This window comes from Curtobacterium sp. MCLR17_051 (genome assembly GCF_003234395.1).
GTDB classification, from domain to species: domain Bacteria; phylum Actinomycetota; class Actinomycetes; order Actinomycetales; family Microbacteriaceae; genus Curtobacterium; species Curtobacterium flaccumfaciens.
Genome location: NZ_QKTA01000015.1, coordinates 1 through 55,646 on the forward strand (window position 1 = coordinate 1; position 55,646 = coordinate 55,646).

Here is a 55,646-nt window from a genome sequence, read left to right on the forward strand (position 1 = left end):
AGGTGTGTATAAGAGACAGGGGCGGGCTTGGTGCCCGGGTGCGTGCTGCCGGCGCCGGACTAGGATCGGGCGTCGGTGCCTGTGGGCAACGGTACGCGGACGTACCGTGCTCCTGACGCAACGTGACACCCCACGACATGCTTCCCGGAAGGGTTCCCCGATTGCCCGCTCACCTCGTCGACCGTGATCCCCAGGTGACGCCGCAGCAGATGGCTGCGGCGCTCGTGCCCCCGCCGCAGTTCACGGACGCGTCGTTCGACTCGTACCGGCCGGACCCGGACTACGACTCGCAGGCCTCGGTCCGCGATGCCGTCGCCGCGTTCGAGGCCGCCGGTCCCACCGAGGCCCCGCGTCGCGGGCTGTTCGGGCGTCGGAAGCAGGCGGCGGAGCCGGCGGCGAAGTCCGGCGTGTACCTGGACGGCGGGTTCGGTGTCGGCAAGACCCACCTGCTCGCAGCCGCCTACCACGCGGCCACCGGCCGGAAGACGTTCGGCACCTTCATCGAGTACACCGCGCTCGTGGGCGCCCTGGGGTTCCAGGGGACCGTCGACCTGCTCCGCGGCACCGCACTGGTGTGCATCGACGAGTTCGAGCTCGACGACCCGGGCGACACGATGGTGATGACCCGGCTCATCAAGGAACTGACCGAGACCGGCACCCGCTTCGCCGCGACGTCGAACACGCCCCCGGGAGCCCTGGGCGAGGGACGCTTCGCCGCGCAGGACTTCCTGCGCGAGATCCAGGCGATGTCGGACAGGTTCGACACCATGCGCATCGACGGCCTCGACTACCGCCGACGTGCCGTGGACGAGTCGGCGCAGGTGGTGTCCGACGTGCCCGCCGCGCTGCCGTCCGGCTCCGTGACGCTCGACGACTTCGGTGCGGTGGTCGCGCACCTGGGTTCCGTGCACCCGTCGAAGTACGTCGCGCTGGTCGAGGACCTCGACGCCGTCGGGCTCACCGACGTCCGGGCGTTCACCGACCAGACCGACGCGCTGCGCTGGGTCGCCCTGGTGGACCGGCTGTACGACGCGCAGGTGCGCATCGTCGCCTCGGGCACCCCGCTCGACCAGGTGTACCCCGACGTGATGCTCGAGGGCGGGTACCGCAAGAAGTACCTGCGCGCCGCGTCCCGCGTGGTGGCGCTCACCCGCGCCTGAGCGTCGCTCGCCGTCCGGACCGATCTGTCCACGGCGGTCTCCTGCCCCTCGCGCAGGGGACATCGGGCCGCTGGAAACACGACGTTTACAAACGGCGCGGTCGCGTTACATCCGCGAAACAGTTCGTGCTCCCTCGTGAAACCTCGCCTCGCCAGACTCTGTGACACCCGAGGCGGTCCAAGAGCCGCTCGTGCAATCGAGAGGTGAGCAGATGCTTGATCAGGGCAACACGACGTTCGTGTTGGTGATGGCTGCGCTGGTGTTGTTCATGACACCCGGCCTGGCCTTCTTCTACGGCGGCTTGGTGAAGGCCAAGTCCGTCATCTCCATGATGATGATGTCGTTCGGTGCGATCGCGCTCGTGAGCGTGCTCTGGGTGGTCTACGGCTACGCGATCGCCTTCGCCAACCACGGCGACGGCACGGCGGTCTCCGGCGTGGTCGGGTTCTTCAGCATCGACTGGAACCAGATCGGCCTCGGCCAGGCCTTCGAGGAAGCGCAGTCCTCGAACATCCAGGCGGCGTACCCGTCGATGGCCTTCGTCGGCTTCCAGGCGACGTTCGCGATCATCACCGTCGCGCTCATCTCCGGCGCCATCGCCGACCGCGCCAAGTTCGGCGCGTGGATGGTCTTCGCCGGCGTCTGGGTCACGGTCGTCTACTTCCCGGTCGCCTCGTGGGTCTTCAACCTGACCTCGGGTTGGGCCGCCACGTGGGGCGTCATCGACTTCGCCGGTGGCACCGCGGTGCACATCAACGCCGGTGCAGCGGGTCTCGCCCTGGCGATCGTGCTCGGCAAGCGCGTGGGCTTCGCCAAGGGTGCGCACAAGCCGCACAACCCGCCCTTCGTCCTGCTCGGTGCCGCCATCCTGTGGTTCGGCTGGTTCGGCTTCAACGCCGGCTCCGAGGGCGCTGCTGACGGCATCGCCGCGATCGCCTGGGTGAACACCCTCGCCGCCCCGGCCGCCGCCATCCTCGGCTGGCTGCTCATCGAGAAGCTCAAGGACGGCAAGGCCACCTCCGTCGGTGCCGCATCGGGCGCCGTCACCGGCCTCGTCGCGATCACCCCAGCCTGTGCCGCGCTGACCCCGGGCTGGGGCATCCTCCTCGGCTTCCTCGCCGGCATCGTCTGCTGCTTCGCGATCGACTGGAAGTACCGTCTCGGCTTCGACGACTCGCTCGACGTGGTCGGCGTCCACCTGGTCGGCGGCATCTTCGGCACGCTGTTCCTCGGCTTCTTCGCCAACGACACCGGCCTGATCTACTCCGGCTCGTTCGAGCAGCTCGGCAAGCAGGCGGCCGCAGCGGGCGCCGTCGGCGCGTACTCGTTCGTCCTGGCCTTCGTCATCGGCTGGATCATCGAGAAGACGATGGGCTTCCGCGTCAAGACCGAGGACGAGGTCGCCGGCATCGACACCGCGGTCCACGGCGAAGAGGGCTACGTCCTCTACGAGCAGACCGACGACAGCCCGGTCAGCGTCCGCTAGTCACCAGGCACCACCCGCACGACGACGGGCCCCGCGCACACAGCAGCGCGGGGCCCGTCGTCGTTGCGTTGGTCGCGTTCTCGACGTGACCACGGACGGGAGGCGCGGTGCGGGTCCGACCCGCACCGCGCCTCCCGGCTGTGCCCTGCTTTCCGGGCTCAGCTCACCACGCGTAGTCCTCCGGCGAGGTCTCGTGCCCCGGGAAGATCTCGTCGAGACGGTCCAGCGCACGCTGGTCGAGGCGGATGTCGACGGCGCGGACCGCGGACTCCCACTGCTCCATCGTGCGGGGGCCTGTGATCGGCGCGGTGACGCCGGGCTGGTGCAGCAGCCAGGCGAGGGCCAGCTCGCCGGGCGTGTGGCCGAGCTCCTTCGCGAACGACTCGTACGACTGCAGCTGGTCGCGGTGCGCGTCGACGTACTCGGCGCTGCGGCCGGACAGACGGCGGGAGCCGTTCTCGGTCTTCTCGATGACGCCGCCGAGCAGGCCGCCCTGCAGCGGCGACCAGGGGATCACGCCGAGGCCGTACGCGCGGGCGGCGGGCAGGACCTCGCGCTCGACGTCGCGGACCACGAGGTTGTAGATCGACTGCTCGCTGACCAGGCCGAAGGTGTTCCGGCGCTTCGCTGCCTCCTGCGCCTGGGCGATGTGCCACCCGGCGAAGTTCGACGAGCCGACGTACAGGACCTTGCCCTGCTGCACGGCGACGTCGATCGCCTGCCAGATCTCGTCCCACGGCGTTGCACGGTCGACGTGGTGGAACTGGTACAGGTCGATGTGGTCGGTCTGCAGCCGCTGCAGGCTCGCGTCGAGCGACTGCCGGATGTTCAGGGCGCTGAGCTTGCCGCCGTTCGGCCAGTCGGTCATCTCGCCGTAGACCTTGGTGGCGAGGACCGTCTTCTCGCGGCGTCCGCCTCCCTTGGCGAACCACCGTCCGATGATCTCCTCGGTGGCACCCTTGCCCACCGAGCCGCCGTAGCCGTTGGCGGTGTCGAAGAAGTTGACGCCGAGCTCGTGGGCCCGGTCCATGATCGCGTGCGAGTCGTCCTCGCTGGTCTCCGGGCCGAAGTTCATCGTGCCGAGCACGGCGCGGGAGACGGACAGACCGGTGCGACCGAGGTGTGTGTAGTCCATGAAACGGGTCTACTCGTGACGCGCTGGTGGCGCCAGGCCCTGGGAGTACCGGTCGAGTGGTGGGGAGTAGTCAGGGTGGACCACCCGAGAGGAGCAGCCATGCCAGCCAAGGACGAGATCCCCAGCACCCTGCAGCGGTCCCCGGAGCACGCGCAGGAGATCTTCGAGAAGACACTGGACTCGGCGAACGAGACGTACGGCCCGGGTGAGCGGGCACACCGCACGGCGTTCGCCGCCGTGAAGCACGAGTACGAGAAGGTCGGCGACCACTGGGAGGAGAAGGAGTCCTCCGGGCCGTCCGACTCCGGTGCCGCCGGTTCGCGTGGTGCTGGCTCGGGCTCATCCGGGAAGACCGAGGGCGGTGTCGACGCGAACGCCTCGAAGGCGCACCTCATGGACGTCGCGAAGCGGCTCGACGTCAGCGGCCGCTCGAAGATGACGAAGGACGAGCTGGTCGAGGCGATCGGCAAGGCGAACGACCGCGCGACCGCTGCTGCGCGGAAGTGACCGTGGGTGGCGTGCCGTCCATGCCCCGCTCGGCATGCGGCGGTGGGGTGAGGGGGTAACGTGCCGACGATGAACATCCCAGCACTCCGCGGCAGCCGGATCCTCGGGTTCGGACACCACCAGCCCGAACGCGTCCTGACCAACGACGAGCTCTCGACGATGGTCGACACGAACGACGAGTGGATCCGCACCCGCACCGGGATCCAGACGCGTCGGATCGCCGGTCCCGACGACACCGTCACGTCGATGGCCATCGAGGCTGGGCGCCGTGCCCTCGCCGACGCCGGGGTGTCGCCCTCGGCCGTCGGACTCGTCATCGTCGCCTCCACCACCCACCAGGACCGCGCCCCGTACACGGCAGGCCGCGTCGCCGCTGCACTGGGCATGACGAACGGCCCGGCGCCGATCGACATCAACACCGCGTGCAGCGGCTTCGAGTACGCGCTCGGGCTCGCCGACCAGTCCATCCGCACCGGTTCGGCCGACGTCGCGCTCGTCATCGGGTCCGAGGTGCTGTCCGGCATCGCCGACTGGACCGACCGGTCGACGTGCGTGCTCGTCGGTGACGGGGCCGGTGCCGCCGTGCTCGGGGTCGCCGAGACGCCCGAGATCGGCCCGGTGTCGTGGGGGAGCGTGCCGCACCTGCTCGACGCCGTGCGTGTGGAGGGCTCGCCGGGGCGCTTCAACCAGGAGGGTCGCTCGATCTACCGGTGGGCCATCACCGAGGCCGAGGGGCACGCCCGCAAGGTCGTCGAGGCCGCCGGACTCACGATGGACGACATCGAGGTGTTCGCGTTCCACCAGGCGAACCTGCGGATCATCGAGCCGCTCGTCACCGCGCTCGGTGGGGAATCGAAGTTCGTCATCCGGGACGTCGTCGAGTCCGGGAACACCTCGGCCGCCAGTGTGCCGCTCGGCCTGTCGAAGGCCTGGGAGCGCGGCGACCTCCCGGAGGGGGTGCCGGCCCTGCTGTTCGGGTTCGGTGGCGGGTTCGCCCACGCCGGGCAGGTCGTGACGACACCGGTGCGGTCCTTCTAGGACACGGAATTCGACACAGACACAGGGACGGCCCGGGCAGCGTGCCCGGGCCGTTCTGCGTCAGCGCTTCGGACGCTGGTTCAGCGCTTCGCGCAAGGGTTCATCGCTTCGAGCGGGGGTCGTCCTGCCCCGGCTCGGTCCAGAGGTCCTGGTCCTTGCCCGCGCCGCGCTTCCACGGCAGGGCACGCCGGGTCTTCTCGGCAGTCGGTGTGACGGTCAGCACGATCGGGAACTCCGCCGGCGGCATGCCGAACCCCGTCCGCGACGCCTGGATCACCTTGCGGCCCAGGGCGTGGTTCCCCAGACCGCCGACCGCCGCTCCGATGCCGAACGGCAGCGCGCGGCCGAGGACGGAACCGCCCTGCCGGATGGCGAAGCGCTTGATGAACTGGTCGCGGACCTGTCCACCGATGCCGTTGACGACCTGCTTCGGCAGCGAGGACGTCACCATCTCGCCCCAGAACGCCGTCCGGGCCTGCCCGCCGGCAGCCTGGGCGGCGAGCTGCTTGATGAGCTGCGTGCCCGGTGCGCCGAGGATCATCGCCATCACCAGGGTGCGGGCGCGCTCCGGGTCGTCCAGCGCGATGCCGTGCACCTCGGTCACCGACTGTGCGAACAGCGCGGTTGTCTCGAGGAACCCGACCGTCTCGGCGCCGCTCAGTCCGAGCGCAGCGGCCATCCCGACGCCGGGGATCACCGCGCTCGCACCGACCGCGGCACCGCCGGTCGTCACCGCTGCCAGATACTGCCGCTCAAGGATCTGGATCACCTCGGCGGGGGTCGCGTCGGGCTTGCGGCGACGGATCGCGTTGACGTGCGCGACCACGACGGGACGCTGCACACTGATGACCCGATCGAGCCACTTCGCCCAGCCCGTGGGCCGGACCTGCTGCGTTCGGGGGTCGGACGTGGTGGGGGAGACCGGTGCGGTCGGCAGGGGCACGATCGACTGGTCCTTCGGGGCGCGGGCCATGCGATCACCGTACGCCGCACACGTGAGAGGCTCGCTGGATGGACACCGACCCCGCGCAGCGAGCCCTCGACGATGCCCGTCGTGCAGCCGGGTTCCTGCCCGTCGCACAGGTCATCGCCCTCGCGCCCGAGGTCCGGGCGCTCGATCCGGCGTCCGTCCTGATCGGGGTGGGCGTGTCGGTCCTGCCTGGCGTGGTGCTGTACCCGTCCACGACGCTCGAGACCCGTCACGGTGGGGCGATCACGCTGGCTACCGGTGCCCGCCTGGGCCCCGGACCGGTGACCGTCGTGGCGTCTGCGGCGACCGTGCACATCGGGGAGGGCGCCGAACTCGGCCCGGGCCCCGTCACCGTCGTCGCGGACGGGTCCGACGTCGTGATCGGTGGTCGGGCTCGCCTGACGGCCGGGTGTCTCGTCGAGGGGCCGGCGCGGATCGGTGTGGGCGCGCAGGTGCTCGGTCAGGTGTCCGTGCGTGACGTCGAGCTCGAGGACGGCGGCGACCACCGCGAACCCGACCCGGACCACCGCGGCGGCGTGGTCAAGGGCACCGGGCCGGTCCGTGGGGTGCGCGTGGGGCTCGGCGAGGTCGTGGTCGGTGGGGCAGTGGACATCGGGGCGTCCTCCGGTCGGCCGCGGATCGAGCGTCAGCGCACGTACCACCCGGATGCGCCGCGTCGTCCGCGCTGATCGTCGAACACGCAGCCTCAGCACGGGACACCAGCACGCCGCAGGGCAGCCCGCACCCGGTCGGGCTGCATCAGGTCGGCCCACGAGAGCCGCACGACCGCGCGGACCTCGGGGAACGACCGGATGAAGTCCTCACGCCGCTTCTCGCGCCAGTGCGCGTCCGCGGTGGATCGCCCGTCGAGCAGCGCCGGGTCCTCGTACTTCGCGCGGCCGTCGACCTCGACCACGACGCCTTGGTCGGGGAACCAGAAGTCCACGATCGCCGTGGCCGATCCGGCCCGGGCGAACACGTGCTGCTGCACCGGCTCCGGCACACCGAGCTCCCGGAACCGCACCCGGCACACCGACTCCGCCGGTGACCCCGACAGCGCCGACCCCATCCCCACCGCGATCCCCGCCTTGTCGTGACCCGCGGGTGCCGTCGTGGCGAGTTCGTCGAGCAGGATCTCGGGCAGGAGACGCCGGTCGTGGAGTGCCTGGTCGATCATCGGCAACGCGAACTCGAGGGTGGACGACCCCGCGATGTCGACGAGGGTCCGTGCCAACGACGTGACGGGCGCTCCGTCGATGTCGGCGGGCGTGGTCGCGGGCAAGTCAGTCCACCGTGAGTCCGTCGTCGGCGCGTGGACGAGCGGTCCGGGGTGGAGCCGGAGGTGTGCGGACGTGTCGGAGCGTTCGCGGCGCGGATCGACGACGTCGAGTTTCGACGGCGGGGCATGGACGAAGGGCAGTCCGTGCACGGCGGCCGCTGCGGAGCGCGCGAACGCCCTCGGTGCGTGGATCATCGGCGCGGTCGCGCGCACCAGGAGCAACAGGTGGTCCTCGGGCCGGAGTCCGACGACCGACGACGGGGAGACCAGGACCCCCGGACGTACTGCGACCAACTCGCCCCGACGGACCCGGCGTTGCAGGGCCCGGCGTTCGGCGCTTGGCTTGCCGGTGGTGCGGATGAGGGGGATGGTGCGTGCGCGGTCGTCCATGGATCAACCATCGATCGCCGGGCCCGACCACGGGGCGGCGGTGGGCCGATCTGTGGATGACGAGCCGGGCCTCCAGGCTGTGGAGGGATGAGGCGGACGCAACTTGCGACGATGTCGATGTCGTACGACGGCGACTCTGTCGCTGTCACGCGTGCGCAACAGTTGCAAGTGCGGGGGTGCGACAGCACCGATGTCGTACGACGTCCACGGTGTCGTTCCGCGTCGACCAGCCCGGAGCCCGCGCCCGCGCCAGCCCGCCCGCCCGCGCTACACCCGCGCGAGCTCCGCCCGCAGCGGCAGGTCCTGCGCCTCGAGGATGACCTGCGCGCCCACGGCCGTCCGGGCGTTCACGACGATCGGCGCGAGCAGGTTGACCGTGGTGCCGGACGCGCCGGGGTTCGCGACGACCAGCAGCATCGCGTCCGCGGGGTCGGTCAGCCCGAGCCCGGCGGCCTGCTCGTCGGTGAGCTCCGGCGCGTACGACGGCAGGTGCACCGCGGCGTCGAGCAGGAACAGCCGTGCGTCGTCGCCGACGAGCGTGAACAGCCCCTCGGCGCCGTCGACCGGCGACAGCTCGAAGGCCGCGGCGGGGGCGAGCCCGAACGGCGGGACGGCGAAGGTCAGGGAGATGCTCATCGGAGGTAGTCCATCAGGGTCGGCTGCAGGACCTTCGCGGTGACGGCGAGGGCTGCCTGGTAGTTGGTCTGCTGCACCTGCAGGTCGAGGACGGCCTTGGCGAGGTCGACGTCCTCGATGTCGGCGCGACGGCTCTCGAGCGAGACGGTCGCGGACTTCAGCGAGTCCTGCGCCGTGAGCGCGGCGGCGTGCCGGATGCCGACGTCGGCCTGGGCGCCGCGGACGGTCCCGAGTGCGCCGTCCACGTCGTTGATCCGAGCGTTCACGTTCACCCCGTTCTGCAGGTCGTTGACGATGGAGTCGATCACCGCGAACACCGAGTCGTCGCCGGCCCCGAAGACCGCGGTGCCGGCGGTGTCGACGCGCACGGTCGTGCCGTCCCCGATCCGCCGGGACACGTCGGTGCCGGCGGCCGCCCAGCCCGTGGCCGGGTCGTAGGCAGCAGCGGCGGTCGACGATCCCGCGAACACCGAGCGGGTGCCGTAGGTGGTGTTGGCACGGGCCTCGAGGTCGGCCTTGAGCGACCGGAACTGCGTGACGAAGGCGTCGCGGTTCGTGTCGCTCATGGTGCCGGAGTTCGCGGCCTGCACGGTGAGGTCGCGCACGTTGTTGAGCACCGAGTAGACGCTCGACAGTGCACTGTCGGTCGTCGCGAGCCAGGCCGCGGCGTCGTTCGCGTTCCGCGAGTACTGCGCCGCGGCGGCCTGCTCCTTGCGCACCTGCATCGACGACGCGGTGCCGACCGGGTCGTCCGAGGGCTTCTGGATCGCACGCAGCGTCGTGGCCTGGTCGGTGAGCTCGGCGACCCGCGCGGCACCGGCCTGCAGCCGGGCCGACGCAGCCGCCATCGACATCTGGGTGGTCACACGGGTGATCACGATCAGCCCCTCCCGACGAGTCCGACGCGGTTGATGATGGTGTCGAGCATCTCGTCGACCGCGGTCAGGACGCGCGCCGCGCCCTGGTACGCGTGCTGGTAGCTCAGCAGGTTGACGTTCTCCTCGTCGAGGTCGACGCCGGCGCTCGACTGCTGCTGGGTGCGTGCGTTGGTGAGCGCGAGTCCGGTCATCGTGGATTCCGACGTCGCCGACCTGGAGGCGGTGCCCACCCCCGCCACGAACGTCGCCCAGACCTGGTCGGCACCGTCCGACGACGCCCCGAGTCGCGCGAGCGCGTCGGCGAACGAGTCGTCGAGTTCCCCCGCCGCGTTCCGCGTCGCCAGTCCACTGGCGTCCGTGGGGACGACGCCGAGTGCCTGGGCGGCGGGGACGCCGGCCGCCAGGGAGAAGAAGGGTGCGCCGGTGGTGCCGGCCGGGGTGGTCCCGGCGGCGTGCAGGGCGTTCACGGTGGTGGCGAGTCGCGTGGCCACGGCGTCGTAGGACGCGGACGCTTCGGCGAGTGCGCCGCCGGTACCGGTGCCGGACGCCGGCGCGAGGACCGCGAGGGCGCCGCCGATGGAGCCGCCGCTCAGCCCGACGGCCCCGGCCGTGCCGGTGGTCCAGGTCAGGGTGACGGCGGTGCCGTCGGCGAGACGCTCGCCGCCGCCGAGGGCGACCGAGCGGGCGTCGGTGCCCTGCACGAGCGGGTTGCCGCCGAGGAGCACGTCGACCGTGCCGTCGGCGTTCGTCCGGGTGGTGCCGCCGGCGAGCGTGGCGATCTGCTGCGTGAGCTGGTCGCGCTGGTCGAGCAGCTCGTTGGCGGTGCCGCCCGAGGCGAGCGCGGTGCGGATCCGGCCGTTCAGGTCGGCGACCTGCTCCGCGGCGCCGTTCAGCTGGGCGACCTGCCCGGTCAGGGTGCCGCGCACCGAGGACCACTGCGCGTCGACGGCCTTCGAGCCGGCGGCCAGCGCGGAGACGACGGTGCCGGCGGCCCCGAGCACCGCGCTGGCGGCACCCGGGTCGTCGGGGTGGCTGGCGAGCTCGCTCCAGGACGACCAGAACGCGTCGAGCTTGGCGCTCAGGCCGTCCTTGCCGGGCTCGTGCAACCCGGTCTCGAGGGCGGAGAGCGCCGTGGCGCGGGCGTCGGCGTAGGCGGACGAACCGGCGGCGACGCGGACGCCGGCGTCGAGCGTGAGGGACGCCAGGCGGGCGATGCCGTCGACCGAGACACCCTGGCCGGCGAGGGCCGCGGTGCCCCGCATGAACCCGGTCTGGGTCGCGGGGATCGAGTTCTGCGTGACGCGCTGCCGCGTGTACCCCGCGGTGCCGGCGTTCGCGATGTTCTGGCCGGTGACGTCGATGCCGGCACGGGCGGCGGCGAGGCCCGAGTACGCGGTCGCGAGGGATCCGAAGGTGCTGACCACGGTGCTACAGCGTCCCCTCGAACAGGCGGGCGCCGTCCTGGCCCGCGCCGGACGTGCCACTGGCGTCGTAGGTGGCGGCACCGGTGACGGTCCCCGCCAGGGTCTCCTCGGTGGCCTGGGCGGCGGCACGGAGGAACCGGTCGTTCTCGTCGCGCAGGGCGCCGATCTGGGTGGTCAGTTCGACCATCGCGGTGAGGTGCGACGACAGGATCTCGCCCCACGGCCCGTTCGGTGCCGCGGCGACGACGTCGCGCAGGGGAGCGTCGGCGGGGACGCCCCACTCCTCGGCGACCTCGGCGCTCTGTGCGGCGCGTTCGAGACCGGTGCTGCGGAGCCGGTCGAGGACCTGCTCGACCTCGCGGCTGGCGTGCGACACCCAGCGGGAGCGGCCCGCGGTGAGCAGGAGCTGCTCCTCCTCGAGCTTGAAGGTGAGCAGTTCGAGCAGCTCGCGTTCGCGCCAGAGCACGGCGGACAGGTCGTTCACGCTCATCAGCTCCTCCCAGGTGGTGGTTCGTCGGGGTGGCCCCCGGTCCGTCATCCTGCGGACACCGGGACCTATCGACTCGGTGACCGCGACCGTAAGCCCCGACGGTCGAGTGCCGTCACCCGTACTCGTCGACGCTGTGACCCGATGACCCCCGTCGGGGGACAAGAACGAGCGTTCCCGACCCCGAGTCCCCCCAAATGCCGACCGGAAAGGGGGCCTGACACCCCCGCACTGGGGACGGTTGTGGACCTGTTCAGCGCATTGTCAGCCGATACATTCAGAACGCACCCCGGGGGACACCCGGAACCGCTCGGGAACGATGCGGGGTGCACCGCTCGGAGGGACCCGGGCGGGTCTTCGGCGTACGCACCGGCCATCCGAGGCCGGCGTCCGTCGCGCCCACGGACGGGTGAGCCGACACACGTCAGGTCGACCAGGGGAACAGCATGGACCGCACCGAACGCAACGCGATGATCGTGGAGCACCTCCCGCTCGTGGGCTACATCGTGGCCGACGTCCGCTCCCGGGCGACGCACCTGGACCGCGACGACCTCGCCGCCGTCGGGTCCCTCGCACTCGTCGCAGCCGCCGAGGCCTTCGACCCGACCCTCGGCGTGCCGTTCGGCGCCTACGCCCGCACCCGGATCGCCGGCGCGCTGGCGGACGACATGCGCTCGGCCGACTGGGCGTCCCGCGGCACCCGGAAGCGGATCCGCGAGACCCTCGCCACGCAGGAGGCCCTGTCCGCGCGCCTCGGCCGGAGCGTCGGTGCGCAGGAGATCGCCGATGCCATGGGCGTCGACAAGCAGACCGCCGTCGACGCGATGAGCGACGCCGCCCGGACCGTCGCGCCGCTCGACGAGACCGTGCACGACCTCGTCGCCGCGGACCTGCCGCTCCCCGGGGACGACCTGCTCGAGACCGAGAAGCGCCGGTACCTCCGCGCCGCGGTCGAGGCCCTGCCGGAGCGGATGCGCTTCATCGTCGAGGCCGTCTACTTCGGCGACCGCTCGGTCACCGACGTCGCCGCCGAGCTCGGCATCACGCACTCGGCCGTCTCGCAGCAGCGCTCCGAGGCGATGCGCCTGCTCCACGACGGTCTCGCCGCCCACTACGGCGACGGCACGACCGTCGAGCCCGCGAGCCGCACCACCGCGGCCCGCCGCAGCGCCTACCTCGCCCGTGTCGCCACGAACGCCGCCGCCGGTGTCGCGCGCGCAGTGCACGACGCCGCAGCAGGACCGGCCGTCGCGGCGAGTTGAGACGTCGGCGGAAACTTCTCCGCCGATCCCCTAACGACTCCCGGCAACCGGTCGAGAGTCATCCATGTCAGCCCACGGACGGGCCGACGCACGACCCACATTCACGGAGGAAACCACCATGGGTATGTCCATCAACACCAACCTCTCGGCGCTCAACACGTACCGGAACCTGAACTCGACGCAGAACGACCTGTCGAAGTCCCTCGAGAAGCTCTCGAGCGGCCTCCGCATCAACCGTGCTGCCGACGACGCGTCCGGTCTGACGATCTCCGAGGGGCTGAAGTCCCAGGTCGGTGGCCTCACGGTCGCCGCCCGCAACGCGCAGGACGGCATCTCCGTCGTGCAGACCGCTGAAGGTGGCCTCACCGAGACCCACTCGATCCTCCAGCGCATGCGCGACCTGGCCGTCCAGGCCGGCAACGACTCGAACAACGCGGACTCCCGCACGGCGATCACCACCGAGGTCGGCGAGCTCACCAAGGAGCTCACCCGCATCTCGGCGTCGACCAACTTCAACGGCATCAACCTGCTCGACGGCTCCGCCGGCGCCGCAGGCGTCCTGAAGTTCCAGGTCGGCGCGAACGGCGACGCGGCGAGCCAGATCGACGTGGACCTGTCGAAGTCGAACGTGGAGTCCGTGTCGACCGCGGTCGGCGCGCTCACCTTCGACTCGGCGACGAACGCTCAGGCTGCCATCACCGCGATCGACGAGCAGATCAAGTACGTCTCCGCCGCCCGTTCGAGCATCGGTGCAGTCCAGAACCGCTTCGACCACGCCATCAACGTGACGAACGTGGCCAAGGAGAACCTCACCGCTGCCTCCTCGCGCATCACCGACGTCGACATGGCGGAGGAGATGGTCAAGTACACGCGCGACAACATCCTCAGCCAGGCCGGCACCTCGATGCTCGCGCAGGCGAACCAGAGCACCCAGGGCGTGCTCTCGCTCCTGCGCTAGCCATCACGACGTCCGTCCTCCGGGCCCCTTCGGGCGCGGAGGGCGGACGCCGCCGTCCTGACCACCTCCACGACGCCAGGGAGTGTCGACGATGTCCTCGTCCGTGTCATCGAGCACCAGCCTCGCGATCGACGGTCTGGTCAGCGGTCTCAAGACGACCGACCTCATCAACTCGCTGATGAGCGTCGAGGGGGTCCCGCAGACCCTGCTCAAGAACAAGCTCACCACCACCAACTCGTTCATCTCGTCACTGCAGACGCTCAACGGGTTGATCCAGGGGCTCGCCACGAAGGCCGCGGACGCCGCGAAGGCCTCGTCGCTCGACCTCTTCGCCGCGACGAGCACCGCGCCGAGCGTCACCGCCGTCACCGGTACCGGAGCGACCGCGGGCTCCATCAGCTTCACCGTCGGATCGACCGCCTCGGGCCAGGTCGGGGTGACGGCCGCGATGTCGACGTGGTCGACCGGTGCGCAGCCGATCACGATCGTCGGCACGGACGGGAAGTCCACCACCGTGACGCCGGCGTCCGGCTCGCTCGACGACGCCGTGTCCGCCCTGAACAAGTCCGGTGCGGGCGTCACCGCGACGAAGGTCTCCGCGGGCACCGACGCCGACGGCACCAAGCTCTACCGCCTGCAGCTCACGTCCGCCACGACCGGAGCGGCCGGCGGGTTCCAGGTGTACCGGGGCGGCGCCGACGACGTGGCAGCGGGCACCGCGACGAACGTCCTCACCGAGACCGGTGCCGCCGTCGTCACCGCGGCGACCGACGCCAGCGTCACCCTCTGGGCCGGCACCGCCGCCGCGCAGACGGTCACGAGCGCCACGAACACCTTCACCGGGCTCGTCCCCGGGCTCGACGTCACCGTCTCGAAGGCCACCACCGACCCCGTCACCGTGACGATCGCGCAGGACACCACCAAGGCGCAGTCCGTCGCCTCCGGGCTCGTCGACGCGATGAACGCGATCGCGGCCTACTACAAGACGAACACCGCGGTGTCGAGCTCGACCAGCGCGACGTCCGGCACCACGACCACGAAGGCCGGCGTCCTGCTCGGCGACGGTGCGTCCCGCGACGCCGTGCAGCGGCTCACGAGCACGATGTCCGCCCCGGTCGACGGCAAGTCCCCGTCGACGATCGGCATCGTGATCACGAAGGACGGCACGTTCACCTTCGACCCCGAGGTCTTCCAGAAGGCCCTCGCGACCGACCCGAAGGCCACCCAGGCGATGCTCTCCGGGGTCGCCGCGAACGTCGGCGCCGCGGCCACGGCCGCGTCCGACAAGTACGACGGCTCGGTCACCACGTCCATCACCGGGCAGCAGGCCGTCGCCAAGGACCTCACCACCCAGATCGACAGCTGGACCGACCGGCTGGCGATGCGCCGGGCCTCGCTGCAGACCCTCTACTCATCCCTCGAGACCAGCCTCAGCAAGCTCCAGTCGCAGTCGAGCTGGCTCGCCAGCCAGCTCGCATCGACGTCGAGCTGACGGGAACGACCATGACCTTCGACTTCCAGGCAGCCGCCTTCCGCCAGGCCGCCCAGCCGCGCACCGTCACCGACCAGCGTCGTGCCCAGTACACGAACGAGGCCGTGCTGTCGGCGACGCCGGCCCAGCTCGTGACGATGCTCTACGACCGGCTGCTGCTCGACCTGCACCGTGCCGAGGCCGCGCAGGTCGCCGCCGACTGGGAGACGGCCCGCGAGCAGCTCCTGCACGCCCAGGCGATCGTCGGCGAGCTCTCGAGCACGCTCCGGATCGACGTCTGGGACGGCGGCGAGGGCCTGCTCGCCGTCTACAACTACGCCTCCACGTCGCTCATCACGGCGAACGTGCACCGCGACGTGCAGGCCACCCGCGACTGCATCCGGATCCTCGAGCCGCTGCGTCAGTCGTGGCACGAGGCAGCCGCGTCGCTGCCCGCGACGCCCGCCACGCAGCAGCCGACCGGGGGAGCCCTCGGTGTCGCCTGAGCCGTCCGCAGAGCTGTCGCCTGAGCCGTCCGACGGACGAGCCGCATGGGAGGCCCTGCTCACGTCCCTGGAGCACGAAGCCGCCGGGCAGGCGGCCGACTCCACGGCCGTGGCCGGGTGGTCGGAGCCGGCCGGGCTGGGACCGCTGCCGCGTGACCTGGTGGGACGGGCCTCCCGGCTGCTCGCCGCGCAGCGGGACCGCATGATGGTGCTCGAGGCGGACCGCCGCTCGACGCTGGAGCACCTCGGTGCCCTGCGCGCCGTCGACGCCACGCGCGAGCCCCGTGGCTCCGTGTACCTCGACGCTTCCGCCTGACCCGCGCCCCCGCACCAGTTCTGCGACAGAGCACCCGTCGATCGACGGGTGCTCTGTCGCATCTCGGGTGCTCCGCCTCGCCCGCGCACCGCCCCCCGTTCGGGGCGACGCCTAACGCGGCGGACGACGGGCTCCGATAGCGCCAAACGAGCACGGATCGCTCACCAGTTCGGCCAGGGATCGGCCACCACCGCACGGCGACGTCGCACCGACGACGCCTGACGAGGGGACCCCCGTGTTCGATTCCGTGACGAGCGTCGCGCTGCAGAGCGCACTCGACGGCCTGTCGATGCGCCAGAAGGTGATCGCGAACAACATCGCGAACATCAACACGACGAACTACCACGCCGAGAAGGTGCAGTTCGAGGACGCCCTGGCGAAGTCGATCGTGGACGGCGACGGCGCCACCACGCCGACGATCGCGCGCAGCCTCGAGCCGACGAACACGAACGGCAACAACGTCAACCTCGACGAGGAGACGCTGTCGAACATCGACACCGTGCTGCGGTACCAGTTCGCCACGCAGGCGATGAACTCCGAGCTCACCAGCGTCCGTGCGGCGATGCGGACGAACTCGTGACGACCTTCGACGCGATCGGCATCGCGAGCACCGGCCTGACCGTGCACCGGAAGTGGCTCGACGCCGTCTCGGACAACATCGCCAACGCGAACACCGTGAAGTCGATGGACGACACCGCGTTCCAGGCGCGCTACGTCGAGGTGCAGGAGGGTGCCGGCGTCTCCGGCGCCTACGTCAAGGGCGCTGCGTTCGGCAGCGCCGCCGGCCGTGTGACCTACGACCCGGACAACCCGCTCGCGAACGAGGAGGGCTACGTCCGCATGCCCGACATCGACCTCGGCACGCAGATGGCGGACCTCATCATGGCCCAGCGCGGCTACCAGGCGAACGCCGCCGTGGTCGACCGTGCCAAGACCGCCTACGAGGCGGCACTGCAGATCGGGAAGAACTGATGCCCATCGACGCCGTGAACGGTGTGACCACCAACGCGATGACGAACGCCCTGACGAGTGTGTCGGGGACGTCCAGCGACAGCACGAACGCCACCGCTGCCGCCGGGGCGACGACCGACGGCAGCGGCTTCGCCGCGAGCCTCGGCAACGCCGTCGACGGGCTGCAGTCGCTGCAGAGCGACTCGAAGACCCTGGCGCTCAAGGCCGTGACCGGCAACCTCGACGACATCCACGACGCCACGATCGCCGCCACCCGCGCGCAGGTCACGCTCGAGCTCGTCTCCGCCGTCCGCAACAAGGGCGTCGACGCCTTCAACGAGATCATGAGGATGCAGGCCTGATGCCCGTCGCCGTCAAGAACGTCTTCGCGCGCCTCAGCGCCTACGTGAAGGGCTTCTCCGCCGCCCAGCGCACCATCGCGATCCTGGCGATCGCGGCGCTCGTGCTCGGTGGGATCGCCCTCGCGTCCTGGCTCGGCAAGGCGTCCTACGCGCCGCTCTTCACCGGGCTCGCCGCGGCCGACGCGAGCTCCATCACGGACCAGCTGCAGACCGACGGTGTGCCGTTCCAGCTCACCGACGGCGGCGCGACGATCCTCGTGCCGCAGGCGCAGGTGTACTCGGAGCGGCTCAAGGCGGCGTCGAACGGCCTGCCGTCGTCGAACGAGGGTGGCTACTCGCTGCTCGACAAGATGGGCGTGACGAGCTCGGAGTTCCAGCAGGACGTCACCTACAAGCGCGCGATGGAGGGCGAGCTCGCCAAGACCATCGGCGCGATGGACGGCGTGCAGACCGCCACCGTGCAGCTCGCGATCCCGGAGAAGTCGGTGTTCGTCTCCGAGGAGAAGGACCCGACCGCGTCGGTGTTCATCGCGACCGAGAACGGCACGCAGCTCAGCACCGACCAGGTGCAGGCCATCGTGCACCTGACGAGCGCCTCGGTCGAGGGCATGCAGCCCACCGACGTCTCGGTCGTCGACGCGAAGGGCCAGACCCTGTCCGCCGTCGGCACCGGTGCGACCGGGAGCGGCGCGGACCAGGCCGCCGACTACGACGCGGCGACGAGCAAGAAGATCCAGGACCTGCTCGACACGACGCTCGGCGTCGGCAACGCGACCGTCGTGGTGTCCGGGACGATGAACCAGGAGTCCGGCACCCGGACGTCCGAGAGCTACACGAGCCCGACCTCGGGTCCGGTCGCACTGAACGAGTCGAGCACCACCGAGGAGTACGGCGCCGGCTCCGGCGCGGGGAGCGGCGCGACGGGGGTCCTCGGTCCGGACAACATCGCCGTCCCGAACGGCACCGCGACGAGCGGCGCCGGCGACGACGGGTACAAGAACGAGTCGGCGACGAAGAACAACGCCGTCGACCACACCACGGAGACCACGCAGATCCCCTCGGGCGGGCTCGACCGGCAGACCATCTCGGTCGCGCTGAACTCGAAGGCCGACGCCGTGCAGAACGCGAACCTGCAGAGCATCAACGACCTGGTGTCCGCCGCCGCGGGGGTCGACCAGAACCGTGGCGACCAGGTCAAGGTCGCGATGATGGACTTCGACACGAGCGCCTCCGACCAGGCCGCGAAGGCCCTCGAGGCCCAGCAGAAGGCCGACCAGCAGGAAGCACTGTGGTCGTCGATCCGCACCGCGGGCATCGTGATCGGCATCGTCCTCGCCGTCATCGCGATCATGTTCTTCGTCGCCCGCCGCAACCGGAAGCAGGAGCGCGAGGCCGTCGACCTCGGCGAGCTCGACGCCTTCGCCGGTGAGACGTTCCAGCTGCCCCTCGCGATGGACGGCGTCGACGACCGGGCCACGCTCGGTGCCGGTGACGCGCCGACCGCCGTGCTGTCGGCGATGCCCGCCGGCGACGCCCCCACCGAGGTGCTGACGACCGAGGAGATCACCGCCGAGCGCCGCCGTCAGGACATCTCCGCCCTGGCCGAGCGCGACCCGAAGCGCACCGCCGAGCTCCTGCGCGGGCTCCTGGACGACCGGGCACCGGTGTGAGCGCGCTGATGCCGAGCCCCGGCGGCGGTTCCGGTCCGAGTGACCGTGCCCTGACCGGTGCGCAGAAGGTCGCGCTCATCCTCATGCAGATGGAGACCGACCGCGCCGCCGAGGTGATGAAGCAGTTCACCGAGATGGAGGCCGAGGAGATCTCCGCCGAGATCGTCCGGATGCGCCGCGTCGAGGACACCGTCGTCGACCAGACGCTGTCGGAGTTCCACCGGATCACGATGAGCGGCCGGCTGCAGAAGCGCGGTGGCAAGGAGACCGCCCTCGGGCTGCTCGAGGCGTCGTTCGGCGCCGAGCGGGCCGCCGGCGTGATGGACCGTCTGGCCTCGAACCTCGCCGGCCAGTCGTTCGACTTCCTCGACGACGCCGAACCCGGCCAGGTCATCTCCCTGCTCGAAGGCGAGCTGCCGCAGACGATCGCCCTCGTGCTCGCCCACCTGGGCCCCGGGCAGGCCAGTGCCGTGCTCGCCGGGATCGACGAGCGTGTCCGGACCGACGTCGCCCAGGCCTTCGCCACCATGGGCAGCGCGACCCCCGAGGCCGTCGGAATCGTCGCCGGTGTGCTGCGCCAGCGCGCCGGGGCCGTCGTGTCGCCGCGCGAGAGCGTCGAGGTCGTCGGGGGCATCGCGCCCCTGGTCGACATCATCAACCGCTCGGACGTCGCGACCGAGAAGGCCGTGCTCGAGGGACTCGAAGCCCGGGACCCGGAGCTCGCCGAGGACATCCGCTCCCGCATGCTCACCTTCGAGGACATCGTGAAGCTCGAGTCCCGCGACATCCAGCAGGTGCTGCGCGGCATCGACTCGAAGATCCTCGCGACCGCCATGAAGGGCGCAGCCGGACCCGTCGTCGAAACCATCCGCGCGAACGTGTCCGAGCGCAACCGCGAACTGCTCGACGACGAACTGCAGGCCATGGGCCCGGTCCGCGTCTCGCAGGTCGAGGAAGCCCGCGCCGAGGTCGTCCGCTCCGTGCGCGAGCTCGAGGCCCAGGGCGTCGTCACCGTGCACCGCGCCGAGGAGGACGAGCTCGTTGACTGACACCGTCGTGCACCGCGTCGCCTTCCCGGTGCTCGCCGACCCCGCCGGACGCGAGCGTGCGTCGAGCGCGGACGTCCGCGGGCACGCGGCCGGGTACACCGCCGGCCTGCGGGCCGCGCAGGCCGAGACCGACGCCCTGCGCGCCCGGCTCGAGGCCGAGCACGCCGCGCGGATCACCGCGCTGCAGGCCGACACGGCCCGCCGGATCGCGGTCCTCGACGCCGCCACGAACGCCATGCTGTCCACGGTCGCACCCGTCCTGGCGGACGCCGAGGCGTCGGTCGCGAGTGCGGCAGTCGACCTGGCCGAGGCGATCGTCGGCAACGTGGTCCGCGCCTCCAGGCCCGCACACGACGCGACCGTCGTCGGTCCGGACGGACCGGGCAGCCGGGAGGCCCGGATCGCGTCCGGCGCCGAGGCCACCGTCCGGCGGGCACTCGCGTCCGTCGACCGCACGGTCCCGGTGGCCGTCCGGCTCAGCCCGGCGGACGCCGCGCGCGTCGCCGGCCTCGACCTGCCGGTGCCGGTCGTCGCCGACGGCGCCCTGCGCGACGGCGACGCCGTCGTCGACCTGCCGGACGGCATGCTCGACGCGCGCATCGCCACGGCGCTCGACCGCGCCCGCACCGCCCTCGGTGTCGACGCGACGGGAGCCGACCGGTGACCGCCACCCTGCTCCGTCCGCGCGGCCTCGACGAGGCGCTGCTGCGGGCCGCACCCCAGCGGGTCGGTGTCGTCACGAGCGCCGTCGGCCTGGGGCTGACGATCGCCGGACTCGACGCCCGCGTCGGTGAGGTCGTCACGGTCGGCGCCGAGGACGGCGAGCAGACCGCGGTCGAGGTCGTCGCCACCGATGCCTCGGGCGTCCGCTGCATGCCGCTCGGCCGCCTGACCGGCGTGACCGCGGGCACCCCGGCGCGTCCGACCGGCCGCCCGGTGCTCGTGCCGACCGGATCCGGTCTGTTCGGCCGCGTGCTCGACGGACTCGGCCGACCGATCGACGACCGCGGGCCGCTCGAGGGCCCCGGCGGCGGACCGGTCACCTGGGTCCCGCTCGACCACGACACCCCGAGCGCGATGGCCCGGACCCGCATCGACACCCCGATGCAGCTCGGCGTCCGCGTGCTCGACACCCTGACCACCGTCGGCCGCGGGCAGCGCATGGGCCTGTTCGCCGGGTCCGGCGTGGGCAAGTCGTCGCTGCTGTCGATGATCGCGCGCGGGAGCGACGCGGCCGTCAACGTCATCGCCCTGGTGGGGGAGCGCGGCCGTGAGGTGCGCGAGTTCCTGGAGGACGACCTGGGACCCGAGGGGCTCGCCCGCTCGATCGTCGTGGTGTCGACCTCCGACGAGCCGGCGCTCATGCGCCTGCGTGCCGCGTTCGTCGCCACCCGCATCGCCGAGTCGTTCCGCGATGCCGGGCAGGACGTCGTGCTCATGATGGACTCGCTCACCCGCGTCGCGATGGCGCAGCGTGAGATCGGCCTGTCGGTGGGGGAACCGCCGGCCACCCGGGGCTACCCGCCGTCGACGTTCTCGGTGCTCGCCGGACTGCTCGAGCGCGCCGGGACCGACCGCGTCGGCAGCATCACGGGCATGTACACCGTGCTCGTCGACGGCGACGACCACAACGAGCCGATCGCCGACGCCGCCCGCAGCATCCTGGACGGCCACGTCGTGCTCGACCGCAAGCTCGCGATCACCGGGCACTTCCCGTCGGTCGACGCCCTCGGCTCGGTGTCCCGCGTCGCCTCGAAGGTCACCCGACCCGAGCAGCGTGCCGCCGCCACCGTGCTGCGGAAGGTGATGGCCGCCCGAGCCGGGGCCCAGGACCTGCTCGACGTCGGTGCGTACCAGCGCGGGTCGAACCCGCTCGTGGACGCCGCCGTCGACCACCAGGGATCGATCGACGCGTTCCTGCGCCAGGGCATGGACGAGCGGGCCACGGCCGACGCGTCCTGGCAGCGCCTCGGCGGCCTCGTGCAGCAGCTGGGGGTGTCCTGATGGCCCGCCGTTTCCCGCTCGCCGGACTCCTGCGCCTGCGTCACACCGAACAGGACCGTGCCGCCGCCACACTGGCCACGGCGAACGAGCGCGTCCGCGACGCCGCCGACGCCCGGATCGCCGCACGCCGCAGCCTGGCCGACAGCGAGGACGCCCAGCCCATCCAGGACGCCGCCACCCTGAGCGCCGTCGCCGCAGCCCGTGCCGCGACCCGCGGGATGCTCGAGGAGCTCGACGCCGTGGTGCAGAACCGCCGTGCCGACGCCGACCGGGCGCAGCAGGACTACACCGCCGCCCGTCGTGCCGCCGTCGGCCTCGAGAAGCTCGAGGGCAAGCACACCGAGCAGCAGGCGGCCGAGGAACTCCGGACCGAACAGAACGCACTCGACGAGATCGCGGCACGACGCCGCACGGAAGGTGGTGCCCGATGAGCGTCGAAGCGGTGCTCTCCCGGATCTCGGAGATCCGGTCCCAGATCGACACGCTGCGCGGCGGGACGGCCACGGCTGCCCCGAGCGCGTCCGCCACCAGCGGTGCCGCGGGGTCCTCGGCCTTCGCCGACGCCCTCGCCACCGCCGACGGCACGACCGGCGCCGCGAGCGCTGCCGGTGCGACCGCCGCAGCGACCCCGACGGCCACTCGTGCCCCGGTGACCTCGGTCGACGCCGGCGCCGGCACCCTCGCCACCGGCAGCGGTGCCACCGGGGCCGACGTCGTGGCCGACGCGAAGAAGTACCTCGGCGTCCCGTACGTGTTCGGCGGGGAGACGACCGCGGGCATGGACTGCTCGGGCCTGGTGCAGACGGTCTTCAAGGACCTCGGGGTCACGATGCCCCGGGTCGTGCCGGACCAGGCGAAGATGGGCGTCGAGGTCGGCTCCCTGAAGGACGCGCAGCCCGGCGACCTGATCATCCCGAAGGGCGAGGGCCACGTCGTCATCTACGTCGGCGACGGCAAGGTGCTGCACGCGCCGCGCCCCGGCAAGGACGTCCGGATCGTCGACAACTGGTACTCCGACGCCGACATCGCGACCATCCGCCGGATCGTCCCCGCCCAGGCGGCCCCGGCGGCCGTCGCTGCGCCGACCGCCTCGGCTGCGCGTTCCGCGACCGACCTGCAGACCGCCGCGCTGCTGTCCATGATGCAGTCCGGGAGCGCCGCATGAGCCTGACCATCGCCACCCAGCCGTCCGTGCCCACCACACCCGGGCCCACCCGGGGTGCATCGTCCGACCCCGCGGCTGCCGGGTCCTTCGGTGTGGCACTGACCGCCGCCGTCGCGACCGAGCGGCGCCCCGGCGATGGTGGTGCTGGGCGGGACGACACCGATGGCCGCACGGCGGACGGCTCGGCTGCGACGCCGGGCACCGCCGTTACGCCGTCCACGTCTGCGGCCACGTCCGCGTCGGACCAGGCGGTGCCGAGCGACGCAGCGCCCGTCGACGCGCAGGCGCTGCTCGCCGCCGGACTCGTGGCCGTGGCCGCACCGATCGCTCCGGCCAGCCGCGCCGCCGAGACCTCCGCCGACGGCCCACACGCCGTCGTGGCAGCAGCGGCGACCGCCGGAACGACCAACACCACGACCACGACACCGCCGTCGGTGGAGGGGGACCCCTCGACGCCGGTCCCGTCGACCCCGGCGCCGACCACCGCTCCCACAACGGCGACCCCGCAGCAGGTACCGGCATCGGGCGCGGCACCGGGAACCGCTGCCGCAGCGACGACGGGCACGGCGACCACCGCCGCGACGACCCCCGCCGTGACACCCGCCGGCACCGCGTCTCCGGCCGCTGCCGCGACGACCGTCGCCGACGCCACCCCCGCGACGACCGCTGCGTCGACGACCAGGGCCACGAGCGACCCGGCGACCACCGCCCCGACCGCCGCTCCCGCGATCGCGGCCCCCGCCGCCTCCCGCACCGCCGACGGCGACACCGCCACCGTGACCCCTGCTCAGGCGCCGGTCGTGGCGGCCGCCGCCCCGGCAGCCGGCACCGGCTCCCGAGCCGGCCACGGGACGGAGCAGCAGGCGTCGACGCCGGGTGATCCGGGCCTCCCGGCCGTCGCCCCCAGCCGCGGTGGTGAGACGCCGTTCGTCATGTCGACGACGCCGACCGCCGCGCCCGCCGCGGCGACCGCGCCGGCCCCGGCACCGCTCGCCCAGCAGCTGGCGCGACCGGTGTTCTCGCTCGCACAGGCCGGCCCCGGCGAGCACGTCGTCACGGTGCAGGTCGTGCCGGACAGCCTCGGCCCGGTCACGGTCCGCGCGCACGTCACCGCCCACGGCATGCACGTCGAGCTGTTCGCCGCGTCGGACGCCGGCCGCGAGGCCGTCCGCCAGGTCCTGCCGGACCTGCGGCGCGACGCCGCCGGCACCGGTGTGAGCACCACGCTCGACCTGTCGTCGCAGAACCAGCCGCAGGACGCGCCGGGGTCCGACGAGCGCCCGGCCGCGCGTGCGCTGCCTGGCGACCCCGGCCTGGAGGCGCGGGTCACCCCGCGTCCGCAGCCCACCACCCACACGCCCTCCATCCGCACCGCGGGACTCGACGTCCTCGCCTGATCCGGCTCACGAACAGGAACGCACCATGCCCATCGACGGCATCACCGGCAGCGTCGACCCGACCGCGCAGGCCGCGGCCCTCGCCGCGAACTCCACCGCCCAGAAGTCCCAGACGATGGACTCCGAGGTCTTCATGAAGCTGCTCGTCACGCAGCTGCGCAACCAGGATCCGTCGTCGCCGATGGACACCAACCAGATGATCGGCCAGCAGACGCAGCTCGCGATGATGGAGCAGATCACCAACCAGACCACGACGGGGAACGAGAACTTCTCGCTCCAGATGCGCATCGCCGCAGCGAACCTCGTCGGCAAGCAGGTCAGCTACACCGACGCCGACTCGGGCAAGTCCGTCACCGGGACCGCCTCGGCCGTGTCGTACGCGAACAGCGTGCCCACGGTCACCGTGAACGGGAAGGAGGTCGCTCTCGACGTGATCTCCGGCATCACCACCACCGCTCCGGCGTCCTGACGCCCGCTCGTTCTTTCCTCGTTCGTCCTCGCTCTTCCTCGTACTTCCTCGCTCTTCCTGCCTCTCCGAAAGGACGCACCATGCTCCGCTCGCTCTACTCCGGGATCTCCGGCCTCCGCTCCCACCAGCAGATGCTCGACGTCACCGGCAACAACATCGCCAACGTGAACACCGTCGGCTTCAAGTCGTCGACCACCGTGTTCCAGGACACCCTGTCGCAGATGACCCAGGGTGCCGGCGGACCGCAGACCGGCATCGGCGGCACGAACCCCGCCCAGATCGGCCTCGGCGTGCAGGTCGCCGGCGTCTCCACGAACTTCTCGCAGGGCTCGGCGCAGGCCACCGGCAAGGCCACCGACCTGATGATCTCGGGCGACGGGTTCTTCGTCACCCGCCTGGGCAACGACACCGTCTACACCCGTGCCGGGGCGTTCGACTTCGACGCCAACGGCCGCCTGGTCACCGCCGACGGCAAGATCGTGCAGGGCTACCCGGCCACGAACGGCGTCGTCAACGAGAACGGCCAGCTGTCCGACATCACGCTGCCGCTCGAAGCAGCGGCCCCGGCGGTCCGCACCACCGCCGCCACCGTCGCCGGCAACCTGCCGTCCGAGACCGCCGTCGGCCAGACCATCACCCGCGAGGCCACCGTGTACGACGCCTCGGGTGCCAAGCACACGATGTCCCTCGCCTACACGCGCACCGCCGACGGCTGGGACGTCACCGGGCGCAACGGCCAGGGCACCACGGCGACGACCTCGCTGACCTTCGGCACCGACGGCAAGCTGACCGCCGGCGGTACCCTCGCCGTCGGGGGCATCCGCGTCGACATGGGCGACCTGACCGGCTTCGCCTCGCTCAACACCGCGGCGATCGGCTCGCAGAACGGCCGCGAGGCCGGCGCGCTGCAGGGCTACTCGATCTCGAAGGACGGCACCGTCACCGGCACGTTCTCGAACGGTGCGTCACTCGCGCTCGGCCGCATCGCGCTGGCAACGTTCGCCAACCCGGCCGGCCTCGAGAAGACCGGGGCGTCGGGCTACCGCGCCACGGCGAACTCGGGCGGGGCGACGGTCGGCGGCCCCGGCTCGGCGGGCGTCGGTTCGCTCGCTGCGGGGACGCTCGAGATGTCGAACGTCGACCTGTCGCAGGAGTTCACGAACCTGATCGTGGCGCAGCGCGGGTTCCAGGCGAACGCCCGCATCATCACCACCTCGGACGAGGTGCTGCAGGAGCTCACGAACCTGAAGCGCTAGGCGCGGGGGCTGCTCGCGTCGCGGGCGTCGCTGCGCTCGCGTCTCGCGTCGCGTCGCGGTCGCTTGGTGAGCAGGAATGGTCGGGTGCTGAAGGGGGACTCGACCGTTCCTGCTCACCATCGTTCGTGGTGCAGGGAGTTCGGCGACCGTTCGTGACGAAACGCTGCGTCGTGACGTCTCATCGGTGCGATGCGCGAGAACCACGACACCGACCACCAGTCCGACCACCGATGCTGCAGCGTCTTCGACCGCTGGCGGTGTGATCGACCACGCGGCCACGACGGCGTGCACGAGTCGCGTGCTCCCGGCGGCCGCACGAGCTGGAACGACGCGCTGACCGGGCGGGGGCTCTCGGACGTCTGAGCGAACCGGGCCGGTGGCCCCGGGCTGGAACGGCGCGCTCCCGTTCGTCAGAGGCGTCCGAGCCCGTTCCCGAAGAACACGGTCCCGATCAGCACGAGGACGACCACGGTGACCGTCCTGGCGTTGCGGGCCATCCAGGCGCGGACCGCCTCGAGGCCGGCGCGCGCCTGTTCGGCTCGGACGAGTGCGAACACGACGGGGCCGCTCACCGTGCTCGTGGTGACGAGGGCGGCGCCGCCGAGCAGCACCACCGCCGGCACGGATGGCACGTGCGCGGACCCGAGGACGATCCCGAGACCGCCGGCGAGGAGCAACGCCTTCGGCCGGAACGCGAGCAGGGCGCCGACGGCGAACGCGACGGCCGGTCGCACGGTCGCGAGCAACCGGGTGAGTCGGCTCGTCGCTCCGGTCCCGCCCGGTCCCGCAGGTCGGCGGAGCAGCACGACGCCCGCGGCTGCCGACACGGCGCCGAGGAGCATCTCCAGTGCGCCGAGCAGCGGCGCCGCCCGGACGTGCAGCGCCGGCACCACCACCGATCCGAACACGGCGGTCATGACGACGGTGACGACGAAGACGCCCGAGGTGTACCCCGCGGTGTAGAGCACGGCGGGACCGGCGCCGCGCCCACCCAGGAGCAGCGTGAGCACGCCGATGACGGGGACGGAGCTCAGGGCACCCGCGATGACGAGGGGCAGCATCTGTCCGATCGTCGCGAGCATGCGTCGACACCGATCACGAGGTCGTCCTGGTGACGTCCCCGGCCTTCCAGGTGCGGTCGAAGTAGGGCTCGAGGGGGCCGTAGAACCGCAGGTACGAGAACCAGTGCCGCCCGGGGATGGTCTGCACCCAGTTGCTGGCTCCTGCGGCGGGTTCGGTCGGCCCGAAGTGCAGCACGACGGAGCCGTCCGGTTCGGTCACGAGGTCGTCGTCGCGACTGCCCCGGTCACCGCGCTGCTGCTCGTTGTCGATGAGGCACCGTGTGGCGACGTCGTAGACGGTGACCGACCAGAAGAGGGCGGCGGGCACGTCGGCAGGAACGGTGAGCGTGTAGTCGACGCCCCCGTCGAGCCAGGCACCGTCCGCGTCGACGTACGCGCCGAGGTAGGCCTGGCCCTTGCCCGGGACCGTGCTCTTCATCGCAGCCGAGAAGCTCACCGCTTCGTAGAACCAGGAAGCCCGCTCGAGCAGCTCGTCGTACCAGGGCCCGCGCTGGGACGAGTTGGTCAGGACGACCGCGGTGTCCCACTGCCGGTCCGGCCAGTACTTCGCTCCCGGGAACCGCTTGGCGAAGGTGTTCGCCTGCGCCATCCGCTCGCCGTTGACGGTTGCCCGCTCGAGGATGCGCCGCAGCCGGTCGTCGGGCGCGAACGGCGTGCCGGGTTCGATGCCGAGCTGGCGCAGCACGGCGAGGAAGAACCGGTCGCGTTCGTCGACGACCTCGGTCTGGTAGATCTCGTGCAACCGTTCCCAGTAGGCGATGCCGCGTGGCTGGTCACCCGACCATCGCCGGCCACCGGGGGAGACCAGCCGCGTGGTCGGTGGATCCGCGTGCACCGCGAGCGGATGGACGCGCACCGCCTCGGCGAGGGACGCGCTCCGATCCGGGTCGGGGTCGAGGGTCCGGAAGCCGAACATCACGTTCACACCGGTGCTCTCGACGACCGTCCAGTCCGACGGGTGGTCGGGGACGTCCTGGCCCGGTCCGACCACGAGGGTCGTCCCGCCTCGACCGGAGTCCGCTCCCATCTCACCCAGCACCGCGACCTCCCGTTGCCAGAAGTCGGAGATCCCGCCGGCAGTCGGGCCGGGTGGGAGCTCGATCACCAGCGGGCCGGTCGCGGACAGGTCGAAGAAGTTCAGGATGTACGGCGTCGTCGCGTTCGCGGTGATCAAGCCGAGCCGGTCCTGGTAGGTGAGGTAGCGGACGAGGTCGTGGTCGGTCGCGCCGAAGACGTCGCGGTGCTGTGTCCGCCACTGGGCGTAGGACACGATCGGCAGCGCCCAGAGGTACGCCTGGCACGCAAGCTGGTGGTCGAGTTCGTCGAAGATCCCTGCGAGGTCCTCGCGGGGCGGGATGTCGGCGGCCGTGGGCGAGACGTCAGTGGTCATCCCCGGATCGTCGTCGTCTCCGCCGTGCACGGCATCACCCGGGGTGGGTGAGCCAGACCCGCCGACCGGATCACCCCGTTGGGGTGGTCCTGCGGGCCCGGCCGGCCGGGTAGACCTGCTCCCATCAACCGCGGAGGGAACCGACCATGGACTTCTGGACCACGTTCTGGGCGATCGTCTGGTACGCATTCTTGGCATTCACGTTCGTCGCGGCGCTCATGGCGCTCTTCTCGGTCATCGCCGACCTGTTCCGGGACCGCGAGCTGAGCGGGTGGTGGAAGGCCGTGTGGGTGCTGTTCCTCGTGTTCGTCCCGTTCCTGACGGTGTTCGTCTACCTCATCGCGCGCGGCCGGGGCATGGCCGAGCGGAGTGCTCGAGCGGCGCACCAGGACCAGCAGGCTGCCGAGGGGTACATCCGGCAGGTCGCCGGGACGTCACCGGCTGACGAGATCGCGAAGGCCCAGGCACTGCTCGACGCGGGGACGATCACGTCGAGCGAGTTCGCGAGCATCAAGGCACACGCCCTCAGCACGACGCGCACGTCCGCGACCGCCGGGGCGGTGTGAGCGGTGCGCACGTTCACCTACGGTCCCGCCGAAGCCTTCGTGGTCCTCCACGACGGCGACCTGCCGGACCGTGCCGTCCTCGGGGCGCTCACCGACCTGATCGCGACGGACACCCTGCGGCTCCTCGACATCCTGCTGATCAGTCGCGCTCCTGACGGCTCCGTCCGGGTGCGCGAGATCGACGACGTCACGGACCCCGGGCTCGCCGGACCGATCGTGCTCGAGGCTCGTGGTCTCGCCGCCAACGACGACGTGGACGAGATCGCCGACTCGTTGGCACCCGGGACCTCGGCGGCGATCGTCGTCGTCGAGCACGTCTGGGAGAAAGCCCTCGCCGAACGGTTCGCCGCGAGCGGTGGGCAGCTGCTCTGGAGCGCGCGCATCCCGGCACCGGAGCTCAACGAACTCGCCGCCACGGCACACATCGGCTAGGAGAGACGACCATGTTGTTCAGACGTTTCGGTCGACCCGGACTCCTCGGCCTCGCCGCTCGCACCGCGGTCGTGGCCGGTACCGCCGGCGCGGTGGGCGGCGCGATCCGCACCCACCAGCAGGCAGCCGCGCAGGAGCGTGCAGCTGCCGACGCCTGGGACGCCGAACAGACCGTTCCCGTCCCACCGACACCCCCGGCACCGCGGGACGACGGCGGGGACCTGCTGCGCGAGCTGGAACGGCTCGGCCAGATGCACCAGCAGGGGCTGCTCGACGACGCGGAGTTCGCAGCCGCGAAACAGCGGCTCCTCGCCGGCTGACCACGACCGACACCACCGAACCACCCAACGGAAGGAACACCATGGCAGACCTCATCGTCATCTCGTTCGACGACGACGCCCGAGCCACCGCCGCGTACGACGAGATCCAGCAGTTGCAGGACGACCTCGTGGTCGAACTCGCCGGCCTCGCACTCGTGCACGTCGACGACAAGGGCAAGACACACGTCGAGACCCCGGGACCGGTCGGGAACGTTGGCGCCGGCGCAGCCGGGGGAGCGCTCTTCGGCACGCTCCTGGGCCTGCTGTTCTTCGTGCCGTTCTTCGGCCTGGTCATCGGCGGGGCGCTCGGCGCCCTCTTCGCCGGCCTGGACAAGACCGGCCTGAACGCGGAGTTCCGCGACCGCGTGAAGTCCGCGGTCGCGGACGGGCGGTCCGCGGTCGTGGTCTACGCGACCAAGATCACCGAGGACAAGTTCGGCGAGGCGCTCTCCCGGTTCGGCGGCACGGTCGTGCAGACGTCGCTGTCCGAGGCCGACGAACACGAACTCGCGCACGACATGACGGGTGCTCGCTGAGCTCCCTCCGGTGACGCGCCGCCGGTCCTGGACGGGTGGCGCGTCACCATCTCCTCCGACGACGGAAGGGTCCGGGCCATGGGCGCACTCATCGCCAGCCTCACCGCCCCGGCACTCGGCATCCTCCTGAGCCCGCTGGCGATCATGGCCCTCGTCGCGGAGCTGCTGTCCCGGCGGAACCGTGCCAACGGCATCGCCTACTCCGCCGGCTGGCTGCTGGGTGTGATCGTCGGGGTCGGGGTGTCGGTCGCGGTGTTCACCGCGGTCGACTTCCACCCACGGACGGACACGTCGTCCTGGCTCGCCCTGGTCCGGCTCGTGATCGCGCTCGTCCTCCTGCTGACCGCCGTGTGGGTGTTCCGTCGCGGCGGCAAGGACCTGCGGAAGATGGCCGCCGCCTCGACTCCTGAGCAGATCGCTGCCGCTGCTCCACAGCTCCCCGGCTGGTTGCAACGGGTCAGCGAGTTCACCCCGGGACGGTCGTTCGCGCTCGGCTTCGGACTGTTCGTCCTCAATCCGGTCGACGCCTCGTGCGCGATCATCGCCGGGCTCGACATCGCGAGTGCACCGGTGGGCACGGCTGCCGGTGCAGCGGTCGCCGTCGGGTTCGTCGTCGTCGGCGTGGCACCGATCGCCGTCCCGGTGTGCTTCGTCGCGGTCCGTGGCGCCGCGGCCGCGCCGGTCCTCGAAGGACTCCGGACCTGGATCGCCGGGCACACCAGCGTCCTGAACGGTCTCCTCATCCTCGTCATCGGTGCGCTGCAGCTGCAGAAGGCCCTCGCAGCGCTCATCCCGTGACGCCACGTCGAAGGGCGCATCCATGACCAGCACCGCCGACGAACTCACGACCCTCCGCGCTGAGAACGCCGCACTCCGTGCTCGGTTGGCTGCCCGCGACGGAACGTCGACCCACCCTGGACCACGACGGCGCTGGCGACGGGCCGTCCCCGCTGCCGCGCTGATCGTCATCGGCGCGCTGCTCGCCCCCGTGACGGTGGTCGCCGTCTGGGCCGAGCGCGAAGCGTCCTCGACCGAGGCCTTCGTGGAGACGTTCGCCCCGCTCGCTCGCGACGGCTCGGTGCAGGCCCTCGTCGCATCGAGGACGGTCGCGGTGATCAACGAGCGACTCGACGTGTCGCAGCTCACCGGAACGGTCTTCGACGGGATCGCCCAGCTCGACCTCCCACCACGCGCGAAGGACGCGCTGGGCGCGCTGCAGGCGCCTGCGACCGCCGGCATCGAGGGACTGATCACCAGCACCGTCGACCGGTTCGTGGCGTCCGAGCAGTTCGCCGAGCTCTGGGACCGCCTCCTGCGGACCGGGCACACCCAGATGGTCGCCTCCCTGCGAGGAGACCGGGACGCCGCCGTTTCCATCGGTGGAGACGGCGCGATCGGCATCCAGCTCGGTCCGGTCGTCGCCGAGGTGAAGAGTCGACTGATCGAGCGCGGGCTCACGTTCGCGGCGCGGATCCCGAGCGTCGACCGGACTCTCGTGATCGCGACCTCGGACGCCGCGGTGCGGGCGCAGACAGCGTTCGCGGTGGTGCAGATCGTGGCCGGGTGGCTGCCGTGGATCCTGGTCGCCACCATCGGACTCGGCGTCGTCACGGCAACCCGACGAGCACGCGCGCTCACGCTCGCAGCGGTCGGCGTCGCCGTGACGATGATCGTGACCCTGGTCGCCGTCGGGGTCAGGCGGGTGCTGACCGTCCACGCCCTCGCCCCTGACCTGATGCCCAGGAACGCCGCTCGGACGATCTACGACAGCGTGGTCGCCTTCGTCGCGAGCGCCGCCGTCGCCGGAACGGTCCTCGCCCTCTCCGTCGCACTCGTCGCGTGGTACGCGGGCTCGTCGTCGTCCGCGCGGACGGTGCGCGGGTGGTTCGTCCGCGCCGCGGGATCGCTGCGTGCCGCCGCAGAACGACGTGGTCTGACGACGGGGCGGGTCGGCGTGCTGGTCTGGCGGGGACGCGTCGTCATCCGGACACTGGTCGCGACCGCAGCGGCCGCGCTCGTCGTCGTCGCCGCCACCGAACTCGTCGGGCGACCCTCGGCGCCGCGCACCGGGGTCTCACCCGGAACGGACGATCCCGCGCCCTCGTCCGCTCACTAGCGTCCGACGTGGTGGTGCGCAGCGCATCCCGGCAGCAGGGAGAGGGCACGATGCCGTTCTGGAAGCACCACGCTCAGCCGACGCCGTCACCGTCACCGACACCGACACCGGGGCTGACCTCCGGGTCCACACCTGTGACTGGAGGGGAGCAGGGATCCACCCCGGACCGGGGGTTGCGGATCATGCTGGGTCTCGCCGCCGCGGTCGTCGTCGCCGTCGGCTGCGCACGGTTCTCGGGGATCATCGCCCCGACCGTGCTCGCGCTCGTCGTGACGATCTGCGTGCAGCCCGCCCGGGTGTTCCTCGAACGGCTGGGGTTCGCCCGCAGCCTCGCCTCCGCCGTCGTGATCGTCGTGATCCTGGTGCTGCTCGTGGGCTTCTCGGCCGCCCTCGTGCTCTCCGTGGCCCAGTTCGCCACGTTGTTCCCGCAGTACGCAGCCCAGATCCACGCCTTCGAGGAGCAGCTCGGCGACTGGCTGACGTCCCTCGGCATCGGGCAGGAGCAGGTCCAGGCGCTCCTCGCAGGACTCGACCCCGGGAAGGTCGTCGGTGCCGTGTCGGGTGTCGTGGGCAGCGTGTTCAGCCTCGGCGTGGGCCTCCTCGTGGTGCTCGCGCTGATCGTCTTCATGACGCTCGACGCCGGGTACGGGCGACTGATCGCCGACCGCGTCCGTCCCGGACGACCGCAGCTCGTCGACGCGCTCGCGTCGTTCACCGCGAGTGTGCGGAAGTACATGGTCGTCACGGCGGTGCTCGGTGCCGCCGTGGCCGCCCTCGACGCCCTGGCACTGGTCGTGCTGCAGGTCCCCGGCGCCGCGCTCTGGGGGCTGCTCGCCTTCATCACCGGGTTCATCCCGAACATCGGGTACTGGATCGGCATCATCCCGCCGGTCGTGCTCGCGCTCCTCGCGAACGGGTGGGGGAGCGCCGTCGCCGTCATCGTCATCTACGCCGTGATCAACGGAGTCATCCAGTCCGGCCTGCAGCCCCACATCGTCGGCTCTGCGGTGTCGCTCAACCAGACGATCGCGTTCCTGTCGGTCGTGTTCTGGTCCGCGGTCCTCGGCCCGCTCGGCGCCGTGCTGGCGATCCCGCTGACGCTCCTGGTGCGGGCGCTGCTCGTCGACGCGAACCCGGACGCCCGGTGGATCCGGCCGGCGCTCGGCGACGTCGCCGGTCTGTCACCGCCGACGTCACGGGAGCGCCGTCGGCGCGAGCGGAGCACGTCCCACCACCCAGACAGGAGCACACCGTGAACTTCGCGTCCCTCTTCGGCGAGATGCTGCCGCAGGCAGTCACCATCGCCATCAGTCCGATCCCGATCATCGCGGCGATCCTCATGCTCCTCTCGCCGCGTGCACGCACCGTCGCACCCGCGTTCCTGGTCGGGTGGGTCGCCGGCATCGCCGTCGCGGTCGTCGTCGTGACCCTGCTGTCCTCGTCGATCCCGGCGGCGGACCCCGACGCGTCGAAGCCCGTGGCCGGCATCGTCAAGATCGTGCTGGGCGTGCTGCTGCTGCTGCTCGCCGTCCACCAGTGGCGCGGTCGACCGCAGCACGGGACGACCCCGGCGCCGCCGAAGTGGATGACGGCGATCGACACGATCACCCCGGCCAAGGCCGCCGGCCTGGCGTTCCTGCTCGCGGCGGTCAACCCGAAGAACCTCATGATGGCCGTGGCGGCGGGCGTCACCGTGGGGACGAGCGCTGCCGCCGGCGGCACCGTCGTGTGGTCGGTGGTCGTGTTCGTCGTGATCGCCTCGCTCAGCATCGGGGTCCCGGTCCTCGGCTTCCTGGTGGCGGGGGACCGGGTCGCGGGTCCGCTCGGGAACCTCCGCGACTGGCTCACCGTCAACAACGCGACGATCATGGCCGTCCTGCTGCTCGTGATCGGCGTGACGACGGTCGGCAAGGGGATCGGGGCGTTCTGATGCGGATCCTCCCGGGCGTGACCCGTCGCTCCTGGCGGACCGAAGCCCTGGCGGGCATCACCCTCGCGGCGATCGCCATCCCGTTGAACATCGGGTACGCGCAGATCGCGGGTCTGCCACCCACCGCCGGCCTCTACGCACTGATCGTGCCGGGCGTCCTCTTCGCCCTCCTCGCATCGTCCCGGCAGCTCGTCGCCTCGCCCGACGCGGCAGCGGCGGCGTTGGTCGGGTCGTCCCTGGCCGGGCTGGCGGTGGCCGGCAGCGGTTCCTACCTGCAGTTCGCCCTCGCGCAGGCACTGATCGGTGCGGTCGTGTTCGCGGCGTGCGCGGTGCTGAAGCTCGGGTTCCTGGCGAACTTCCTGTCGGCGCCGATCCTGGTGGGGTTCGTCGGCGGCCTCGCGCTCGACATCCTGCTCAGCCAGGTCGCGAAGATGCTCGGTGTCAAGGTCGACAGCGGCGACGAGTTCATCCCCCGGCTGGGCGAACTCGTCAGCGGTCTGGGACACCTGAACGTCTGGTCCGTGTGCATCTCGGTCGCGTCGGTCCTCGTCCTGGTGGTCGGGCGCCGCTTCCGTGCGGTGCCGTGGGCGCTGGTGGTGCTCGTCGTCACCACCGTCGTGCTCGTGCTGTTCCGCCTCGACGACGCCGGCGTCGCGGTCCTCGGGGAGGTCCCAGCCGGCCCGCCGACCTTCACCTGGCCGCAGATCTCCTGGCAGCAGTGGCTGCAGCTCGTGCCGAGCGCCGTCGCGCTCACCCTCCTGGCGATGGCCGAGGGGCTGCTCGTCGCACGTCGGTACGCCGAGCAGCACAGCTACGCCGAGGACGCCAACCGCGACCTGTTCGCCTTCGCCGCGGCGAACGCGGGATCCGGACTCACCGGCGGTTTCACGGTGGGCTCGTCGGCGTCGCGGACCGCAGCGATGGACCAATCCGGGTCGAGGACCCAGCTGCCCTCCGTCGTCGCGGCCGTCCTCACCCTGCTCGTGGTCTGCTTCGGTACCGCGCTGCTGCAGGACATCCCGTCGCCGGCCATCGGGGCGATCGTCGCCGTCGCCGTCACACCGTTGCTCGGGATCCCGGAGTTCGCACGGCTGTGGCGGCTCCGGCGCTTCGAGTTCGTCGTCGCCGCCGTCTGCTTCGCAGCAGTGCTCCTGCTCGGTCCGATCATCGGCGTGCTCATCGCGTTCGTCCTCTCGCTGGTGAACGTGGTCCGTTCGGCGGCGAACCCGCCGGTCGACGTGCTCGTGCCGAGCGGCGAGCCGGTCGACGTGTTCCGCGCGGCCGAGGACGGTCGCGTGACGACGGCGCCCGGTGTGGTCGTCCTGCGGTTCGCGGGGCCGCTCTTCTTCGGGAACGCGCAGGTGTTCTCGTCCGCCGTGCACTCGGCGGTGACCGCCGGACTCGCCGACGGGGCACGCGCACTCGTCATCGACTGCGAAGCGGTCACCGGGGTCGACACCACCGCGGCCGACGTTGCGGGCGAGGCCATCGAGTGGGCGCGGGCACAGGGCGTCACGGTCGGGTTCAGCCGCGTCCGCTCGGCGACGCGGGCGGAGCTCGAACACTTCGACCTGCTCGGTGACAGCGCCGTCTACACGAGCAACCGGGCGGCGGTCGAGGCGCTGACGTCACGGTGACCGGCGCCTGGGCCGATCACCGTTCCTGGCGGAGTTCGGCGATCTCGAGCCCCAGCTCGGCGATGCGGGCGAGCAGCGCGTGCAGAGCGGTCTGGTCCTCGAGCGTCCCGATCAGCAGGGTCTGGGCCGGAGCCACCTGGACCAGTTCGAACTCGGGGAACGCCGCCTCGAGCGTCGGCGACGACGCGTAGGGCAACCGGACTTCGTATCGGCTCATGGCGACCTCCTGCTCCAGGCCGAGCATCGCACCGAGGAGCCGACGGCGAGTCCCCTGAACCGGGTGAAGTCGTCGTGGACCGGCCGCTCAGAGCAGCCCGTGCAGTCGTGCCGCCGTGACGGCCTCGGTACGGCCGGAGGCGGACAACTTCGCGTAGACGCTCCGGAGGTGCGTCTTGATCGTGTTGACGCTGAGGTGGTGCTTCGCGGCGATCTCGGCGATCGTCTGGTGGGCCGGCAACTCGAGCAGCAGCTCCTGCTCCTTGGCGGTCAGCGCCACGGCCATCTGCTGTTGGCCGGTCCCCGTGTCGCCCGCGGCCGTGGCGGCGAGCGACGTGATGTGGGACGCGTAGTCCTCGAGCGGGCCGAACGAGCCACGGAGTGCGCGGACGAGGTCCGCTCCGGCGTTCCGCGACGCCAGGAACTCCCGGGCGAAGCCGAACTCCTCACTGATGTCCAGTGCCCGTCGGACGCGGTTCGCAACCTCGAGGGGCCGGACCTGCTGCTCCGCGTGGGCGGCGAGGGCGAGATGGGCGTGCACGACGCTGACCCCGGTCCACGCTGCGTCCCGGCCGTCGACGGCTTCGGCGACCGCGGCCGATGCGAGGTGGTCGGTGCGCCCGGCCGCGAGCAGCCGGAGCGTGTTCGCCTCGAGTGAGTCGGGGCCCAGGATCCCGGCGACGAGACGACGGATGTCCGCCGCCGCTGCCGGCCCGTGCAGGGTCTGCGACCAGGAGTGCAAGCGCGTCGAGACCGCTGCGACCGTCCGGGGGTGGGCACGCCCGTCCGTCCGGACGAGCTGCACGAGTCGGGCGAGCGGCTCGCGGGGAGCCGCCGACGCATCGATCGCCGCGACGCAGAGCACCACCCGCACCTGGAACAGCAGCCCGAGCTCGGCGCCGGTCGGGTCTGCTGCTTCGATGCGGTGCAGCGCAGCGAAGGAGACCGGCTCGCACCGCGCGTAGGCCTGCATGGTCGTCAGCAGCATCGCGCGTGCGGTCGCCCGGTTGTAGGGCGGCGTGGTGTCGAACCGAACGATGTTCATCCGCTCCTCGTGCGCACTGGCCGTCCGCCAGTCGCCGGCACGGACCGCGAGGGTGGCCGACGCGTCCACCGCGATCACGTAGAGCCATCCGTAGCCGGCGCGGAGGGCGGCTGCCTGCACCGACCGGAGCAGCTGTTCGGCGTCGTCGCGCTGCCCCGTCGCGATGAGGCACCAGGCGACCGCTGCGCGGAGGACCAAGGCGGTGTCGAGGGACGGGATCGGCGTTCCGCGGAGGAACTCGCCCAACTCGCGCAGCCGGGCCCCGGCAGCGACGTCGTCCGTGATCAGGAACGTGCTGAGCGCCAGGACCACCGGTCGCCAGCGCCGGTCCTCCGTCGCGCTGGCGGTCGCCAACAGTGACTCGGCCCGGGCGAGGCACTCCTCGGCCCCGATGCGGTCCGGGAACGCCGGGGCGTCCATCGCGAGCCGGATCGCCGCGACCGGCAGCGTGTCCCGTCCGAGGGGGAGTGCGCTGAGCGCCGTCCCGATGAGGGTCGTGCGTCCCTGCATCAAGAGGACGCTGCCGGAGCGTTCGACCTGTGTCGCGATGGTCAGGGGATCGCGGGAGAGCAGCGCCTGTTCCATCGCGAGGTCGTGGGCGCCGAGTTGCTCGTACCACTCGGCGGCCGTCGCGTGGTTGCGCACCGCGCTGCACTCGTCACGGCGACGGAACTCGGCCCGCATGTACGCGGCGAGGACCGGGTGGATCCGGAACCCGTCGCCGTCGGGTGCAGCCTCGACGAAGAGGTGCCGGGCGCTCAGCCGTTGCAGGACTGCACCGACGTCGTTGCGGCCGGTGAGCGTCACGGCGAGGTCCAGCGGCACCTCGGACGCGACTGCCGCGCGCATGACGACGGCGCGGTCGGCTGCGCTGAGGGTGTCGAGGATCCGCACCGTCAGGTAGTCGGCCACCTGGTGGTGGTCACCGCCGAACCGGGCGACCGCGGCGGCACGGTCCGTCTGGGTGAGCAGGAACGGCATCGCCAACACGACACCGGCGGCCCAGCCGCCGGTGCGCTGCGCCAGCGTCTCAGCGTCCTGCACCGGCAGGACGAGGTCGAAGCGGAGCGCGAGGGCGAGGGTCTCGTCGACGGTGAAGGCCAGTGCCGCGGGCGGCACCACCATCTGACCGCCCAGCGTGTCGACGACCGAGCCGAAGCCCGTTGGCTCGAAACGCCCCGCAACGACGATCCGCGCGTCGGCCCGCGCCATCGACAGTAGTCGACGGAGTGGTGCTGGGCACTGCCCGCCGAACAGGGTGTTCACGTCGTCGACGAACCACCAGTCCACGGTTCCGTCGCCGTCGAGCGGCACGTCCGCGTCGAGCAGCAGGTCTGCTTCGGTGAGCCACCGCACGCGGGCACCGTCCGATTCGAGCGCTGCCGCCCAATCCGCCAGCGCGGTGGACTTGCCAGCCCCGGCCACCGCCCAGAGCGTGAGCAGGCGCAGGTCCGTCCGCGTGAACTGCCGGAGCGGTTCGAGCAGTCGCGGTCGCCGCACCGTCCCCTGGTGCCCTGCCGGCTGCGGTGGCGCGGTGGACCCGCCGGGCTCGGGCCGGAGCCTGGTGCGCGGCGGTGTCCTGGTCTCTCCGATGGTCTGCACGTGTGGCCTTCCCCTGAAAAGGCTGATGTGGTGGACACGCTACGGCGCACTGGTCCGTTTTGCGCAGTGAAGATCGTCACGCCGCGTGACAATCACCCGAAGAGGGTGAGGGGTGCTCACCCGTGCAGCGGGATCGTCCGAGCCCACCGTCGGATCGCGACGTACGCACGATCGCGGACGGCGGGCTCGGAGAGCATCACGTCGTGGAGCGCGCGGTGCACCCGGACCACCGTGACGTCGTCCCCGAGCGACAGCGACCGGTGTGCCACTGCGTCCACGTTGAGGGCGACGTCGGAGTGGGTCATGGCGTCCGACCACCGGGGGCCGAGGTTGCTGTGCGTGCTGAGCAGCACGAGCACGGGAATGTCGAGGTGCAGCCCGCGCGCCACGGTGTCCTGACCGGCGAACACCGCCGCGAGCCACCCCGGGTGCAGCGGGAAACCGTGCACCGGGCGCCAGTGCTGGTCGTACGTCCACGATCCCTCGGCCTCGCTCGACACCGTGCGCGTGTAGTGACCGGGGTCGACGACGGGCATCGGCGCGAGCGGGTTCCGACGGGCGCCGAGCTTGACGAGCGGTGTGAGCACCTCGCGTCCGAGCGCGCTGGCCTGGAACTCGAGCCACGGACTGTTCAGGACCAGCCCGTGGGCGCGGCCCGGGTGCCGTGCTGCCCACAGTGCCAGGGTGAGGCCGCCCGTGGAGTGTCCGAGGAGCAGGAGACGACGCCTCGGTCTGTCGGACGCACCGTGCCCCATCAGGGCGAGCGCCGCCTCCAGGTCGGTGTCGTAGACCGTCAGGTCGTCGGTGTACCCGGGCGTCTGCCCGGTCAGCAGACTGCGGCCGTACTTGCGGAGGTCCACCGCGTGGAACCGCGCGCCGAGCGCTTGGAGGTGTTCGGCGAGCTCCTGCTGGAAGAAGTAGTCGGACCAGCCGTGCACGTACAGGACGTCGGCTCCGCCCAGCGGGTGGCGGTCGCTCCGTCGGGTCAGTGCGCTGGACCAGACCCCCGGTGGTCGGTGCGACGACGTCCGCCGCACCAGCGTGGCGACGACCGGCCCCTCGGCGTCCGGCTCGAGGTCGAGTCGGAATGCCTCGTAGTCGGGGCCGAGCACGTCCGGGCGCCAGTTCGGGAGCGCCCCGGTGTCGGACCGGGACGGCTGGTGGTCAGTCGAGCGCATCGCGCACGGCGATCGCGGAGGGCGGCGGGTCCGACGAGACCGACGACACCAGCCCGGCGGCGGCGAGCGCTTCGGAGACAGACCGGACGGCGGCCGAGCGGACGTGCTCTCGGGCACCCCAGGGCGACCAGAAGCGGACGGTGACGTCGACCGAGGCCGGCGTGACGGTGTGCACGAAGACCTCGGGCGGGCGCTCCGACCGGTGGCCGAGCGCGGAGACCGCGGCGAGCACCGTGGTGGTGACCGCCTCGACGTCCGGCGGCTCGCGGACCCGCAGGCGCACCTCGTTCCGGACCGCGCCGGACTCGCTGGCGTTCCACAGCGGGTTCTCGAGCAACATCGTGTTCGGCAGGCGGACGGTCCGGCCGTCCGCCGCGCTGAGGAGCACGGAGCGACCGGTCATCTCGATGATCCGACCGGAGATCCCCTCGACCTCGATCCCGTCCCCAATGCGCACCGGTCGACGCGCCTGGATCACCAGGCCCGCACCGAAGTTGGCTGCGATCCCACGGAGCGCGAGGAACGCGACGGCGCCCACGATCACGACCGCGGCGAGCACCGGCTGCAGCGGCGCCCCGAGCGCCGTCAGCACGATGCCGATCGTGAGCAGGAGGATCGAGTACCGGACGAGCCGGGCGATGAGGTTGGTGGGGCCGGGGCCGAGGCCGCTCCACTTCGACAATGCCGCCGCGACCCCTCGCCGTGCCCACCCGGAGGCCAGCCAGCCGACGACGAGGACCACGGCTGCGAGGACCACGTCCCAGACGCCGAACGACGAGCGCTCGATCAGGGTGTTCAGGAGGTCCTGCACGACAGTGCCCGACCGTCGTCAGCCGGTCAGCGGGCGTCGACCGCTGCGATCGGCGGCGGGAACCACGTGCCGTCGAGCGCGGGCGTCCGAGCCACGTAGAGGCGCAGGTTGAGCGAGAACCCGCGGCCGGCCGGTGTCGGGAGCCAGTTCGGTTCGCCGGCGTCCGACGGGCGCTCCGGCGCGAGCCAGATGCTCGTGCTGCCGTCGTCGTTGCGCACGAACGTTGCCTCGGAGTTCACGTCGTAGCGCTCCAGGTCGTTCGGGACCACCCGGTAGTCGGGGACCGAGTAAAGCGTCAGTGACCAGAACGCGTCCACCAGGGCGTCCGGCTCGCCGGGCGCGAAGCGGACCTCGTACGTCCTGCTGCCGTCGAGCAGCGCGCCGTCGTCGCCGAGCTGCCCCACGTAGTAGATGGCTTCGTCCACGACGTTCGCCCAGAGTCCGCCGTAGTCGACGATGTCGCGGGCGAGCACGTCGTTGCCGAACCGGCCGGCGGCGAACGCGACGGACCAGCCGTTGCGTTGCGTCCCGAAGCCCTTGGTGCCGGCGAGGAACGCGGGCCAGGCCTGCGTCCGGATCACCCTGTCGACGTGCTCCGCCGCGTCCGGCCCCGAGGCGGCGAAGTCCGCGACCGCCGAGACGAGCGCGACGTACCGCGGGGCGTCCGGCATCGCGTCCGGCGCGGTCTCGAGCAGGGCCGGGCCCACGCGGAACGCCTCGACTCCGGGCAGTTCGGCGTTCGTGAACTCGGGGACGGCCGGAGGCGGTGCGATGTCGATCCCCGCGGGTGCGTCGATCCTGAAGCGTCGTTGGAGCGCGACGGCTTCGTCCGGGGTGTCCTGCAGCTCGACCCTCGCGAGGATCTTCGCCTTGGGGCCCGGCAGGTCGACGACGAGTGCACTGTCGTCGATGATCGGGTCGGTGCCCGCGAGGCGGAACGCCACCGTCCCGGACGGGTGGTCCGGGAAGTTCCGTTCGTTGACGTTGACGATCACCTCGCCCCAGACGTCCATGACCTGCACGGTGAAGTACCGGCCGTGGATCTCCGGCACCTCGAGGAGCACCGCGTGGTCTCGGTCGACCGCGATCCATGCCTCGAGGTACGCGACGTCGAGGTTCGGGTTCACGAACTCGGCGGACCCGACGGGGTTGTACTTGATCCGGTTCCACCCGACTCGTTCCACCTCGATGTCGTGGTGTTCCTGCCGGGCCACGAGCAGGCGCCCGAACAGGTAGAGGTAGGCGTCGACGACGTCCTGGTCGGTGGGTGTCGTGGTGCTGACGTCGCTGGTCATGTCCGTCCCTCGGTCCGTGGCGCCCGCGGTGCGGCGGGTACCGGCAACGATCGTGGTCCTTGCGGGCGACTGGCTCGCCCCATCGGGGTGATATCCCCCTGCGCTGCGGGTCTGCGGGTCGGCGGGCAGGCGGGCAGGCGGGCAGGCGGGTCTGCGGGTCTGCGTGTCTGCGTGTCTGCGGGTCGTCGTCCGGCCCTGACCGAACCGGGTCGGAGTTCACCCGGTCCGGGGGAGACGTGCTCGTCTGCGCGCTGCGACGCTCGTGCAGCGGGTCGGCGCCGTCGTGGATGCCGACCGTCTCGTCGACGAAGGGAACGACAGTGGGCATCTCGGACGACACCGCGCGGGACGCGTACCTCTACGGGTACTCGATGGAGAAGGCGTACGAGTTCCTGTACGAGACGACGATCGATCCCGGAGTCCGGCTCAACGAGTTCCAGAAGCTCCGCGACCTCGCTGACGACACGTACACGGCGCACCCGACGATCAACAACGACACGCTGCACCTGCAGGGGTGGTTCGACGTCGCTGCGGAACCCGTCGTGGTGCGCGTCCCGGACGTGGACGGCGACCGTTACTGGATCCTGCACACGATGGACATGGGGCACTACACGACGGCGATGATCGGCTATCGGACCCGTGGGGCTTCCGGCGGCACGTTCCTCTTCGCGGCGCGCGACTGGGCCGGCGAGGTCCCGGACGGCGTGGACGAGGTGATCCGCTCCGACTCGAACCTCATCAAGGTGATGGGGCGGATCATGACGACGGGTGGTGCGGACCTCGAGATCGCCCGCTCGCTCCAGGACCAGTGGACCCTCGAGACCTTGTCGGAGCACGGAGGCACCCGCGCACCGGCGCCGGTGGTCCGGGACTTCCCTGACCCCGCCGCGACGACGTGGTTGCACAGAGTGGACTTCCTCCTCGCGGACGGATCGATGGCCCGGGCGGACGCCGCCTGGCTCGTCGGCCTCGACGCCGTCGGCGTCGAACCCGGTCGGACCGAGTTCTCCGACGACCAGCTCGACGCCGCCGCGCGCGGCGAAGCACTCGGGATGCAGCACCTGACGGAGCTCGTCCCCACGGTGTCCAGCTCCAAGGGCGTCCTCGGCACTCGTGACGAACTGCAGGACGCGCCCCGGGACGTCTTCGACTTCGGGACACTCGTCGGACAGTGGGGACTGCCCGCAGTCGAGTCGGTGTACGTCAAGATCGAGTCCGCTGCGGGGTCGAACGAGTACATCAACGGGTCGGGGGGACGCGAGTTCCGCGCGAGCTTCCCCGCTCCGGACGTCTCGGAGTTCTGGTCGGTCACCGTGTACGGGGAGGACGACCGCTTGATGGCCCACAACAGCATCAACCGCCACAGTCGCGGTGACCGGACGCTCACACCGGACGAGAACGGCATGTACTCGATCCTGCTCAGCGCCGACGTCGACGCGCACGCCGACGACCCGGAGTTCCTCCCGATCCCCGAGAAGGACTCGTACCTCATCCTCCGTCTCTACGGACCGAGCACAGCCATCCAGGACGGTGACTTCACGCCTCCGGTGTTCACACCGGTGCCGGCGATCAGCACACCCTGAGCGGCCAGGATCAGCGGGGCCTCCGCACTTGCTCCGCGTCCTCCCTTCGTCGTATGGTCAGCGCATGCTGACCATTGCCTCGCGGTACGACGTGCTGAACCGTCTCGGGCGGGCGCTCTCCGACCCCACGCGTGCGCGGATCCTGCTCCGGCTGCTCGACGGACCCGGCTACCCAGCGCGACTCGCCGAGGAACTCGAGCTGACGCGGACGAACGTGTCGAACCACCTGGCGTGCCTGCGCGGCTGCGGGATCGTCGTCGCCGTGCCCGAGGGGCGTCGGACCCGCTACGAGATCGCGGACCGCAACCTCACCCGCGCGCTCGAGTCCCTGGTCGACGTGGTGCTCGCGGTGGACGTTGCCGACGACGACGGATGCGAGGTCGAGCGGTGACCACGGCCGCGGTGTCGCTCGCACCGGCTCGTGTCGGCGTGCTCCGGCGACGGATCCGGTGGATCGTCGCGGCGACCATCGCCTACAACGTGATCGAGGCCGGCGTGGCGATCGCCGCCGGTTCGGTTGCCTCGTCCACCGCGTTGATCGGCTTCGGGCTCGACTCGATCGTCGAGGTCCTGTCGGCAGCGGCCGTCGCGTGGCAGTTCGCCGGGCGCGACCCGGAGGCCCGGGAACGAACGGCACTGCGGGTGATCGCGGTCTCGTTCTTCGGGCTCGCCGTCGTGGTCAGTGTCGATGCCGTCCTGACCTTCACGGGTGTCCGGTCGCCGGAGCACAGTCCGGTCGGCATCGTCCTGGCCGCGGTGAGCCTGGCCGTCATGCCGTTCCTGAGCCTCCTCGAACGGCGGACCGGACGCGAACTCGGTTCGGCGTCGGCGATCGCCGACTCGAAGCAGACTTTGATCTGCAGCTACCTGTCGGCGGCGGTGCTGCTCGGCCTGCTGGCGAACAGCCTGTTCGGCTGGTGGTGGGCCGATCCGCTCGCCGGACTCGTCGTGGTGGTGTTCGCCGTGCGCGAGGGACTTGAAGCCTGGCGCGGTGACGCGTGCAAGCAGCCGGTGTCGGCGCTGACGGGGGAGCGCGAGGGCGACGGCTGCGACTGCTGTTGAGCGAAGTCTGCCCGCGGCCGGCGGTTCAGTCGGCTTCGGTCTCGCGGACGTGGCTGACCGCATCGCCGACGATGTGCGCGATGTGCTCGTCGTGCAGCGAGTAGACCGCGTTCCGCCCGATGCGCTCGACCTGCACGATGCCCGCGAGCCGCAGCGTGCGGAGGTGCTGGGACACCAGGGGCTGCGACAGCTCGGTCGCTTCGGCGAGGGAGCCGACGTCGGAAGGCTGGGAGATCAACGCCGACAGGATCCGGAGTCGGGCGGGCGAGGACAGCGCCTTGAAGAGTTCGGCTGCTGCTTCGATCCCGTCTGACATGGACTCATGTAAGCGCACGCGCATACGTGCATGCAACACGACGACCCCGGCGCGGTGCGTCGGGGCCGTCGTGCAGGTCCGTCGATCGGTGCTGATCACGGGCCTGCGCTGATCAGGAGATCAGTGCTCGTCGTAGTGGTCGCCGTGCTGGGCGTGCTTGTGTCCGTCGTGGACGAAGTCGACGTGGTCCTCGTGCTGGACCGTCTCGTGGCCGCAGCCGTCCTGGTGGGTGTGCTCGGCGACGGTGTGCTCTGCGCTGTTCTCGTGCTCGGCCATGGTGACCTCCTGCTGATCGTTGATTGGGATGCCCTCAGCGTAGATCACATATGCAGAAGTAGCAATACATTTATAGATGAGAACGGATGTCAGCCCCGGAACCGAGCTCACTCAGCGCTCGATCGCCGTCGACGACCAATGCGACGGAGGGTCGATCCCGTCGGGCACCAGAGTGGCGGAGTCACCGCGTGCCGCGTTCACCTGCGCCTGTGTGAGGAACACCGCCGTGGACAGGTCCGCTCCGTCGACCCGCGCATCCCGTAGGTCGGTACCGAGCAGGTCGACACCGGACAGGTCGGCACCGCGCAGGTCTGCCGCGATCAGCGTGGCTCCCCGCAGGTCGGCCCCGCGCAGCGACCGTGCGCGGAGGTCGCGACCGGCGAGGTCCGCCTCCGGTCGCAGCAGGCCGTCCGGAGCGTCGTCCGCACCGGCGTTGTACCGGCCTCGGACCTCGGCGCTCACCTCGATCAGGACGTCGCGTACTCGAGCGTGCAGCGGCTCGACGTCCAGCGCGAGGAGCGTCGGCCGACCGGCGTCGAGGCTTCGGCGGATCTCCTGCGCGAGGAAGGCAGCGTCGTCTGACGAGTCCGGGGTCACCGCACGGTCCTGTGCCTCGGCGAGGTGCCAGAGCATCTCGTGCAACCTGCGGACGATCGGGAACACCCGGAACATCTCCGCGCGGGAGTCCGGGTGGTCACGCCAACTGACCCCGTCGTAGAGGGTCTGCGACACAAACTGGCCAGCACCGGAGCAGTCGAAGACGGTGCAGCCCCGGAACCCTCGCGGCCGCAGCGCCTCGTGGATGGAGCAGGAGAAGTCGTCAGCGAGGTTGCCGCAAGGGGTGCCGGCGGGTTTGTCGATCGGGAAGTCGGCGGAGCGCTGGAACCCGAAGGCGGTGCAGCAGAGCGCGAAGCAGTTGCCGCAGTCCGCGCGCAGGGCGGACCGGTCGGTGGTCGTCATGGAGTGGTCTTCCTCTGGTGGTCTGGATGGTGTGCCGGGGGCGGGGGAACTCCTGGTGGAGTTCCCCGTCCGGGCGCACGAGACCACCCCCGCGCGTCGGCGGGGCGAACCGGTGGTGCTGGGTGACCGGTGGGTCACCGAGAGAGACGGAGGATCACTGCGGCCAGGCTAGCGTTCCCGGTGCGATGGGAAGGCGGAACGGGCGTACCTGGTCGGAACGACCGACCGGGTACGCCCGTTTCGACCAGGTGTGCCCGGAGTCGCCCTACGACGATGTGGGCGGTGACGCCACCGATTCGATGCCGTCCAGCCGCGCCTCTTCCGCGTCGTACCCGGCGCGCACCTGACGCAACACCAGGTCGTCGATCTCGTCGGCGTCCCGCAGGCGCAACAGGGTGTTCGCCTTGTGCTGGACGAGTGCGAGCTCGAGGGCGACCGCGTTGTCGTGCCGCTGCAGCGCGGGGTGGTCGTCGTCGTCCCCTTCGCGGGCCTCGATCACGTCGAGGTGCGCCTCGTACTCCTTCCGCAGGCGATCGACGGTGGCACGATCGGCTCCGGTCGACCGTGCGAGGCGGGGAAGCGCATCGAGCGCCTCCTCGATGGCGGTGCGTTCGGCGTAGCGACGTTCCTCGCTGACGGACTCGTCCTCGGGGAGCGCGGCGCGGCGCAGGACGGCCGGCAGCACGAGGGCCTGCCCGACGATCGTGACGATGACCACGCCGGCGGTGACGAAGACGATGAGGTCCCGCTCGGGGAAGTCGCCACCGGACTCGAGGGTGCGCGGCACGGCGACGGCCATCGCGAGCGACACCGCGCCCCGGAAGCCGGCGAACCCGCTGACCAGCCGGTCGCGGTGCCCCTCGCGTGGTTCTCCGCCGGTGCGTCGGGTGACGAGCCAGATGGTCCCGCCCGCGGCGTTGAGGAACGCGAACCGCACGATGACGAGCAGCACCGCGACCGCGAAGACGATCCCGGTCCCGCGCAGCAGGTCGGCGGGGTCGAGTGCGCGTGCGGCGACCATCGCCTCGATGCCGACCAGGACGAAGAGTGCGCCGTTGAGCAGGAAGGTCAGGAACGACCAGAACGCGCGCACCTGCTGGCGGGTCTCGGCACGGTCGAGTTTGGGGCCGACCTGGCTGACGACGATGCCGGCCGCCACGACGGCGAGCACGCCGGAGGCACCAATGGCCTCGGCGGCCAGGAAGGCTGCGAAGGGCACGAGCAGGGTGACGAGGTTCTCGAGCACGACGGTGTCGACGCGCCGCAGCACCATCGTCCCGATCCACGCGGCCGCGAGCCCGGCGGCGACCCCGCCGATGTAGGACAGGACGAGCATGCCGGACACGCCCCAGAACGTGAGCTCCTGCGTGCCGACGGTGACGGCCACCGCGATGCCGTAGACGACGAGGGTGGTGCCGTCGTTCACCAGGCTCTCGGCGCGGAGCACCGTGACGTTCCGCCGCGGCAGCATCTTCGTGAGCACGCCGACCGCGGTCGCGTCGGTCGGGGCGACCGCGGCGCCGAGCACCCAGGCCGGTCCCCACGGCATCCCGAGCAGGTGCAGCAGGACGGCGACGGCACCGGCGGTCACCACGACGAGCAGGGTGCCCATCAGGACGATGCCGCGCAGGTTCTTCCGGATCTCGCGGAGCGACGTCGTCAGGCTCTCCCAGTAGAGCAGCGCCGGCAGGAACAGCAGCAGCACGGCCTCGGCGGGGAGCTCGACGTCCGCGAACTCCGGCACGAGCCCGAGCAGCGCGCCGAAGACCAGGAGCAGCACGGGTGGTGCGATCCGGATCCGGTCGGCCACGGCCGCCGTCAGTGCGATGGCGAGGCCGAGCACGACCACCAGTTCCGGTCCCAGCACGTGCACTCCGATCGTCGTCCGACCCGCCAGTCAACGCCGATCCACGGTGGATCCTTCCAGAACAGCCGGACGACGCGCCGCACACAGCCGGACGACGCGCCGCGCACAGCCGAACGACTCGCCGCACCACAGCGGACGACGCGTCACGAGCGCCCGCTCACACCGCCCGCGGCCGCCGCACCACCCGCCGCCACCACGCGCGCCACGGCAGGGAACTCACCAGCGCGGACCCGATCACGACGGTGCCGAACCACCCCACGACGACGCCCGGGATCGGCACGAGCAGACTCGCCCACAGCAGCACCGACAGCACCCCGAGCACGTACGCCGCCCCGGCCTTCAGATATCGCAGCCGCTTGAGCCCCGCAGCCTGGTCGACCCGCGAGGTCAGGCGGGCCAGGAACACCGCGCCCACCCCGATCGCCCCGATGGCGACGGCGGCCTGCTCGAGCGCCCCGAGCCCGTCCGACCCGAGCGGCCCGGACCCCGACAGGCTGTACACGCCGTCGAGGATTTCGAACAGCATGAACACGACGAGCCCCCGCTCGAACACGACCGTCGACGCGTACAGGTGGATGCGCCAGGCTCCCCGGCCCACGCCGATCGACGCCGTGTCCGACCCGCCGCCGGGGCCACCGCGAAGCGCCCACGCCGCGGTCCGCTTCGACACGAGGTACGCGGCGAGGCCGGCCACCCCACCGAGCGCGACCGGCAACAGCGCACCGGCGGCCCAGCCGGAACGCGACCCGACGAGCACGGAGGTCACGACGACCCCCGTCGCAGCGGTGACCAGCGACCAGACGCGCGGTCGTGCGACGGAGGCGAGCCGCGCCTCCAGGCTGCCCAGCCACGACCTGCGGGACGCGCGGTCGGTGTTGAACAGGTACTCGGCGAAGACCTGCCAGATGAACGCGGCGCCGAAGGCGGCGAGGGCCGGACGCACCTCGGCCAGGTGCGCGGAGAACGAGCCGGGCGCGAAGACGGCTTCCTCCACCGAGCTGGCCGGGTCGGTCGCGTCACCGACCGCGACGGCGGCCGGCGGCAGGAGCAGGCGCATCGCGAGCACGCCCGCGACGATCCCGAGCGACAGGAACAGCCGCCGGGCGGGGGAGTGCAGTCGGCCGGCGATGCCGGCCATCGGCACGGACGAGTCCGCGGCCATCGCGATCTCGAGGAACGCGAGGGCGACGAAGGCGAGCGCTGCGGCGGGGCCGAGCACCAGCCAGGCCGCCGCGGCGGCCGCGACGGTGATGAGCAGGGGGACGGTCAGGAGTGATCTCGTGGCCATCTGCCCATCCAGCACGGTCGGGCTGGGCGGCGCATGGAGCGCTCCTGGGCATCGGCCTGGAGGCCCGTGGGGACCCCGCAGAACGGGTGACGGCCCGTCCCCACTTGCGGGGACGGGCCGGTCGGGGGAAACGCAAAACACCGGTGTTCGCGTGCTGAACCGCGGTTTGCGCGTGTTCAACCGGCGAACACCGGTGTCTTGCGGGGGTTCAGCGTCAGTCGTGGAACGTCTCGATGGACGCGCCGAGCGAGTTGAGGCGCTCCTGCAGCTGCTCGTAGCCACGGGCGATGATGCCGACGTTGCGCAGGACGCTCTCGCCCTTCGCCGCGAGCATCGCCAGCAGGATCACCACGGCGGGCCGCAGTGCCGGCGGGCAGCTGATCTCGGCCCCGGAGAAGTGCGTCGGGCCGGTGACGTCGAGGCGGTGCGGGTCACGCAGGGTGACGCTCGCGCCCAGGCGGGTGAGGTCGAGCAGGTGGATCGCCCGGCCCTCGTAGACCCAGTCGTGCACGAGCGTGGTGCCCTCGGCCATGGCCGCGATCACGACGAAGAACGGCAGGTTGTCGATGTTCAGGCCGGGGAACGGCATCGCGTGGATCTTGTCGATCGGCGCGTGCAGCTCGGATGGGTGCACCGTGATGTCGACGAGACGGGTGCGGCCGTTGGCGGCTGCGTACTCCTCGCTGACGTCGAAGCGCAGGCCCATCTCGGCCAGGGTCGCGAGCTCGATCTCGAGGAACTCGATCGGCGCCCGGGTCACGGTGAGGGTCGACGCGGTGACGATGCCGGCGGTCAGCAGGCTCATCGCCTCGACCGGGTCCTCGCTCGGCCAGTAGTCCACGACCTCGTCGATCTTGCTCTTGCCGGTGATGCGGAGCGTGGTGGTGCCGATGCCCTCGATCTGCACCCCGAGGAGCTCGAGGAAGAAGCAGAGGTCCTGCACCATGTAGTTGGGGCTGGCGTTCCGGATGACGGTCTCGCCGTCGCGGGCCGCGGCGGCCAGGATCGCGTTTTCGGTCACGGTGTCGCCGCGCTCGGTGAGCACGACCGACTTGGTGGGGACGGCCTGGTTCGCGACGTCGACCTCGTACCAGCCGGAGGTCGCCTCGACGTCCACGCCGAACGGGCGGAGCGCGATGAGGTGCGGCTCGACCGTGCGGGTGCCGAGGTCGCAGCCGCCGGCGTAGGGCAGGCGGAAGGACTCGTACCGGCCGCTGAGCGGGCCGAGGAACATGAGCACGCTGCGGGTGCGGCGGGCGGCGTCGGCGTCGATCGCGTCGAGGTGCAGGTCGTCGGGGGCGACGATCTCGAGGGTCTCGCCGTCCTCCGACCAGGTGACGCTCGCACCGAGGCTGCGGAGCACGTCGATGATGCGGTCGACCTCGACGATCCGGGCGACCTTGTGCAGCCGGGTCACGCCGCGGTTGAGCAGCGAGGCGCAGAGCAGTGCCACGGCGGCGTTCTTGCTCGAGTTCACCGCGATGGAGCCGCTGAGCTTCCGGCCGCCCTGCACGCGCAGGTGGGCACGTTGCGGGGCGCCGCCGATCGAGACGATCTGCTGGTCGAGGGCGTCGCTGATGCGGGTGAGCATCTCGAGGGACAGGTTCTGCCCGCCCTGCTCGATGCGGTTGATGGCGCTCTGGCTGGTGCCGACGCGTTCGGCGAGCTGGGCCTGCGTCATGCTGCGGCCCTTGCGGGCGCCCCGGATCAGGGCGCCGACCTCACGGAGGGGTGCTGCGGTCGCCGGAGATGCCGGCGAGACGACGGTGGTGGTGTCGGTCATGCGCGCTACGCTAACACGCTCATGAGATAAAGCAGTGGAAGATCGACACCCGTTGCGCGTCCTGAGGTCTCGAATACGTCACAGTTGGGAATTTCGGGGGACGAAACTGCTCAGGGATCGGTCAGGGTGCCTCGGACGATGGAGTCACCGGAGTGCGCCGGATCACCGTCGTCGGCCTCGGCCGAGACGTCCACCACGGGGAACTCCGCGGTGTCGACGCCGTCGGGCACCGTGAAGCGGCCCTGGTCGCCGTCGAGGTAGCCGACGCTCACCAGTCCGCCGAGGTCCGACCGCATCATCCAGACCTCACGGAGCGGACCGGTGCCGGAGCGACCGCGCTCACCGTGCAGGTCGACGAGCAGGGTCACCCTGCCGTCCTGATCCCGTTCGAGTTCGGCGCGACCGGTCGTCCCCGACCAACCGGGCAGTGCGGCGAGCTCGGTGTTCGCCAGGACGGTCTCGGTGTCGCCGCGTGGGAGTCCGGGGACGACCCCCGACGCCACACCGATGCCGAGGACGACGGCGAGGACACCGGCGCCGGCGATCACCAGCGCCAGGACACGGCGACGACGAGGACGGGATCGGGGTCGGCGTGCCACGGCGTGGTGCTGCGCGCCAGTCCGGGTCCCGTCGGGCGCCCCTTCGGATGCGCGTTCGGCCGCTCGTCCTGGATCGGTCGCCGGGGCCGCGGCCTGTTGCGGCGTCCGGGCGATCTCGGCCGCGATCCGGTCCCACACGTGCTCCGGGGGCGCGGCCAGCGTGACGTCCTCGGACGCCCGGGTCACCGCGGCGACCCGCTGCAGCGCGGCCACCTCGTCGCGGCACCGGTCGCAGGACGCCAGGTGCTCGGCGACGTCGTCCGCGGCGACCTGGTCGGAGACCGCGAGCATCGCCAGCGTCTCGTCGTCGACGTGCTTCATTCGATCACCTCCAGACGTGTTCGGAGCCGAGCCAGACTTCGGTGGATGTGGCTCTTGACGGTGCCCAGCGGCAGTTCGAGCCGTTCGGCGATCTCACGATGGCTGAGGTCGTCGTAGAACGCCAGTCGCATCACGCGCCGTGGGACCTCGTCGAGCCGCTCGAGCTCGCCGGCGACCAGTGCGCGTTCGGCCAGGTCGAAGGCCGGTTCCGGCGCCGGGGTGGTCTCCTCGACCACGTCCGGGTCGGCGGCGCTGGCGTGCCGTCGGCGCTCGTTCTGCGCGTCGGCGATGCAGTTCCGGGTGATGCCGACCAGCCACGCGCCGAGCGGGGCGCGGCCGGGGTCGTAGCTCGTGCTGCGCTGCCAGGCCTTCACGAAGACCTGCTGCGTGACGTCCTCCGCGGCGGCCGGGTCGGCCAGGGCGCGCAGGGCCAGCGAGTACACGAGCGACGACCACCGTTCGTAGACGGCTCGCAGGGCGTGCTCGCCCCCGGCGCGGAACGCGTCCGAGAGCTCGCTGTCGTCCGGGAGGATGGTCGTCACGTCTTCCTGTCGCTGGCGCGGTCGTCGTCGACCACGATCCGATCGTAGGGGGCGGATCGTCGCCACGGTCAGGCCGGGACCGCGGTGACGACGAGGTTGCTCTCGTAGTGTCCGGTGGCTGCGTCGAACGTCCCGCCGCAGGTCACCAGGACGAGCCGTCGTGGTCCGTCGTCACGGAACACCTCGCCCCAGGGGAGTCCCTGCTTCTCGAGCATGCTGACGGAGTCGATCCGCCACGCGGTCTCGGCACCGTCCGAGTCGGTCAGGGTGACCCGGGTGCCGGTCGGGGCGTCGCCGAGCCGGGAGAACGGGCCGATGCCGTAGCCGACCGCGTCGACGTGGGCCGCGATCACGACGGTGCCCTCGGTGGACGACGGTGCGGCACCGAACCGGTACCAGCCTGCGGTCGCCGGGTCGGGCGGCAGCGCCATCGCGCCGTCCTCGTCGACCCCCTCGGGGCGGATCGGCGCGCGGATGCCGGCGTGGTCGACCGTGATGGTGGTGGGGGCGGGGGCGTCCCGGACCGGGGGGATCGTGGCGGCCTGCTGCGGGACCTCGGTCGAGAACGCCGACGGGACCGGTGTGGGGGTGGTGGTCGGCAGGACGGACGGCTGCCCGCCGGGGGTGGTCCCGGCCGACGAGCACCCGGTCAGGGCGGCGGCCGCCACGGCGACGACGAGCGTCACCGTGGCGGACCGCACGGGGCGTGGCACGTTCAGCGGCGGGTCGCTGCGTGCCGGCGGCGGAGCACCACGGCCCCGATCGCGGCAGCGGCGGCCAGTGCGGCCGCCGCTGCGCCGACCAGGGGCAGGGGGTCCTGGTCGTTCGTGGCCACGAGACCGGCGTTCCCGGCGGGGACGCCGTTCGGCGTGCCACCGAGGTCGGCGATCGTCTGCGTGGCGAGGGCGAGGTTGTCGTCGTCCAGGCTGCCCCAGGCGTAGACGATGGTCGACGAGCCCGCGGTGACCGCGACGTCCGCCGGGCCGATCACGGGGTCGGTGGTCCCGGTGGCGGCGACGGTCCCCGACACGGTGCCGGCCGGCAGCTCGAGGGCCTGCTCGTCGGGGTTCGACAGGTTCGACACGACGGCCTTCCCACCGGCGAGGACGTCGACGGCCGGTGCGGCGGCGACGTGCCGGACGACCAGGCGTCCCTGGCCGGCCGCGACGGCCGAGGTGTCGTTGGTGAACACCGTGGCGGTGGGTGACCCGTCTGCGGCGTCGTGGGCGACGGCGGTGTAGTTGCCGCCGGCGTCGAACGAGACGTCCGCCGGGCCGATGATCGGCTTCGACGCGTCGGTGGCGTCCGAGGCGGTGATCGCGAGCTGGTGTGCACCGGCCGGCACCATCATCGGGCCGGCGAGGGTGCCCGGGGTGAAGTCGTCGATGGCACGTTCGCCGTCGAGGTAGACGTCGACGGTGACGTCGGGGACGGCGTGGAGGACCGAGAGCGTCGCCTCGCCGGTGGCGGCGGTCGCAGCGGTCGCGGGCAGTACGGCCGCAGCGGCGGCGAACAGGACACCGGCGCTGAGGCCGGTGGCGAGTGTCTTGCGCATGACGTGTCTCCTTCGGGCCTGTCCGGGCCGGTGCGGACGACGTCGTCCTCGACGTCGTACCCCCACTACCGCCGGAGCACCCCGATCGGATGCAGCGATTTCCTGGGGATCAGCTGAGACGGCGCCAGACCCCTGCGTTGCCCGGACGCGACCAGGTCTCCGGATCGCCCGTGACGGCCTCGTCCCCGGCTCCCCGGTCGGTGAGCCGGTACGCGGAGTCCGGCGTCCACCCTGCGACGACGCTTGCGCGGCGGCCGTCGACCGGCACGGCGAGCCCGGAAGTGCGGAACCAGCCCGCAACGGTCAGGTGCACGACGTCGTGCTCGGTGGCCACCGCGGACCAGTCCGGCAGCACCCAGTCACCCTGCCGTCCGGTCGCCACGGCCCAGTCGTTCCGTCGGGTCGTCCCCGTCACGTCGAGCGGCCAGCGTCGGCACAGCGCGGCCCAGTCGGCGGGACCGTCGACGGTGCACACGCGCGCCGTGGCATCGGCCGGCACCGCCGAGACGACGGCGCGTTCCTGCCCGAAGGAGTCCTCGACCGCCCAGAGCGCCAGCGGCCCGGCGGACGGGAACGGCGCTCGCGTGTGCTGCGCGAGCGGCCACGGCGGCGTGGTCCACCACACACCGCTGGCCACCCCCGGGTTCCCCTCGGCGTCCTCGCGGCGCAGTTCCCGGGACCAGTCAGCGAGCGCCTCTGCCGCTCCCGGACGTCGGGGCTGCTCGTCCTCGTCGAACTCGACGGTCCATGCTCCGCCCTGCGGGTCGAAGAGCCTGCGCACGACCGGGCTGTCGACCGCCCAGCGAGCGAGCCGCCGGAGCGCGGCCTGCAGGTCCGTCCGAGCGAGGAGCGCGTCCAGCGCATCGGGCTGCTGCCACCACAGCGCGCTCTCCGCAGTCGACTCGAGTGCGACCACGACGTCGTCCTCGCCCACGGACGGCAGGGACACCGCCGCGAGTGCGCTCGCCACCGCTGCCAGGTCCGGAGCCGGCTCGGGTTCGACCGCACCACCGATGCCGAAGAGCGTTCGGTCGTCGCCGCGTTCGACGCCGAGGTGGTGCTCCGCCCAGAAGAGCAGGTCGCCGAGTTGCAGGGCGGCCGGGTCGTCGGGG

60 protein-coding genes (1 of these 60 running past the window's edge) are annotated in these 55,646 nt (G+C 71.6%); 35 read left to right on the plus strand and 25 right to left on the minus strand.

Annotation, left to right across the window (positions count from 1 at the left end; translation table 11 throughout):
• Positions 1-137 precede the first annotated feature (137 nt).
• On the plus strand, positions 138-1,160 hold the full coding sequence (gene zapE, locus DEJ06_RS12560) for a cell division protein ZapE (RefSeq protein WP_111039518.1): 1,023 nt from the start codon (positions 138-140) through the stop codon (positions 1,158-1,160).
• 211 nt (positions 1,161-1,371) lie between these two features.
• Complete coding sequence (locus tag DEJ06_RS12565) at positions 1,372-2,646, plus strand: ammonium transporter (RefSeq protein WP_111030006.1); 1,275 nt, start codon at positions 1,372-1,374, stop codon at positions 2,644-2,646.
• Positions 2,647-2,809: 163 nt separating this feature from the next.
• Here DEJ06_RS12565 and DEJ06_RS12570 read toward each other — a convergent pair whose 3' ends face one another.
• Entirely contained in the window at positions 2,810-3,781 is a 972-nt protein-coding gene (locus tag DEJ06_RS12570) for an aldo/keto reductase (protein WP_071403939.1), read from the minus strand.
• Positions 3,782-3,880: 99 nt separating this feature from the next.
• Here DEJ06_RS12570 and DEJ06_RS12575 point away from each other — a divergent pair, with 99 nt between their 5' ends.
• The gene (locus DEJ06_RS12575; protein WP_110863841.1) at positions 3,881-4,288 is read left to right on the plus strand and encodes a ChaB family protein; all 408 of its coding nucleotides are present in this window, start codon (positions 3,881-3,883) and stop codon (positions 4,286-4,288) included.
• Between the two features lie 69 nt (positions 4,289-4,357).
• Complete coding sequence (locus tag DEJ06_RS12580; RefSeq protein ID WP_111022822.1) at positions 4,358-5,326, plus strand: beta-ketoacyl-ACP synthase III; 969 nt, start codon at positions 4,358-4,360, stop codon at positions 5,324-5,326.
• Positions 5,327-5,426: 100 nt separating this feature from the next.
• On the opposite strand, the gene DEJ06_RS12585 is transcribed toward DEJ06_RS12580, so the two are convergent.
• Positions 5,427-6,299 carry a hypothetical protein gene (locus DEJ06_RS12585; protein ID WP_181436840.1) on the minus strand — a complete coding sequence of 291 codons (873 nt, stop codon included), beginning with the start codon at positions 6,297-6,299 and terminating at the stop codon, positions 5,427-5,429.
• 38 nt (positions 6,300-6,337) lie between these two features.
• Between DEJ06_RS12585 and DEJ06_RS12590 the strand changes: the two genes are divergently transcribed.
• The gene (locus DEJ06_RS12590; protein WP_111039519.1) at positions 6,338-6,985 is read left to right on the plus strand and encodes a hypothetical protein; all 648 of its coding nucleotides are present in this window, start codon (positions 6,338-6,340) and stop codon (positions 6,983-6,985) included.
• A 17-nt stretch (positions 6,986-7,002) separates the two neighbouring features.
• Here DEJ06_RS12590 and DEJ06_RS12595 read toward each other — a convergent pair whose 3' ends face one another.
• The 5 genes from DEJ06_RS12595 to DEJ06_RS12615 all read right to left on the minus strand — a co-directional run bounded on the left by DEJ06_RS12595 (position 7,003) and on the right by DEJ06_RS12615 (position 11,393).
• Positions 7,003-7,965 (minus strand): hypothetical protein, encoded by a 963-nt coding sequence (locus DEJ06_RS12595; RefSeq protein ID WP_111039520.1) that lies wholly within the window; start codon positions 7,963-7,965, stop codon positions 7,003-7,005.
• 267 nt (positions 7,966-8,232) lie between these two features.
• Positions 8,233-8,601, minus strand: a complete 369-nt coding sequence (gene fliW / locus DEJ06_RS12600; protein WP_111039521.1) for a flagellar assembly protein FliW — start codon at positions 8,599-8,601, stop codon at positions 8,233-8,235.
• A complete protein-coding gene (locus DEJ06_RS12605) occupies positions 8,598-9,479 on the minus strand; it encodes a flagellin (RefSeq protein WP_111039522.1) in 882 nt (293 codons plus the stop codon). The genes fliW and DEJ06_RS12605 overlap by 4 nt, the downstream gene beginning before the upstream one ends.
• Before the next feature lie 2 nt (positions 9,480-9,481).
• Positions 9,482-10,903, minus strand: a complete 1,422-nt coding sequence (flgK, locus tag DEJ06_RS12610) for a flagellar hook-associated protein FlgK (protein WP_111039523.1) — start codon at positions 10,901-10,903, stop codon at positions 9,482-9,484.
• Positions 10,904-10,907: 4 nt separating this feature from the next.
• Complete coding sequence (locus tag DEJ06_RS12615) at positions 10,908-11,393, minus strand: flagellar protein FlgN (RefSeq protein WP_071403931.1); 486 nt, start codon at positions 11,391-11,393, stop codon at positions 10,908-10,910.
• 443 nt (positions 11,394-11,836) lie between these two features.
• On the opposite strand from DEJ06_RS12615, the gene DEJ06_RS12620 reads away from it, so the two are divergent.
• The 18 genes from DEJ06_RS12620 to DEJ06_RS18335 all read left to right on the plus strand — a co-directional run bounded on the left by DEJ06_RS12620 (position 11,837) and on the right by DEJ06_RS18335 (position 26,589).
• Positions 11,837-12,652: a sigma-70 family RNA polymerase sigma factor gene (locus DEJ06_RS12620; protein WP_111030012.1), complete on the plus strand. Its 816-nt coding sequence runs from the start codon at positions 11,837-11,839 to the stop codon at positions 12,650-12,652.
• 118 nt (positions 12,653-12,770) lie between these two features.
• Positions 12,771-13,610: a flagellin gene (locus tag DEJ06_RS12625; RefSeq protein ID WP_071403929.1), complete on the plus strand. Its 840-nt coding sequence runs from the start codon at positions 12,771-12,773 to the stop codon at positions 13,608-13,610.
• Between the two features lie 103 nt (positions 13,611-13,713).
• Complete coding sequence (gene fliD, locus DEJ06_RS12630) at positions 13,714-15,102, plus strand: flagellar filament capping protein FliD (RefSeq protein WP_258372491.1); 1,389 nt, start codon at positions 13,714-13,716, stop codon at positions 15,100-15,102.
• An 11-nt stretch (positions 15,103-15,113) separates the two neighbouring features.
• Entirely contained in the window at positions 15,114-15,587 is a 474-nt protein-coding gene (gene fliS / locus DEJ06_RS12635) for a flagellar export chaperone FliS (protein WP_111039524.1), read from the plus strand.
• Positions 15,577-15,903: a hypothetical protein gene (locus tag DEJ06_RS12640; protein WP_111039525.1), complete on the plus strand. Its 327-nt coding sequence runs from the start codon at positions 15,577-15,579 to the stop codon at positions 15,901-15,903. Before fliS ends, DEJ06_RS12640 begins: the two co-directional genes overlap by 11 nt.
• A 235-nt stretch (positions 15,904-16,138) precedes the next feature.
• Positions 16,139-16,483: a flagellar basal body protein gene (locus DEJ06_RS12645; protein WP_111039526.1), complete on the plus strand. Its 345-nt coding sequence runs from the start codon at positions 16,139-16,141 to the stop codon at positions 16,481-16,483.
• Positions 16,480-16,875, plus strand: coding sequence for a flagellar basal body rod protein FlgC (locus DEJ06_RS12650; protein ID WP_017886136.1), 396 nt, complete (start codon positions 16,480-16,482; stop codon positions 16,873-16,875). The genes DEJ06_RS12645 and DEJ06_RS12650 overlap by 4 nt, the downstream gene beginning before the upstream one ends.
• Positions 16,875-17,216 carry a flagellar hook-basal body complex protein FliE gene (gene fliE, locus DEJ06_RS12655; protein ID WP_071244597.1) on the plus strand — a complete coding sequence of 114 codons (342 nt, stop codon included), beginning with the start codon at positions 16,875-16,877 and terminating at the stop codon, positions 17,214-17,216. Before DEJ06_RS12650 ends, fliE begins: the two co-directional genes overlap by 1 nt.
• On the plus strand, positions 17,216-18,886 hold the full coding sequence (gene fliF / locus DEJ06_RS12660; RefSeq protein WP_111039527.1) for a flagellar basal-body MS-ring/collar protein FliF: 1,671 nt from the start codon (positions 17,216-17,218) through the stop codon (positions 18,884-18,886). Before fliE ends, fliF begins: the two co-directional genes overlap by 1 nt.
• A gap of 8 nt (positions 18,887-18,894) precedes the next feature.
• Positions 18,895-19,935: a flagellar motor switch protein FliG gene (gene fliG, locus DEJ06_RS12665; RefSeq protein ID WP_071244891.1), complete on the plus strand. Its 1,041-nt coding sequence runs from the start codon at positions 18,895-18,897 to the stop codon at positions 19,933-19,935.
• Positions 19,928-20,599 carry a hypothetical protein gene (locus tag DEJ06_RS12670; RefSeq protein ID WP_111039528.1) on the plus strand — a complete coding sequence of 224 codons (672 nt, stop codon included), beginning with the start codon at positions 19,928-19,930 and terminating at the stop codon, positions 20,597-20,599. The genes fliG and DEJ06_RS12670 overlap by 8 nt, the downstream gene beginning before the upstream one ends.
• Complete coding sequence (locus DEJ06_RS12675; RefSeq protein ID WP_111039529.1) at positions 20,596-21,939, plus strand: FliI/YscN family ATPase; 1,344 nt, start codon at positions 20,596-20,598, stop codon at positions 21,937-21,939. Before DEJ06_RS12670 ends, DEJ06_RS12675 begins: the two co-directional genes overlap by 4 nt.
• Positions 21,939-22,370, plus strand: a complete 432-nt coding sequence (locus DEJ06_RS12680; protein WP_071403924.1) for a flagellar FliJ family protein — start codon at positions 21,939-21,941, stop codon at positions 22,368-22,370. The genes DEJ06_RS12675 and DEJ06_RS12680 overlap by 1 nt, the downstream gene beginning before the upstream one ends.
• Complete coding sequence (locus DEJ06_RS12685; RefSeq protein ID WP_111039530.1) at positions 22,367-23,104, plus strand: C40 family peptidase; 738 nt, start codon at positions 22,367-22,369, stop codon at positions 23,102-23,104. Before DEJ06_RS12680 ends, DEJ06_RS12685 begins: the two co-directional genes overlap by 4 nt.
• Positions 23,101-24,501: a flagellar hook-length control protein FliK gene (locus DEJ06_RS12690; RefSeq protein ID WP_111039531.1), complete on the plus strand. Its 1,401-nt coding sequence runs from the start codon at positions 23,101-23,103 to the stop codon at positions 24,499-24,501. Before DEJ06_RS12685 ends, DEJ06_RS12690 begins: the two co-directional genes overlap by 4 nt.
• Before the next feature lie 25 nt (positions 24,502-24,526).
• Entirely contained in the window at positions 24,527-24,970 is a 444-nt protein-coding gene (locus DEJ06_RS12695) for a flagellar hook assembly protein FlgD (protein WP_071403921.1), read from the plus strand.
• Between the two features lie 80 nt (positions 24,971-25,050).
• Positions 25,051-26,226 (plus strand): flagellar hook protein FlgE, encoded by a 1,176-nt coding sequence (locus DEJ06_RS12700; protein ID WP_110863826.1) that lies wholly within the window; start codon positions 25,051-25,053, stop codon positions 26,224-26,226.
• Positions 26,227-26,415: 189 nt separating this feature from the next.
• Positions 26,416-26,589 carry a hypothetical protein gene (locus tag DEJ06_RS18335; RefSeq protein WP_164941101.1) on the plus strand — a complete coding sequence of 58 codons (174 nt, stop codon included), beginning with the start codon at positions 26,416-26,418 and terminating at the stop codon, positions 26,587-26,589.
• 47 nt (positions 26,590-26,636) lie between these two features.
• Here the strand turns inward: DEJ06_RS18335 and DEJ06_RS12705 are convergent, their stop codons facing one another.
• Entirely contained in the window at positions 26,637-27,308 is a 672-nt protein-coding gene (locus tag DEJ06_RS12705) for a GAP family protein (protein ID WP_111039532.1), read from the minus strand.
• Between the two features lie 13 nt (positions 27,309-27,321).
• Positions 27,322-28,698, minus strand: a complete 1,377-nt coding sequence (locus DEJ06_RS12710) for a DUF1254 domain-containing protein (protein ID WP_111039533.1) — start codon at positions 28,696-28,698, stop codon at positions 27,322-27,324.
• A gap of 146 nt (positions 28,699-28,844) precedes the next feature.
• Here DEJ06_RS12710 and DEJ06_RS12715 point away from each other — a divergent pair, with 146 nt between their 5' ends.
• From DEJ06_RS12715 to DEJ06_RS12755, 9 genes are all read left to right on the plus strand, one after another.
• Entirely contained in the window at positions 28,845-29,264 is a 420-nt protein-coding gene (locus DEJ06_RS12715) for a PLD nuclease N-terminal domain-containing protein (protein ID WP_111039534.1), read from the plus strand.
• Between the two features lie 3 nt (positions 29,265-29,267).
• On the plus strand, positions 29,268-29,696 hold the full coding sequence (locus tag DEJ06_RS12720; RefSeq protein WP_111039535.1) for a DUF6325 family protein: 429 nt from the start codon (positions 29,268-29,270) through the stop codon (positions 29,694-29,696).
• Between the two features lie 11 nt (positions 29,697-29,707).
• Positions 29,708-30,016, plus strand: coding sequence for an SHOCT domain-containing protein (locus DEJ06_RS12725; RefSeq protein ID WP_111039536.1), 309 nt, complete (start codon positions 29,708-29,710; stop codon positions 30,014-30,016).
• Between the two features lie 41 nt (positions 30,017-30,057).
• Positions 30,058-30,552 (plus strand): DUF1269 domain-containing protein, encoded by a 495-nt coding sequence (locus DEJ06_RS12730; RefSeq protein ID WP_111039537.1) that lies wholly within the window; start codon positions 30,058-30,060, stop codon positions 30,550-30,552.
• Positions 30,553-30,630: 78 nt separating this feature from the next.
• Positions 30,631-31,350: a GAP family protein gene (locus DEJ06_RS12735; protein WP_111039538.1), complete on the plus strand. Its 720-nt coding sequence runs from the start codon at positions 30,631-30,633 to the stop codon at positions 31,348-31,350.
• 22 nt (positions 31,351-31,372) lie between these two features.
• Positions 31,373-32,668, plus strand: a complete 1,296-nt coding sequence (locus DEJ06_RS12740; RefSeq protein WP_111039539.1) for a hypothetical protein — start codon at positions 31,373-31,375, stop codon at positions 32,666-32,668.
• A gap of 182 nt (positions 32,669-32,850) precedes the next feature.
• Entirely contained in the window at positions 32,851-33,924 is a 1,074-nt protein-coding gene (locus tag DEJ06_RS12745; RefSeq protein WP_181436841.1) for an AI-2E family transporter, read from the plus strand.
• Positions 33,921-34,598 carry a GAP family protein gene (locus DEJ06_RS12750; RefSeq protein ID WP_258372492.1) on the plus strand — a complete coding sequence of 226 codons (678 nt, stop codon included), beginning with the start codon at positions 33,921-33,923 and terminating at the stop codon, positions 34,596-34,598. The genes DEJ06_RS12745 and DEJ06_RS12750 overlap by 4 nt, the downstream gene beginning before the upstream one ends.
• Positions 34,599-34,615: 17 nt before the next feature.
• Positions 34,616-36,235 carry a SulP family inorganic anion transporter gene (locus DEJ06_RS12755; protein ID WP_258372493.1) on the plus strand — a complete coding sequence of 540 codons (1,620 nt, stop codon included), beginning with the start codon at positions 34,616-34,618 and terminating at the stop codon, positions 36,233-36,235.
• Positions 36,236-36,251: 16 nt separating this feature from the next.
• Here DEJ06_RS12755 and DEJ06_RS12760 read toward each other — a convergent pair whose 3' ends face one another.
• From DEJ06_RS12760 to DEJ06_RS12780, 5 genes are all read right to left on the minus strand, one after another.
• On the minus strand, positions 36,252-36,452 hold the full coding sequence (locus DEJ06_RS12760) for a hypothetical protein (protein WP_128779853.1): 201 nt from the start codon (positions 36,450-36,452) through the stop codon (positions 36,252-36,254).
• Between the two features lie 87 nt (positions 36,453-36,539).
• Entirely contained in the window at positions 36,540-38,996 is a 2,457-nt protein-coding gene (locus DEJ06_RS12765) for a LuxR C-terminal-related transcriptional regulator (protein WP_111039543.1), read from the minus strand.
• 218 nt (positions 38,997-39,214) lie between these two features.
• A complete protein-coding gene (locus DEJ06_RS12770; protein ID WP_111039544.1) occupies positions 39,215-40,276 on the minus strand; it encodes an alpha/beta hydrolase in 1,062 nt (353 codons plus the stop codon).
• Positions 40,263-41,087 (minus strand): mechanosensitive ion channel family protein, encoded by an 825-nt coding sequence (locus DEJ06_RS12775; RefSeq protein ID WP_111039545.1) that lies wholly within the window; start codon positions 41,085-41,087, stop codon positions 40,263-40,265. The genes DEJ06_RS12770 and DEJ06_RS12775 overlap by 14 nt, the downstream gene beginning before the upstream one ends.
• A 26-nt stretch (positions 41,088-41,113) precedes the next feature.
• Complete coding sequence (locus DEJ06_RS12780) at positions 41,114-42,382, minus strand: DUF1214 domain-containing protein (protein ID WP_111039546.1); 1,269 nt, start codon at positions 42,380-42,382, stop codon at positions 41,114-41,116.
• Between the two features lie 320 nt (positions 42,383-42,702).
• Here DEJ06_RS12780 and DEJ06_RS12785 point away from each other — a divergent pair, with 320 nt between their 5' ends.
• The 3 genes from DEJ06_RS12785 to DEJ06_RS12795 all read left to right on the plus strand — a co-directional run bounded on the left by DEJ06_RS12785 (position 42,703) and on the right by DEJ06_RS12795 (position 45,027).
• On the plus strand, positions 42,703-43,965 hold the full coding sequence (locus DEJ06_RS12785; protein WP_220036509.1) for a DUF1254 domain-containing protein: 1,263 nt from the start codon (positions 42,703-42,705) through the stop codon (positions 43,963-43,965).
• A gap of 64 nt (positions 43,966-44,029) precedes the next feature.
• Entirely contained in the window at positions 44,030-44,356 is a 327-nt protein-coding gene (locus DEJ06_RS12790; protein WP_111030020.1) for a helix-turn-helix transcriptional regulator, read from the plus strand.
• Positions 44,338-45,027 (plus strand): cation diffusion facilitator family transporter, encoded by a 690-nt coding sequence (locus DEJ06_RS12795; RefSeq protein WP_111039547.1) that lies wholly within the window; start codon positions 44,338-44,340, stop codon positions 45,025-45,027. The genes DEJ06_RS12790 and DEJ06_RS12795 overlap by 19 nt, the downstream gene beginning before the upstream one ends.
• Positions 45,028-45,052: 25 nt before the next feature.
• Here the strand turns inward: DEJ06_RS12795 and DEJ06_RS12800 are convergent, their stop codons facing one another.
• The 11 genes from DEJ06_RS12800 to DEJ06_RS12850 all read right to left on the minus strand — a co-directional run.
• On the minus strand, positions 45,053-45,343 hold the full coding sequence (locus DEJ06_RS12800) for a helix-turn-helix transcriptional regulator (protein WP_111030022.1): 291 nt from the start codon (positions 45,341-45,343) through the stop codon (positions 45,053-45,055).
• A 120-nt stretch (positions 45,344-45,463) separates the two neighbouring features.
• Complete coding sequence (locus tag DEJ06_RS12805) at positions 45,464-45,619, minus strand: hypothetical protein (protein WP_017887460.1); 156 nt, start codon at positions 45,617-45,619, stop codon at positions 45,464-45,466.
• Between the two features lie 111 nt (positions 45,620-45,730).
• Complete coding sequence (locus DEJ06_RS12810; protein WP_111039548.1) at positions 45,731-46,579, minus strand: pentapeptide repeat-containing protein; 849 nt, start codon at positions 46,577-46,579, stop codon at positions 45,731-45,733.
• A gap of 265 nt (positions 46,580-46,844) precedes the next feature.
• Positions 46,845-48,446, minus strand: a complete 1,602-nt coding sequence (locus DEJ06_RS12815) for a Na+/H+ antiporter (protein WP_071404013.1) — start codon at positions 48,444-48,446, stop codon at positions 46,845-46,847.
• A gap of 157 nt (positions 48,447-48,603) precedes the next feature.
• On the minus strand, positions 48,604-49,734 hold the full coding sequence (locus DEJ06_RS12820; RefSeq protein ID WP_110863820.1) for a DUF475 domain-containing protein: 1,131 nt from the start codon (positions 49,732-49,734) through the stop codon (positions 48,604-48,606).
• A gap of 214 nt (positions 49,735-49,948) precedes the next feature.
• Positions 49,949-51,517 (minus strand): UDP-N-acetylglucosamine 1-carboxyvinyltransferase, encoded by a 1,569-nt coding sequence (locus tag DEJ06_RS12825; RefSeq protein WP_027465528.1) that lies wholly within the window; start codon positions 51,515-51,517, stop codon positions 49,949-49,951.
• 110 nt (positions 51,518-51,627) lie between these two features.
• Positions 51,628-52,437: an anti-sigma factor domain-containing protein gene (locus DEJ06_RS12830; RefSeq protein WP_111039549.1), complete on the minus strand. Its 810-nt coding sequence runs from the start codon at positions 52,435-52,437 to the stop codon at positions 51,628-51,630.
• Positions 52,434-52,979 carry an RNA polymerase sigma factor gene (locus tag DEJ06_RS12835; protein ID WP_071244624.1) on the minus strand — a complete coding sequence of 182 codons (546 nt, stop codon included), beginning with the start codon at positions 52,977-52,979 and terminating at the stop codon, positions 52,434-52,436. The genes DEJ06_RS12830 and DEJ06_RS12835 overlap by 4 nt, the downstream gene beginning before the upstream one ends.
• A 68-nt stretch (positions 52,980-53,047) precedes the next feature.
• Complete coding sequence (locus tag DEJ06_RS12840; RefSeq protein WP_181436842.1) at positions 53,048-53,680, minus strand: class F sortase; 633 nt, start codon at positions 53,678-53,680, stop codon at positions 53,048-53,050.
• Between the two features lie 14 nt (positions 53,681-53,694).
• A complete protein-coding gene (locus DEJ06_RS12845; protein WP_111039551.1) occupies positions 53,695-54,534 on the minus strand; it encodes a DUF4397 domain-containing protein in 840 nt (279 codons plus the stop codon).
• Between the two features lie 109 nt (positions 54,535-54,643).
• A protein-coding gene (locus DEJ06_RS12850) for a hypothetical protein (RefSeq protein ID WP_111039552.1) crosses the window boundary here: on the minus strand, positions 54,644-55,646 show its 3' portion. The gene runs 77 nt beyond the window's last position; only the last 1,003 of its 1,080 coding nucleotides appear in the window; the start codon falls outside the window, past its right edge; the stop codon is at positions 54,644-54,646.

Coding starts and splice junctions, on each gene's coding strand:
- DEJ06_RS12745 (WP_181436841.1), top strand. CDS start 32,851: ATGCTGGGTCTCGCCGCCGCGGTCGTCGTCGCCGTCGGCTGCGCACGG.
- DEJ06_RS12830 (WP_111039549.1), bottom strand. CDS start 52,437: ATGAAGCACGTCGACGACGAGACGCTGGCGATGCTCGCGGTCTCCGAC.
- DEJ06_RS12805 (WP_017887460.1), bottom strand. CDS start 45,619: ATGGCCGAGCACGAGAACAGCGCAGAGCACACCGTCGCCGAGCACACC.
- DEJ06_RS12620 (WP_111030012.1), top strand. CDS start 11,837: ATGGACCGCACCGAACGCAACGCGATGATCGTGGAGCACCTCCCGCTC.
- fliS (WP_111039524.1), top strand. CDS start 15,114: ATGACCTTCGACTTCCAGGCAGCCGCCTTCCGCCAGGCCGCCCAGCCG.
- DEJ06_RS12580 (WP_111022822.1), top strand. CDS start 4,358: ATGAACATCCCAGCACTCCGCGGCAGCCGGATCCTCGGGTTCGGACAC.
- DEJ06_RS12795 (WP_111039547.1), top strand. CDS start 44,338: ATGCGAGGTCGAGCGGTGACCACGGCCGCGGTGTCGCTCGCACCGGCT.
- DEJ06_RS12730 (WP_111039537.1), top strand. CDS start 30,058: ATGGCAGACCTCATCGTCATCTCGTTCGACGACGACGCCCGAGCCACC.
- DEJ06_RS12725 (WP_111039536.1), top strand. CDS start 29,708: ATGTTGTTCAGACGTTTCGGTCGACCCGGACTCCTCGGCCTCGCCGCT.
- DEJ06_RS12700 (WP_110863826.1), top strand. CDS start 25,051: ATGCTCCGCTCGCTCTACTCCGGGATCTCCGGCCTCCGCTCCCACCAG.
- DEJ06_RS18335 (WP_164941101.1), top strand. CDS start 26,416: ATGCGCGAGAACCACGACACCGACCACCAGTCCGACCACCGATGCTGC.
- fliW (WP_111039521.1), bottom strand. CDS start 8,601: ATGAGCATCTCCCTGACCTTCGCCGTCCCGCCGTTCGGGCTCGCCCCC.
- DEJ06_RS12735 (WP_111039538.1), top strand. CDS start 30,631: ATGGGCGCACTCATCGCCAGCCTCACCGCCCCGGCACTCGGCATCCTC.
- DEJ06_RS12800 (WP_111030022.1), bottom strand. CDS start 45,343: ATGTCAGACGGGATCGAAGCAGCAGCCGAACTCTTCAAGGCGCTGTCC.
- DEJ06_RS12575 (WP_110863841.1), top strand. CDS start 3,881: ATGCCAGCCAAGGACGAGATCCCCAGCACCCTGCAGCGGTCCCCGGAG.
- DEJ06_RS12695 (WP_071403921.1), top strand. CDS start 24,527: ATGCCCATCGACGGCATCACCGGCAGCGTCGACCCGACCGCGCAGGCC.
- DEJ06_RS12770 (WP_111039544.1), bottom strand. CDS start 40,276: ATGCGCTCGACTGACCACCAGCCGTCCCGGTCCGACACCGGGGCGCTC.
- DEJ06_RS12680 (WP_071403924.1), top strand. CDS start 21,939: ATGGCCCGCCGTTTCCCGCTCGCCGGACTCCTGCGCCTGCGTCACACC.
- DEJ06_RS12570 (WP_071403939.1), bottom strand. CDS start 3,781: ATGGACTACACACACCTCGGTCGCACCGGTCTGTCCGTCTCCCGCGCC.
- DEJ06_RS12565 (WP_111030006.1), top strand. CDS start 1,372: ATGCTTGATCAGGGCAACACGACGTTCGTGTTGGTGATGGCTGCGCTG.
- DEJ06_RS12740 (WP_111039539.1), top strand. CDS start 31,373: ATGACCAGCACCGCCGACGAACTCACGACCCTCCGCGCTGAGAACGCC.
- DEJ06_RS12825 (WP_027465528.1), bottom strand. CDS start 51,517: ATGACCGACACCACCACCGTCGTCTCGCCGGCATCTCCGGCGACCGCA.
- DEJ06_RS12705 (WP_111039532.1), bottom strand. CDS start 27,308: ATGCTCGCGACGATCGGACAGATGCTGCCCCTCGTCATCGCGGGTGCC.
- DEJ06_RS12590 (WP_111039519.1), top strand. CDS start 6,338: ATGGACACCGACCCCGCGCAGCGAGCCCTCGACGATGCCCGTCGTGCA.
- DEJ06_RS12820 (WP_110863820.1), bottom strand. CDS start 49,734: ATGGCCACGAGATCACTCCTGACCGTCCCCCTGCTCATCACCGTCGCG.
- DEJ06_RS12585 (WP_181436840.1), bottom strand. CDS start 6,299: ATGGCCCGCGCCCCGAAGGACCAGTCGATCGTGCCCCTGCCGACCGCA.
- DEJ06_RS12780 (WP_111039546.1), bottom strand. CDS start 42,382: ATGACCAGCGACGTCAGCACCACGACACCCACCGACCAGGACGTCGTC.
- fliG (WP_071244891.1), top strand. CDS start 18,895: ATGCCGAGCCCCGGCGGCGGTTCCGGTCCGAGTGACCGTGCCCTGACC.
- DEJ06_RS12625 (WP_071403929.1), top strand. CDS start 12,771: ATGGGTATGTCCATCAACACCAACCTCTCGGCGCTCAACACGTACCGG.
- DEJ06_RS12710 (WP_111039533.1), bottom strand. CDS start 28,698: ATGACCACTGACGTCTCGCCCACGGCCGCCGACATCCCGCCCCGCGAG.
- DEJ06_RS12845 (WP_111039551.1), bottom strand. CDS start 54,534: ATGCGCAAGACACTCGCCACCGGCCTCAGCGCCGGTGTCCTGTTCGCC.
- DEJ06_RS12595 (WP_111039520.1), bottom strand. CDS start 7,965: ATGGACGACCGCGCACGCACCATCCCCCTCATCCGCACCACCGGCAAG.
- DEJ06_RS12810 (WP_111039548.1), bottom strand. CDS start 46,579: ATGACGACCACCGACCGGTCCGCCCTGCGCGCGGACTGCGGCAACTGC.
- DEJ06_RS12690 (WP_111039531.1), top strand. CDS start 23,101: ATGAGCCTGACCATCGCCACCCAGCCGTCCGTGCCCACCACACCCGGG.
- fliE (WP_071244597.1), top strand. CDS start 16,875: ATGCCCATCGACGCCGTGAACGGTGTGACCACCAACGCGATGACGAAC.
- DEJ06_RS12790 (WP_111030020.1), top strand. CDS start 44,030: ATGCTGACCATTGCCTCGCGGTACGACGTGCTGAACCGTCTCGGGCGG.
- zapE (WP_111039518.1), top strand. CDS start 138: ATGCTTCCCGGAAGGGTTCCCCGATTGCCCGCTCACCTCGTCGACCGT.
- fliF (WP_111039527.1), top strand. CDS start 17,216: ATGCCCGTCGCCGTCAAGAACGTCTTCGCGCGCCTCAGCGCCTACGTG.
- DEJ06_RS12715 (WP_111039534.1), top strand. CDS start 28,845: ATGGACTTCTGGACCACGTTCTGGGCGATCGTCTGGTACGCATTCTTG.
- DEJ06_RS12615 (WP_071403931.1), bottom strand. CDS start 11,393: ATGAGCGTGAACGACCTGTCCGCCGTGCTCTGGCGCGAACGCGAGCTG.
- DEJ06_RS12685 (WP_111039530.1), top strand. CDS start 22,367: ATGAGCGTCGAAGCGGTGCTCTCCCGGATCTCGGAGATCCGGTCCCAG.
- DEJ06_RS12760 (WP_128779853.1), bottom strand. CDS start 36,452: ATGAGCCGATACGAAGTCCGGTTGCCCTACGCGTCGTCGCCGACGCTC.